The sequence below is a fragment of the Pseudomonas sp. L7 genome, from assembly GCF_046605565.1.
Taxonomy (GTDB): Bacteria; Pseudomonadota; Gammaproteobacteria; order Pseudomonadales; family Pseudomonadaceae; genus Aquipseudomonas; species Aquipseudomonas wayambapalatensis.
Genome location: NZ_CP176784.1, coordinates 4453051 through 4508900, shown reverse-complemented (window position 1 = coordinate 4508900; position 55850 = coordinate 4453051). Strand labels below are relative to the sequence as shown.

At 63.7% G+C, this 55850-nt stretch carries 53 protein-coding genes (2 of these 53 only partly in view); 26 read left to right on the top strand and 27 right to left on the bottom strand.

The window, feature by feature from the left end; translation table 11 throughout:
- A protein-coding gene (locus tag ACK3BK_RS20840) for a glycosyltransferase family 2 protein (RefSeq protein WP_063546050.1) crosses the window boundary here: on the top strand, window positions 1-387 show its end. 552 nt of this gene lie to the left of the window's left edge; the window shows 387 of its 939 coding nt (coding positions 553-939); its start codon lies off the left edge, out of view; it ends in the stop codon at window positions 385-387.
- A 134-nt stretch (window positions 388-521) separates the two neighbouring features.
- Here ACK3BK_RS20840 and ACK3BK_RS20835 read toward each other — a convergent pair whose 3' ends face one another.
- Entirely contained in the window at window positions 522-1496 is a 975-nt protein-coding gene (locus ACK3BK_RS20835; RefSeq protein ID WP_411383213.1) for a 2-hydroxyacid dehydrogenase, read from the bottom strand.
- 113 nt (window positions 1497-1609) lie between these two features.
- Window positions 1610-2557, bottom strand: coding sequence for a LysR family transcriptional regulator (locus tag ACK3BK_RS20830; RefSeq protein WP_186668158.1), 948 nt, complete (start codon window positions 2555-2557; stop codon window positions 1610-1612).
- A gap of 180 nt (window positions 2558-2737) precedes the next feature.
- Between ACK3BK_RS20830 and ACK3BK_RS20825 the strand changes: the two genes are divergently transcribed.
- From ACK3BK_RS20825 to ACK3BK_RS20810, 4 genes are read left to right on the top strand one after another with little or no spacing between them, the layout of a single operon-like run.
- Window positions 2738-4252, top strand: a complete 1515-nt coding sequence (locus ACK3BK_RS20825; protein ID WP_411383212.1) for an efflux transporter outer membrane subunit — start codon at window positions 2738-2740, stop codon at window positions 4250-4252.
- The gene (locus ACK3BK_RS20820) at window positions 4252-6408 is read left to right on the top strand and encodes an FUSC family protein (protein WP_411384500.1); all 2157 of its coding nucleotides are present in this window, start codon (window positions 4252-4254) and stop codon (window positions 6406-6408) included. Before ACK3BK_RS20825 ends, ACK3BK_RS20820 begins: the two co-directional genes overlap by 1 nt.
- Window positions 6398-6598 (top strand): DUF1656 domain-containing protein, encoded by a 201-nt coding sequence (locus ACK3BK_RS20815; protein WP_054894899.1) that lies wholly within the window; start codon window positions 6398-6400, stop codon window positions 6596-6598. Before ACK3BK_RS20820 ends, ACK3BK_RS20815 begins: the two co-directional genes overlap by 11 nt.
- A 10-nt stretch (window positions 6599-6608) precedes the next feature.
- Complete coding sequence (locus tag ACK3BK_RS20810; protein WP_186710987.1) at window positions 6609-7469, top strand: HlyD family secretion protein; 861 nt, start codon at window positions 6609-6611, stop codon at window positions 7467-7469.
- Window positions 7470-7472: 3 nt separating this feature from the next.
- Here the strand turns inward: ACK3BK_RS20810 and ACK3BK_RS20805 are convergent, their stop codons facing one another.
- Entirely contained in the window at window positions 7473-7919 is a 447-nt protein-coding gene (locus ACK3BK_RS20805; protein ID WP_411383211.1) for a universal stress protein, read from the bottom strand.
- 335 nt (window positions 7920-8254) lie between these two features.
- Between ACK3BK_RS20805 and ACK3BK_RS20800 the strand changes: the two genes are divergently transcribed.
- The 4 genes from ACK3BK_RS20800 to ACK3BK_RS20785 all read left to right on the top strand — a co-directional run bounded on the left by ACK3BK_RS20800 (window position 8255) and on the right by ACK3BK_RS20785 (window position 13490).
- Entirely contained in the window at window positions 8255-9160 is a 906-nt protein-coding gene (locus ACK3BK_RS20800) for a LysR family transcriptional regulator (protein WP_288376970.1), read from the top strand.
- Between the two features lie 258 nt (window positions 9161-9418).
- Complete coding sequence (locus tag ACK3BK_RS20795; RefSeq protein ID WP_411383210.1) at window positions 9419-10960, top strand: MFS transporter; 1542 nt, start codon at window positions 9419-9421, stop codon at window positions 10958-10960.
- Window positions 10961-10983: 23 nt separating this feature from the next.
- Entirely contained in the window at window positions 10984-12045 is a 1062-nt protein-coding gene (locus ACK3BK_RS20790; RefSeq protein WP_186668149.1) for an HlyD family secretion protein, read from the top strand.
- Entirely contained in the window at window positions 12042-13490 is a 1449-nt protein-coding gene (locus ACK3BK_RS20785) for an efflux transporter outer membrane subunit (RefSeq protein WP_411383209.1), read from the top strand. The genes ACK3BK_RS20790 and ACK3BK_RS20785 overlap by 4 nt, the downstream gene beginning before the upstream one ends.
- An 86-nt stretch (window positions 13491-13576) precedes the next feature.
- Here ACK3BK_RS20785 and ACK3BK_RS20780 read toward each other — a convergent pair whose 3' ends face one another.
- The 4 genes from ACK3BK_RS20780 to ACK3BK_RS20765 form a co-directional block, all read right to left on the bottom strand.
- Window positions 13577-13846, bottom strand: coding sequence for a DUF3077 domain-containing protein (locus ACK3BK_RS20780; protein ID WP_411383208.1), 270 nt, complete (start codon window positions 13844-13846; stop codon window positions 13577-13579).
- Between the two features lie 23 nt (window positions 13847-13869).
- A complete protein-coding gene (locus ACK3BK_RS20775) occupies window positions 13870-14112 on the bottom strand; it encodes a hypothetical protein (protein ID WP_323452372.1) in 243 nt (80 codons plus the stop codon).
- 452 nt (window positions 14113-14564) lie between these two features.
- Complete coding sequence (locus ACK3BK_RS20770; RefSeq protein ID WP_411383207.1) at window positions 14565-15377, bottom strand: SDR family oxidoreductase; 813 nt, start codon at window positions 15375-15377, stop codon at window positions 14565-14567.
- 143 nt (window positions 15378-15520) lie between these two features.
- The gene (locus ACK3BK_RS20765) at window positions 15521-15985 is read right to left on the bottom strand and encodes a multidrug transporter (RefSeq protein WP_186718736.1); all 465 of its coding nucleotides are present in this window, start codon (window positions 15983-15985) and stop codon (window positions 15521-15523) included.
- Between the two features lie 199 nt (window positions 15986-16184).
- Between ACK3BK_RS20765 and ACK3BK_RS20760 the strand changes: the two genes are divergently transcribed.
- Window positions 16185-16622 carry a hypothetical protein gene (locus tag ACK3BK_RS20760; protein ID WP_411383206.1) on the top strand — a complete coding sequence of 146 codons (438 nt, stop codon included), beginning with the start codon at window positions 16185-16187 and terminating at the stop codon, window positions 16620-16622.
- A gap of 181 nt (window positions 16623-16803) precedes the next feature.
- Complete coding sequence (locus ACK3BK_RS20755; protein WP_411383205.1) at window positions 16804-17208, top strand: hypothetical protein; 405 nt, start codon at window positions 16804-16806, stop codon at window positions 17206-17208.
- Window positions 17209-17389: 181 nt separating this feature from the next.
- Here the strand turns inward: ACK3BK_RS20755 and ACK3BK_RS20750 are convergent, their stop codons facing one another.
- From ACK3BK_RS20750 to yaaA, 13 genes are all read right to left on the bottom strand, one after another.
- Window positions 17390-18844 (bottom strand): mannose-1-phosphate guanylyltransferase/mannose-6-phosphate isomerase, encoded by a 1455-nt coding sequence (locus ACK3BK_RS20750; protein ID WP_054894908.1) that lies wholly within the window; start codon window positions 18842-18844, stop codon window positions 17390-17392.
- A 35-nt stretch (window positions 18845-18879) separates the two neighbouring features.
- A complete protein-coding gene (locus ACK3BK_RS20745; RefSeq protein WP_186668142.1) occupies window positions 18880-19527 on the bottom strand; it encodes an alginate O-acetyltransferase AlgF in 648 nt (215 codons plus the stop codon).
- Between the two features lie 17 nt (window positions 19528-19544).
- Entirely contained in the window at window positions 19545-20702 is a 1158-nt protein-coding gene (locus tag ACK3BK_RS20740; protein ID WP_186668140.1) for an alginate O-acetyltransferase, read from the bottom strand.
- Window positions 20703-20712: 10 nt separating this feature from the next.
- Complete coding sequence (locus tag ACK3BK_RS20735; protein WP_411383204.1) at window positions 20713-22173, bottom strand: MBOAT family O-acyltransferase; 1461 nt, start codon at window positions 22171-22173, stop codon at window positions 20713-20715.
- A gap of 182 nt (window positions 22174-22355) precedes the next feature.
- On the bottom strand, window positions 22356-23459 hold the full coding sequence (locus tag ACK3BK_RS20730) for a mannuronate-specific alginate lyase (protein ID WP_411383203.1): 1104 nt from the start codon (window positions 23457-23459) through the stop codon (window positions 22356-22358).
- Window positions 23460-23466: 7 nt separating this feature from the next.
- Complete coding sequence (locus ACK3BK_RS20725) at window positions 23467-24912, bottom strand: alginate O-acetyltransferase (protein WP_411383202.1); 1446 nt, start codon at window positions 24910-24912, stop codon at window positions 23467-23469.
- A gap of 13 nt (window positions 24913-24925) precedes the next feature.
- A complete protein-coding gene (gene algG, locus ACK3BK_RS20720; protein ID WP_186711190.1) occupies window positions 24926-26485 on the bottom strand; it encodes a mannuronan 5-epimerase AlgG in 1560 nt (519 codons plus the stop codon).
- An 18-nt stretch (window positions 26486-26503) separates the two neighbouring features.
- Entirely contained in the window at window positions 26504-27982 is a 1479-nt protein-coding gene (locus tag ACK3BK_RS20715) for an alginate export family protein (RefSeq protein WP_411383201.1), read from the bottom strand.
- Entirely contained in the window at window positions 27979-29490 is a 1512-nt protein-coding gene (gene algK, locus ACK3BK_RS20710) for an alginate biosynthesis TPR repeat lipoprotein AlgK (RefSeq protein ID WP_186711193.1), read from the bottom strand. Before algK ends, ACK3BK_RS20715 begins: the two co-directional genes overlap by 4 nt.
- A 13-nt stretch (window positions 29491-29503) precedes the next feature.
- The gene (locus tag ACK3BK_RS20705; RefSeq protein WP_186711195.1) at window positions 29504-30670 is read right to left on the bottom strand and encodes an alginate biosynthesis protein Alg44; all 1167 of its coding nucleotides are present in this window, start codon (window positions 30668-30670) and stop codon (window positions 29504-29506) included.
- Between the two features lie 36 nt (window positions 30671-30706).
- Entirely contained in the window at window positions 30707-32188 is a 1482-nt protein-coding gene (locus ACK3BK_RS20700; protein ID WP_411383200.1) for a glycosyltransferase family 2 protein, read from the bottom strand.
- Window positions 32189-32250: 62 nt separating this feature from the next.
- Entirely contained in the window at window positions 32251-33567 is a 1317-nt protein-coding gene (locus tag ACK3BK_RS20695) for a nucleotide sugar dehydrogenase (RefSeq protein WP_065864153.1), read from the bottom strand.
- A gap of 876 nt (window positions 33568-34443) precedes the next feature.
- The gene (yaaA, locus tag ACK3BK_RS20690) at window positions 34444-35223 is read right to left on the bottom strand and encodes a peroxide stress protein YaaA (RefSeq protein ID WP_063546032.1); all 780 of its coding nucleotides are present in this window, start codon (window positions 35221-35223) and stop codon (window positions 34444-34446) included.
- A gap of 135 nt (window positions 35224-35358) precedes the next feature.
- Between yaaA and ACK3BK_RS20685 the strand changes: the two genes are divergently transcribed.
- From ACK3BK_RS20685 to moaE, 5 genes are all read left to right on the top strand, one after another.
- On the top strand, window positions 35359-36486 hold the full coding sequence (locus ACK3BK_RS20685; protein ID WP_411383199.1) for a polysaccharide deacetylase family protein: 1128 nt from the start codon (window positions 35359-35361) through the stop codon (window positions 36484-36486).
- A 292-nt stretch (window positions 36487-36778) separates the two neighbouring features.
- Window positions 36779-38173 (top strand): PhoH family protein, encoded by a 1395-nt coding sequence (locus ACK3BK_RS20680; protein ID WP_186668120.1) that lies wholly within the window; start codon window positions 36779-36781, stop codon window positions 38171-38173.
- A gap of 150 nt (window positions 38174-38323) precedes the next feature.
- Window positions 38324-38794, top strand: a complete 471-nt coding sequence (moaC, locus tag ACK3BK_RS20675) for a cyclic pyranopterin monophosphate synthase MoaC (RefSeq protein WP_411383198.1) — start codon at window positions 38324-38326, stop codon at window positions 38792-38794.
- Window positions 38794-39039 carry a MoaD/ThiS family protein gene (locus ACK3BK_RS20670; protein ID WP_186711200.1) on the top strand — a complete coding sequence of 82 codons (246 nt, stop codon included), beginning with the start codon at window positions 38794-38796 and terminating at the stop codon, window positions 39037-39039. Before moaC ends, ACK3BK_RS20670 begins: the two co-directional genes overlap by 1 nt.
- Window positions 39040-39041: 2 nt before the next feature.
- Window positions 39042-39488 carry a molybdopterin synthase catalytic subunit MoaE gene (gene moaE, locus ACK3BK_RS20665; protein ID WP_186711201.1) on the top strand — a complete coding sequence of 149 codons (447 nt, stop codon included), beginning with the start codon at window positions 39042-39044 and terminating at the stop codon, window positions 39486-39488.
- A 132-nt stretch (window positions 39489-39620) separates the two neighbouring features.
- On the opposite strand, the gene rhlB is transcribed toward moaE, so the two are convergent.
- Window positions 39621-41081, bottom strand: coding sequence for an ATP-dependent RNA helicase RhlB (rhlB, locus tag ACK3BK_RS20660; protein ID WP_186711889.1), 1461 nt, complete (start codon window positions 41079-41081; stop codon window positions 39621-39623).
- Window positions 41082-41195: 114 nt separating this feature from the next.
- Entirely contained in the window at window positions 41196-41852 is a 657-nt protein-coding gene (locus ACK3BK_RS20655) for an alpha/beta hydrolase (RefSeq protein WP_411383197.1), read from the bottom strand.
- A gap of 336 nt (window positions 41853-42188) precedes the next feature.
- Between ACK3BK_RS20655 and ACK3BK_RS20650 the strand changes: the two genes are divergently transcribed.
- From ACK3BK_RS20650 to ACK3BK_RS20635, 4 genes are all read left to right on the top strand, one after another.
- Window positions 42189-43217: an amino acid ABC transporter substrate-binding protein gene (locus ACK3BK_RS20650; RefSeq protein WP_411383196.1), complete on the top strand. Its 1029-nt coding sequence runs from the start codon at window positions 42189-42191 to the stop codon at window positions 43215-43217.
- 67 nt (window positions 43218-43284) lie between these two features.
- On the top strand, window positions 43285-44463 hold the full coding sequence (locus tag ACK3BK_RS20645; RefSeq protein WP_186668107.1) for an amino acid ABC transporter permease: 1179 nt from the start codon (window positions 43285-43287) through the stop codon (window positions 44461-44463).
- Between the two features lie 10 nt (window positions 44464-44473).
- Entirely contained in the window at window positions 44474-45571 is a 1098-nt protein-coding gene (locus ACK3BK_RS20640; RefSeq protein WP_411383195.1) for an amino acid ABC transporter permease, read from the top strand.
- 10 nt (window positions 45572-45581) lie between these two features.
- Window positions 45582-46346, top strand: coding sequence for an amino acid ABC transporter ATP-binding protein (locus ACK3BK_RS20635; RefSeq protein WP_054893975.1), 765 nt, complete (start codon window positions 45582-45584; stop codon window positions 46344-46346).
- A 35-nt stretch (window positions 46347-46381) separates the two neighbouring features.
- Here the strand turns inward: ACK3BK_RS20635 and algW are convergent, their stop codons facing one another.
- Window positions 46382-47542, bottom strand: coding sequence for a Do family serine endopeptidase AlgW (algW, locus tag ACK3BK_RS20630; protein WP_186668103.1), 1161 nt, complete (start codon window positions 47540-47542; stop codon window positions 46382-46384).
- 207 nt (window positions 47543-47749) lie between these two features.
- Here algW and ACK3BK_RS20625 point away from each other — a divergent pair, with 207 nt between their 5' ends.
- From ACK3BK_RS20625 to cysN, 3 genes are all read left to right on the top strand, one after another.
- The gene (locus ACK3BK_RS20625; RefSeq protein ID WP_186668101.1) at window positions 47750-48508 is read left to right on the top strand and encodes a Nif3-like dinuclear metal center hexameric protein; all 759 of its coding nucleotides are present in this window, start codon (window positions 47750-47752) and stop codon (window positions 48506-48508) included.
- Window positions 48509-48682: 174 nt separating this feature from the next.
- The gene (gene cysD / locus ACK3BK_RS20620) at window positions 48683-49600 is read left to right on the top strand and encodes a sulfate adenylyltransferase subunit CysD (protein ID WP_186668093.1); all 918 of its coding nucleotides are present in this window, start codon (window positions 48683-48685) and stop codon (window positions 49598-49600) included.
- Between the two features lie 15 nt (window positions 49601-49615).
- Window positions 49616-51517, top strand: coding sequence for a sulfate adenylyltransferase subunit CysN (cysN, locus tag ACK3BK_RS20615; protein ID WP_411383194.1), 1902 nt, complete (start codon window positions 49616-49618; stop codon window positions 51515-51517).
- A 61-nt stretch (window positions 51518-51578) separates the two neighbouring features.
- Here the strand turns inward: cysN and ACK3BK_RS20610 are convergent, their stop codons facing one another.
- The 3 genes from ACK3BK_RS20610 to ACK3BK_RS20600 form a co-directional block, all read right to left on the bottom strand.
- Complete coding sequence (locus ACK3BK_RS20610) at window positions 51579-51824, bottom strand: bacteriocin immunity protein (RefSeq protein ID WP_186668089.1); 246 nt, start codon at window positions 51822-51824, stop codon at window positions 51579-51581.
- On the bottom strand, window positions 51821-52141 hold the full coding sequence (locus ACK3BK_RS20605) for an S-type pyocin (RefSeq protein ID WP_411383193.1): 321 nt from the start codon (window positions 52139-52141) through the stop codon (window positions 51821-51823). Before ACK3BK_RS20605 ends, ACK3BK_RS20610 begins: the two co-directional genes overlap by 4 nt.
- A gap of 167 nt (window positions 52142-52308) precedes the next feature.
- Window positions 52309-52788 carry an Lrp/AsnC family transcriptional regulator gene (locus ACK3BK_RS20600; protein WP_186718757.1) on the bottom strand — a complete coding sequence of 160 codons (480 nt, stop codon included), beginning with the start codon at window positions 52786-52788 and terminating at the stop codon, window positions 52309-52311.
- A gap of 127 nt (window positions 52789-52915) precedes the next feature.
- On the opposite strand from ACK3BK_RS20600, the gene ACK3BK_RS20595 reads away from it, so the two are divergent.
- Window positions 52916-54112 carry a methionine gamma-lyase gene (locus ACK3BK_RS20595; protein ID WP_411383192.1) on the top strand — a complete coding sequence of 399 codons (1197 nt, stop codon included), beginning with the start codon at window positions 52916-52918 and terminating at the stop codon, window positions 54110-54112.
- Between the two features lie 70 nt (window positions 54113-54182).
- On the opposite strand, the gene ACK3BK_RS20590 is transcribed toward ACK3BK_RS20595, so the two are convergent.
- Window positions 54183-54620 carry a YhcB family protein gene (locus ACK3BK_RS20590; protein ID WP_054893983.1) on the bottom strand — a complete coding sequence of 146 codons (438 nt, stop codon included), beginning with the start codon at window positions 54618-54620 and terminating at the stop codon, window positions 54183-54185.
- 135 nt (window positions 54621-54755) lie between these two features.
- Between ACK3BK_RS20590 and ACK3BK_RS20585 the strand changes: the two genes are divergently transcribed.
- Window positions 54756-55391: an alpha/beta hydrolase gene (locus ACK3BK_RS20585; RefSeq protein ID WP_411383191.1), complete on the top strand. Its 636-nt coding sequence runs from the start codon at window positions 54756-54758 to the stop codon at window positions 55389-55391.
- A 25-nt stretch (window positions 55392-55416) separates the two neighbouring features.
- Window positions 55417-55850: the start of a tryptophan--tRNA ligase gene (locus ACK3BK_RS20580; RefSeq protein ID WP_186711351.1), read on the top strand. Its footprint extends 916 nt past the window's final position; 434 of the gene's 1350 nt are visible here — the first part of the coding sequence; the start codon lies at window positions 55417-55419; its stop codon lies off the right edge, out of view.

The window sequence follows — 55850 nt, the reverse complement described above, 5'->3', positions numbered from 1 at the left end:
GGATTTCGCACCGAGATCATCGAGTACGACCGCCCGCCGCGGGTGGCGGGGGAGAGCAAGTTCGGGCTGTGGCGGTTGTGGAACCTGGCGCTGGATGGCATCACCTCGTTCAGCACCGTGCCTTTGCGCTTGTGGACCTACATCGGCGCGGGGGTGTCGCTGTTCGCGCTGGTGTTCGCGGTGTACCTGATCGTGCAGAAGGTGCTGTGGGGGATCGACCTGCCGGGATATCCGTCGCTGCTGTCGGCGATCCTGTTCCTGGGGGGCGTGCAACTGATCGGTATCGGGATCCTGGGGGAGTATGTGGGGCGTATCTACCAGGAGACCAAGCACCGGCCGCGGTATGTGGTGCGCAAGGTGCTGGGACGGCGGCGCCAGCCGCGGTGAGCCTGTTGGACTGGTGCTGGCCTCTTCGCGGGCAAGCCCGCTCCCACAGGTAACACCACCGTATTCAGAAGCTATGTGGGCTGTTGTGGGAGCGGGCTTGCCCGCGAAGAGGCCGGTACAGTCAGCCGCCAGGTTCAGCCCTTCCACACCTGCGGATTCACCAGGTCCCGTGGTCGCTCGCCCAGCAGCGCTGCGCGCAGGTTCTCCATCGCCCGGTTGGCCATGGCTTCGCGGGTCTCGGCAGTCGCCGAGCCGATGTGCGGCAGGGTCAGGGCGTTGGGCAGCTTGAACAGCGGCGAATCGGCCAGCGGCTCCTTCTCGTACACATCCAGTCCGGCACCGCGAATGGTGCCGGTTTGCAGCGCCTCGACCAGCGCCGCCTCGTCCACCACCGGCCCGCGGGCGATGTTGATCAGGAAGGCGCTCGGCTTCATCAGCTTCAGCTCACGGGCGCCGATCAGCTTGCGGGTGGCATCGGACAACGGCACCACGATGCAGACGAAATCGGACTCGGCCAGCAACTGCTCCAGGCTGCGGAACTGCGCGCCCAGCTCCTGCTCCAGCGCGCTCTTGCGGCTGTTGCCGGCATACAGGATCGACATGTTGAAGCCCAGGCGGCCACGGCGAGCCACGGCGGCGCCGATGTTGCCCATGCCGACGATGCCCAGGGTCTTGCCGTGCACATCGCTGCCGAAATGCGCCGGGCCTACGGTCGCCTGCCAATTGCCGGCCTTGGTCCAGGCGTCCAGCTCGGCGGTACGGCGGGCACAGCCCATGATCAGCGAAAAGCCCAGGTCGGCGGTGCTTTCGGTGAGCACGTCGGGGGTGTTGGTCAGGGCGATGCCGCGCTCGTTGAAGTAGTCCAGGTCGTAGTTGTCGTAGCCGACCGACACGCTCGACACCACCTCCAGCTTGCCGGCACCTTCGAGCTGCGCGCGGCCGAGCTTGCGGCCGACGCCGATCAGGCCGTGAGCCTCAGGCAGCGCTTCGTTGAACTGGGCATTGATGTCGCCCAGCTTGGGATTGGGCAGGATCACGTTGAAGTCGTGCTGCAGGCGCTCGGCCATGGCCGGGGTGATACGGCTGAAGGCCAGGACGGTCTTTTTCATCGGGCTACTTCTCTGCAAGGCGGTGGGACGATGGCGGCCTGCGAAAAGGCCGCCGCGAATCAACGATTGGTTAGCAACCTACCATTGTCGCCACCTGCAATGCAGCAGCTTTTTCAGGTGGCGATCAGCAATTCATGGGTCTTCAGGTCTGCTTCGTGCGCCGCCAGGATCTCCGGCAGCGAGTTGCGCAGGTATTCGACCCAGGTCTTGATCTTGGCATCCAGGTACTGGCGCGACGGGTAGATCGCGTACAGGTTCAGCTCCTGCAGGCGATAGTCGGGCATCACCCGCACCAGGCTGCCGTCGCGCAGGCCGTCGATGGCGGAGTAGATCGGCAGCACGCCCACCCCCATGCCACTGCGGATCGCGGTCTTCATCGCGTCGGCGGAGTTCACCTGGAACGGCGAGCTGGTGATGTTGACCATCTCCTGGCCTTCCGGACCGTCGAACAGCCATTTTTCCAGCGGAATCACCGGGCTGACCATGCGCAGGCACTGGTGCTTGAGCAGGTCGGCGGGCTTGTGTGCGATGCCGTGGCGAGCAATGTAGTCGGGGGAGGCGCAGACGATGCTGTAGGTGATCCCCAGGCGCTGGGAGACGAACCCTGAGTCAGGCAGCTCGCTGGCCAGCACGATGGACACATCGTAGCCCTCGTCGAGCAGGTCGGGCACACGGTTGGCCATGGTCAGGTCGAACGTGACGTCTGGGTGCGTCTGGCGGTAGCGAGCGATGGCATCGACCACGAAATGCTGGCCGACACCGGTCATCGAATGCACTTTGAGCTGCCCGGCGGGGCGGGCGTGGGCATCGCTGGCCTCGGCTTCAGCTTCCTCGACGAAGGTCAGGATCTGTTCGCAGCGCATCAGGTAGCGCTTGCCCGCTTCGGTCAGGGCGATGCGCCGCGTGGTGCGATTGAGCAGGCGGGTTTGCAGATGGGCTTCCAGGTTGGAGACCGCCCGCGACACGTTGGCGGTGGTCGTATCCAGCTGCGCAGCGGCGGCGGTGAAGCTGCCGAGCTGGGCTACACAACTGAAAGCACGCATGTTTTGCAGGGTGTCCATGGGTCACTCTCGATCTAGAGGACAAAATTGTGACATGAAGTAATGAAAAAGCACGTCCGACCAAAGCCGGATTATCGCTGTTTTGGTAACAAAGATTCGCAGGAATATGCGCTTATCGCCAATGAAACCCGCCCCTAGAATTGCCCGGCCCCTTCACCTCTTCCTCGGGAAATCGCAGCTGTGCCGCGTCGCAACATCGGAGCGCTTCGAGCGCTCAGTGCCTGTGCCCTAAGCCTGTCCTTGAGCGGCTGTATCGGAACCTGGGGCATCGCCCCGCAAAGCAAGACGCTGCAAGCCAACCAACTCGCCACCGACCCTGCCATCCGCGAAGCCGAGCGCGACGCCCATTGGCCCGCGCAGCAATGGTGGCGCGCCTATGGTGATCCCCAGCTGGACCGCTGGATGGACCTCGCAGTTGCCGGTAGCCCGAGCCTGGCCATGGCCGCGGCGCGGGTGCGCCAGGCCAGGGCCATGGCCGGTGTGGTCGAGTCGGCGGAACACCTTCAGGCCAACGGCGAGGCGACCCTCAAGCGCCACAACTGGCCGGAGGATCAGTTCTACGGCCCCGGCGCCCTGTCCGGCGCCAACACCTGGGACAACAACGCCGCCATCGGCCTGAGCTACGCCCTCGACCTGTGGGGCCGTGAACGCAACGCCAGTGAGCAGGCGCTGGACCAGGCGCACATGCGTGCCGCCGAAGCCCGCCAGGCCCAGCTCGAATTGCACAACAACGTGGTGCGCACCTACATCCAGCTGAGCCTGCATTTCGCCCAGCGCGACATCGTCAAGGCCGAGCTGGAGCAGCAGGAGCAGATCCTCGCGCTGGCCAGGCGGCGCCTCGAGGCCGGTATCGGCACCCATCTGGACGTCAGCCAGGCCGAAGCGCCGTTGCCGGAAACCCATCGGCAGATCGACAGCCTCGACGAAGAAATCGCCCTGACGCGCAATCAATTGGCGGCACTGGCCGGCAAGGGGCCGGGCGAGGGTGCCAGCCTGCAACGCCCGACGCTGACCCTGGCGGCGCCGCTGTCCTTGCCCTCGGCATTGCCTGCCGAGCTGGTCGGCCAGCGCCCCGACGTGGTTGCCAGCCGCTGGCAGGTGGCAGCCCAGGCTCGTGGCATCGAGGTCGCCCACGCAGGCTTCTTCCCCAACGTCGACCTGGTCGGCGGCCTTGGTTTCATGGCCACCGGTGGCGGGCCGCTGGAGTTTCTCACCGGGCGCAAGTTCAACTACAACGTCGGGCCTGCCATCAGCTTGCCGATCTTCGATGGCGGGCGGCTGCGCGCGCAGTTGGGCGCGGCTTCTGCTGGCTACGACATGGCCGTTGCGCATTACAACGAAACAGTGGTCGGGGCGTTGAAGGGTATCTCCGACCAGTTGATCCGTCGCGAGTCGATGGCGCAGCAGGCGCACTTCGCCGCTGAATCCGTCGCCGCTGCGCAGAAGACCTACGACATCGCCACGGTTGCCTTCCAGCGCGGGCTGACCGACTACCTGAACGTGCTCAATGCGCAGACCCTGCTGTTTCGCCAACAGCGGATCCAGCAGCAGGTCCAGGCTGCGCGGTTGAGTGTGCATGCCGAGCTGGTCACGGCGCTGGGCGGTGGCCTCGACGCGGGCAGGGACGTGCCGGATGAGGCGCACCAGGCAGCGCCGAAAGCGCCGTCCCTGATTGCCTCGGGGCACGGGCAATGATGCGCTGGCTGTCCAGCCTGGAGTGGCGCCGGGGCTTCTTTGCCTGGGCGCGCACCGACGGGGTGACCTGGGTCTACATCTTCAAGGTACTCGCTGCAGCGTTCCTCACCCTCTGGCTGGCCATGCGCCTGGAGCTGCCGCAGCCGCGCACGGCGATGATCACCGTGTTCATCGTCATGCAGCCGCAGAGCGGGCATGTGTTCGCCAAGAGTTTCTACCGCATGCTCGGCACCCTGGCCGGCTCGGCGATGATGGTCGCGCTGATCGCGATCTTCCCGCAGAACACCGAGCTGTTCCTGCCCAGCCTGGCGCTGTGGGTCGGCCTGTGCTCGGCAGGGGCCATGCGCTACCGCACCTTCCGCGCCTATGGCTTCGTGCTGGCCGGTTATACCGCGGCGATGATCGGCCTGCCGGTGCTCCAGCACCCCGACCAGGCGTTCATGGCCGCCGTCTGGCGGGTGCTGGAGATTTCCCTGGGGATTCTCGTCTCGACCCTGGTCAGTGCCGCGATCCTGCCGCAATCGGCCAGCGCCGCCATGCGCAATGCCTTGTACCAGCGCTTCGGCGTGTTTGCCGGGGTGGTGGTCGAGGCCCTGCGCGGCAACAGCCAGCGTGCGCTGTTCGAGTCCAGCAACGTGCGTTTCATCGCCGAGGCGGTGGGGCTGGAGAGCCTGCGCAACGTCACCGCCTTCGAAGACCCGCACATGCGCAGGCGCTCTGGCCGCCTGGTGCGCATGAACAGCGAGTTCATGGCCATCACCACCCGTTTCAACGCCCTGCACCGTTTGCTCGAACGCCTGCGCGCGCGCGGCCCGGCGCAGATCGTCGGCGCCATCGAACCGGGCCTGCAAACCCTGGCGCAGCTGCTCGAGCCTTACGTCGGGCGAGCCCTGACCGATGCCGATGCACTACGCCTGACCCTGGAGCTGGCGGCCTACAAGGACGGCCTGCAGGCCCAGGTGCGCGGGCTGCGTGCGGCGTACCTGGAGACCGACCCCAGCGACGCCGACCTGCTGGACTTCCACACCACCTACGAGCTTCTCTACCGCCTGGTCGACGACCTCTACAGCTACGCCCAGACCCACGCATCACTGGCCGTGCACAACCACGAACGCGAGCAGTGGGACGAGCCCTATGTGGCTCAGACCAGTTGGCTGGTGTCGTTGGCCGCCGGGGTGCGTGGTGCAGCGGTGCTGTTGCTGCTGGGCAGCTACTGGCTGCTCAGCGACTGGCCCAGCGGCGCCATGATGACCTTGATCGCCACGGTCACCGCCGGCCTTTCGGCAGCCTCGCCCAACCCCAGGCGCATGTCGTTCCAGATGGCGTGCGGCACCCTGCTCGGGGCGTTCATCGGCTTCTTCGAAACCTTCTTCGTGTTCCCCTGGATCGACGGTTTCGCCTTGCTGTGCATGGTGCTGGCGCCGGTGTTCATGCTCGGTGCCTTTCTCTCGTCGCGCCCGGCCTATGCCGGTTATGGCGTGGGCTTGCTGGTGTTCTTCGCCATCGGCTCGGTGCCCAACAACCTTACGGTCTATGACCCGTACGCCTTCATCAACGACTACATCGGCATGATCATCGGCATGCTGGTCTGCGCTGCGGCCGGGGCGATCATCCTGCCGCCGAACAGCCGCTGGCTATGGAGCCGCCTGGAGCAGGACCTGCGCGAACAGGTGCTGTTCGCCATCGGTGGGCGCCTGCGTGGCCTGGGTTCGGCGTTCGAGAGCCGCACCCGCGACCTGCTGCACCAGGCCTATGGCCTGGCGGCCGGCAAGCCGCAGGTGCAGGCCGAGCTGATGGGCTGGATGTTCGTGGTATCGGAAGTCGGCCACGCTGTCATCGAACTGCGCAAGGAGCAGGCCAATGCCCCGGTGCACCCGGCCTACGCCGAGTCGCAGCCCTGGCGCCAGGCGATCCGGGTGATGGGGCGAGCCCTGGCGCGGCTGTTCCTGCAGCCCAACGCCAGCAACCACGAGCGCGCGCTGGTGGCGGTCGACCACGCCATCAGCCGCGTGCAGGCCACCGACGAACCCTTCGCCCGGCACTTCGACACGTCGGTGCTGCGCCGTGCGCAGAGCTACCTGCACTTCATCCGCACCTCGCTGCTCGACCCCCAGTCACCCCTGGCCCCGGCCAAAGGATTGCACCATGCCCCGTGAGATCGCCTTCCATGGCGTGTACATGCCCACCATGACCCTGATGTTCCTGTTCGCTGCGGGCCTGGCCTGGGGCCTGGACCGCTTCATCGCCAGCCACGACGGCTATCGCTTCTTCTGGCACCCGGCGCTGTTGCGCCTGTCCCTGTTCGTCTGCCTGTTCGGCGCACTGGCGCTGTCTGTCTACTGGTGAGAAACCTTCGATGAAAAAGTTCTTCAGCCTCCTTGCCACCCTGCTGGTGCTGACCGCTGCCGTGGTGATCGGCCGCCAGTTGTGGCTGCACTACATGACCACGCCCTGGACCCGCGACGGGCGTGTGCGCGCCGACATCATCAACGTCGCCGCCGATGTGCCGGGCTATGTGGTGGACGTGCCGGTGCGTGACAACCAGCAGGTGAAGAAGGGCGATGTGCTGATCCGCATCGACCCCGAGCACTATCGCCTGGCAGTGGAGCAGGCCCGGGCGCTGGTCGCTTCGCGCAAGTCCACCTGGGAGATGCGCAAGGTCAACGCGCGGCGCCGTGCCGACCTGGACAACCTGGTCATCTCCAAGGAAAACCGTGACGACGCCAGCAATATCGCAAACGCCGCCCTGGCCGACTATCAGCAGGCCCAGGCACAGTTGGCGGCGGCCGAGCTGAACCTCAAGCGCACCGAGATCGTCGCCACGGTCGACGGCTACGTCACCAACCTGAACATCCACAAGGGCGATTACGCCCGCACCGGCGAGGCGGTGATGGCGGTGGTGGACGAGCATTCGTTCTGGGTGTACGGCTTCTTCGAGGAGACCAAGCTGCCGCATGTGAAGGTGGGGGACCAGGCCGAGCTGCAGATGATGAGCGGCGAGTTGCTCAAGGGGCATGTCGAGAGCATCGCCCGTGGTATCTACGACCGCGACAACCCGCAGAGCCGCGAGCTGATCGCCGATGTGAACCCGACCTTCAACTGGGTGCGCCTGGCGCAGCGGGTGCCGGTGCGGATTCATATCGATGAGGTGCCCGAAGGGTATCTGCTGGCGGCGGGCACGACCTGCACGGTGGTGGTCAAGCCGGGTGGGGCGTGAGGGTCACTCGCCTGCCGGGCAGACCAGCACCGGCACCTGTACCCGGTCGATCACCTTGCTGCTGATCGACGGGTCCAGCAGCCTGCCAAGGCGCGACAGGTGCCGGTGGCCCATGATGATCAGCTCGCAGCCGAGTTCCCGGGTCTTGTCGACGATGGCCTCGACCGGTTGCGCGGCGACCATGCAACCCTGGCATTTGAACCCTGCTTCACGCAGCGTGGCCACGGCTTGCTGCAGCGCACGTTCAGCCAACTGCTGTTCGTCGCAGGCTGCGGGGTATTCCTCCAGTTCCTGCTCGGTATAGGGCGCGGGGCGCTCGTGCACGGCGAAGGTCGGATCGATGGCCAGCAGCACCTGCAACGAGTGTTCGCCGGGGCGGCAGTAGCGGCGCACGAGGTCGATCAGGTTGATGCTGGCGGGGGAGGCGTCGATGGCGATGAGGATGGGCATTGGAAGGGCCTTGTGTGGGGCTTGAGAGCGGTGTCGATCTTTTCGCGGGCAAGTCGGGGCGCCGAACCGCCGCTCCCACTGGTTGCCATGTGAGAGCAACTGTCATGTTCAAATTTGACAGCCAGCTAAATCCTTGTGGGAGCAACTGCCTTGCTCAAAATCTAAAGGCCAGCCCAATCCCTGTGGGAGCGGGCTTGCCCGCGAAAAGAACCCCACCATTCTCGAACCTTCCCCCAACCCGGATAAATGGCCCCTCACGCACGGCGTCATTGCACCAGACGCAATCGTGCGACCTGCTACCATCGCGTTTCCCACACTCGCCACGGAAAACGGCCATGCAACTCCCGGACATGAACCTGCTTGTCGCCCTCGATGCCCTGCTCGACGAGGGCAGTGTGGTGGGCGCTGCGCAGCGCATGAACCTGAGCCCGGCAGCGATGAGCCGCACACTGGGGCGCATCCGCGACGCGTTGGGCGATCCGATCCTGGTGCGGGCCGGCCGTGGCCTGGTGCCGACACCCCGCGCGCTGGCCCTGCGTGACCAGGTGCGGGCGCTGGTGGAGCAGGCCGGGCTGGTGTTCAACAGCGGCGAGGACGTCGACCTGCCGAACCTGGAGCGCGCTTTCAACATCCGCACCAACGACCTGTTCGTCGCCCTGTATGGCGCGCGCCTGCTGCACATGATGCTGGCCCAGGCACCGCGTACGGTGCTGCGTTTCGTGCCAGAAGCCCATGGCGATGACGACCTCGTGCTGCGCCACGGGCAGATCGATCTGGTGGTGAGCTCGAGTATCGAACTGGGGCCGGAGATCAAGGTGCAGCATCTGTTCGATACGCACTTCGTGGGCCTGGCGCGGGACGACCATCCGATCTTCGACGCACCGATCACCCCCGAGCGCTTTGTCCGCTATCCACAGATCAGCGTGTCGCGGCGCGGGCGGGCCAACGGGCCGATCGACGTGGAGCTGGGCAACTACAAATTGCAGCGGCGGGTTTCGCTGATCACCCCGAGTTTCCACTCGGCGATGTTCTCCCTGCCGGATTCGGACCTGATCCTGCCGATGCCGGCGAATATCCTCGGCAATGTGCTGAAGTTCGGGCTGCCGCTGCGCTCCTTCGAGATTCCGGTGGAGTTGGAGAAGGTGCGGGTGATGCAGGCCTGGCATCCACGGTTTGACAATGACCCGGCGCATCGGTGGCTGCGGCGCACGCTGAAGGCGTGTTGCGGGACCGAGCCTTGAGGCCTGCTCTGTTTTCAAGAGCAGTGATTTACCTGCAGGCACAACTGTCTTGCTCAAAAATCTGAGGCCTGCCCAATCCCTGTGGGAGCGGGCTTGTCCCGCGATTACCGGCGTAGCCGGTGCCATGCTCGCGAGAAGGCCACCACCGAAAGCGGATTGCGTCTGGCGCAATATAAACCTGCCGACAAGTCAGTTTTCGTAAGCATTCCCCACCCCTAGACTTCCCACAGCTGAAAAATGTTGCTGGAGATGTCGAAAATGAGTTCCCTGACCGCGCCCGCCGCTGCGATCGCCGCCGCCCCCGTGGCGGCCGCGCCCACGCAGACGCCGTTCGGCCTGCGCGTGGTGGTGGGGTTGTTCGGTGTGCTGCTGGCGGTGCTCTGCGCCGGCCTCAACGAGGCGGTGACGAAGATTTCGCTGGCCGATATCCGCGGCGCCATGGGCATCGGCGCCGACGAGGGCGCCTGGCTGGTGGCGGTGTATGCGGCTGCGTCGGTGTCGGCCATGGCCTTCGCACCTTGGCTGGCCACCACCTTCTCGCTGCGCCGCTTCACCATGACCGCCATTGGCCTGTTCGCCGTGCTGGGCCTGGTCCAGCCTTTCGCCCCCAACCTGCACAGCCTGATGCTGCTGCGCGTGCTCCAGGGTTTCGCCTCGGGAGCATTGCCGCCGATGCTGATGAGCGTGGCGCTGCGCTTCCTGCCGCCGAACATCAAGGTCTATGGCCTGGCCTGCTATGCCCTGACCGCCACGTTCGGGCCGAACCTCGGCACGCCCCTGGCGGGCCTGTGGACCGAATATGTCGGCTGGCAGTGGGCGTTCTGGCAGATCATCCTGCCCTCGGCACTGGCGATCTTCTGCGTCGGTTGGGGCCTGCCGCAGGATCCGCTGCGCCTGGAGCGCTTCAGGCAGTTCGACTGGCGCGGCGTGCTGCTGGGGTTGCCGGCCCTCAGCAGCATCGTGCTGGGCCTGTCGCTGGGCGATCGCTGGGGCTGGTTCGATTCGCCCTTGATCTGCTGGCTGCTGGGCGGTGGCCTGCTGCTGCTGGTGCTGTTCATGTACAACGAATGGTCCGAGCCCTTGCCGTTCTTCCAGTTGCGCATGCTGTCGCGGCGCAACCTGAGCTTCGCCCTGGTGACCCTGGCCGGTGTGCTGGTGGTGCTGTCGGGGGTGGGCAGTATCCCCTCGGCGTACCTGGCGCAGATCCAGGGCTATCGCCCGGCGCAGACCAGCCCGCTGATGATGCTGGTGGCCATGCCGCAATTGATCGCGCTGCCGCTCACCGCAGCGCTGTGCAATATCCGCGCGGTGGACTGCCGCTGGGTACTGGCGAGCGGGCTGGCGATGCTGGCGGCCTCGTGCGTGGGCAGCAGCCTGCTGACCAGCGAATGGATCCGCGGTGACTTCTACCCGTACTACCTGCTGCAGGTGTTCGGCCAGCCGATGGCGGTGCTGCCACTGTTGATGCTCTCGACCAACGGCATGACCCCGCAGGAAGGCCCGTTCGCGTCCGCCTGGTTCAACACCGTGAAGGGCCTGGCGGCAGTGGTCGCTACCGGCCTGCTCGATGCCCTGGGCACCCTGCGCCGGCATTTTCATTCCAATCATCTGGTCGACAGCCTGGGCAATGCGCCACTGCTGGACGACGGCGCGGCGAACCTGGCCAGGCGCCTTCACGAACAGGCCCTGGTACTCACCTCGGCCGACCTTTACCTGGTGATGGCCTGCATCGCCGTGGCCCTGATCTGCCTGATTCCCTTTGTGCCTACCCGGGTCTATCCGCCCCGTGCGGTGGCCTGACGCTGTAGTTCGAGACAAATGACATGACGCAAACACGCAAGACAGTTTTCATCGGCTCGGTCCTCGCCGTGGCCGTCCTCGCCGCCATCGTCGGCCCCTGGATGTTCGGCAGCGACCACCGCCAGAGCACCAACGACGCCTACGTCACCGCCGACTACACCGTGGTCGCGCCGAAGGTGGCCGGCTTTATCAAGCAGGTGCTGGTCGAGGACAACCAACAGGTCAAGGCCGGCCAGTTGCTGGCGACCATCGACGCCCGCGACTACCAGGCCGCGCTCGATGCCGCCCAGGCCCAATTGCTGGTGGCCAAGGCGCAGGCCATCGATGCCCGTGCCACCCTCGAGCGGCAGGCGGCGCTGATCGCCCAGGCCGAGGCTGCGGTGAAGGCCGCGCAGGCCGAGGCTGGTTTCGCCGATCATGAAGTGACGCGCTACAGCCGTCTGGCCGAGCAGGGTGCCGGCACCGTGCAAAACGCCCAGCAGGCCCGCAGCCGGGTCGACCAGGCCCGTGCGCGACTGGCCAACACCCAGGCGGCGCTGGTCGCCACGCGCAAGCAGGTGGATATCCTCCAGGCCCAGGTCGCCAGTGCCGATGGCCAGCTCAAGCGGGCCGAAGCCGGCGTGGAAAAAGCCGAGCTGGACCTGTCCTACACCCGCATCACTGCGCCGGTGGACGGCATGGTCGGTGAACGCGCGCTGCGCGTTGGCGCCTACGTCAATCCGGGGGCGCGGCTGCTGTCGGTGGTGCCGCTGCAACAGGCCTATGTGGTCGGCAACTTCCAGGAAACCCAACTGACCCATGTGCAGCCAGGCCAGCCGGTGCGTATCAGCGTCGACACTTTCTCCGGCGAAACCCTGCACGGGCATGTCGAGAGCATCGCGCCGGCCACCGGCGTTACCTTCGCCGCGGTGAAGCCGGACAACGCGACCGGCAACTTCACCAAGGTGGTGCAGCGTATTCCGGTGAGGATCGTCTTCGATGATGGGCAGCCTCTGCTCGAGCGTCTTCGCGTGGGCATGTCGGTGGAGGCGACCATCGATACCCAGGGCGACACCCTGGCTGGCAAAGAGGTGACGGCGCGATGAAAGCTCATCCAGCCATTGCGGCAGCCACTCCCACGGTGCTGCTCGCCGCGCTGTTGGCCGGCTGCACCCTCGGCCCGGACTTCCAGCGCCCCGACAGCCAGGCGCTGCAGCAATGGAACGCCCTGCAGGGCGAGCAGGCGGCGAGCCAGCCTGTGGCAGAGCCGCTGCAACTGCGCTGGTGGGACAGCTTTCACGACCCGCGCCTGAGCGCGCTGATCGAGCAGGTCGCGACGCGCAACCTCGATCTGCAGATCGCCAGCGCACGCCTGCTGCAGAGCCGGGCGCTGCGCAGTACCGTCGCCGCCGACGAGTTGCCGTCGGTGGATGTCAACGCCGGCTACAGCCGCGCGCGCAACAGCGCCGAAGGGCTGAGCGACCCGTCCGGCAAGGCGGGCAAGTCGGCCTTCAACCTGTGGCAGGGCGATCTGGTTGCCGGTTGGGAGCTGGATTTCTGGGGGCGGGTGCGGCGCCAGGTCGAGGCCGCCGACGCCAGCGTCGAGGTCGCCGAGAATGACCGCAATGGCGTGCTGCTGGCGCTGCTCGCCGAGACTGCGGGTGACTATATCCAGTTGCGCGCGGTACAGCACACCCTGCAGGTCACCGAGGATAACCTGAAGGTTGCCCGGCACAGCCTGAAGCTGTCCGAGGACCGCCAGGCCGAGGGCGTCGCCACTCGCCTCGACGTGGCCCAGGCCAACGCCCAGGTGGCGTCGATCGAAGCGCGCCTGCCGACCTTGCAGGCGCGTCGCGATGACCTGATCAATGCCCTGAGCCTGCTGGCGGCCGAGCCGCCGCGCAGCCTGCAGAGCACCTTGCTGGACGCTGGCGCGTTGCCGGCACCGGAGCAGAAGTTCGCCATTGGCGTGCCCTCGGAGCTGGCCGAGCGTCGCCCGGACATTCGTCAGGCAGAAGCCCGCCTGCATGCCGCCACCGCGAGCATTGGCGTGGCCAAGGCCGATTTCTACCCCAGCATCCGCTTGTCCGGGAGCGCTGGCTTCCAATCGATGCAGCTGGCTGATTTCGGCAACTGGGATTCGCGGCGTTTCGCCTTCGGGCCGCAGTTGTCGCTGCCGATCTTCGAAGGCGGCCGCCTGAAAGGCACGCTCCAGTTGCGTGAGGCGCAGCAGCAGGAGGCGGCGCTGAACTACCGCAAGGTGGTGCTGGGTGCCTGGCACGAGATCGACGATGTGCTGCGCTTGTACAACGCCAGCCAGTTGCGGCGCGACCACCTGGCCGAGGCGGTACGGCAGAACCGCATTGCCCTGGAGACGGCGCAGCGTCAGTACGTGGAAGGGGCGGTGGACTTTCTCAACGTGCTGACCGTGCAGTCGGCACTGTTGGCCAGCGAGGAGCAGTGGATCGACAGCTCGGCGGCGGTGTCGCAGGCGCTGGTGGGCCTGTACAAGGCGCTTGGCGGCGGCTGGCAGGCGTTCGACAAGGTTTGAGGTGGGGGGGCCTTTTCGCCGGCAAGGCGGGAAGCTGAACCGCCACCCCCACAACCCACACAATTCCAGGTCCGATAAACCCGCTTTTACCGGGGCATCCCAAGCTCCGCATCGTCCATCAATGCCTTGGCCAATGCGCTCAGGTAGTACGAAGCCCAGACCAGTTGCGGATTCTCATCCATCACCCCGCTCAAGGTCATGTCGCGCACATACCCCATCAACTCCGAAGCCTGCTCACGCGCACGTTCGCACGGGATGCCCGGCTCGATGCAGAACAGCGGCTGGGTCATGCCCTTGCCTTGGTAGAACCGTGTTTTGCCGACGGTGGTGTTCGGTGTGGTGTCGCTTGCATCCATACCTCGATCTCCCTGAAAACCGCTTAGTGAGCCGTCTGCGGCTCTGTCGGCATCTGAACCTGTATCAAGGCCGATTCCAGCAAAATCCTCAGCGCTTCCATTTCATGAATGGCAGCCATTACCAGGAGCGAGACGGGGGACTTGGGTTGGAGGAGGACCGCTTGATGGGCCACGGTTTGTGCGCAGAGTGCGTACTCGGTGGCTTGGATGATGGTGTCTTCGAGGGAGTGGTTGTTGTGGGGTGGGTCGGGGACGATCTTTAACATTACGATTTTCCTTTGCGGAGCGACCACCTGTCTGCTGTCAAACAGAAGGGTGGCAGCCGTACGTGGGTTGACAGACCGGTGAAAATCGTAAAGTTCCGGCGCACGCAAGCGTGCCCGCACGTACAGCTGCCATAAAGGACTAGCCGCATACGATTTTCCATCACAGCCTGTCAAAGCTGTGTCGTTGATGTGCAACGACGCGCCGAGACTAGAGCGCTGCCCAAGGGGCCGCAACGGAAAAAAGGCGGTGGGAGTATCTTTGGGAAATGGACTACAGGAAAGTCATATTTTCTGATTTTGGAACAATGCGCAGCGCATTGGAGACGCCAGAGATCCCAGGTACTCATGCCTGTCCCGTGTGGGCAACTGTATTGTTCAAAATCCAAAGACCAGCCCAATCCCTGTGTGGGCGGTTCGGCGTCCCGACTTGCCGCGAAGAATCCACTCTCGACTCAAAGCGGCCGCAACAACCCGAAGCGCTTGCGCAACACCTTGTCCAGCAACCGCTGCGGCAGTAGCCGGGCCATCAGTGGCAAGGCGGTGCTGCCATTGCCCAGCCTTACCAGCGCCGGTGTCGGCGTCTTGCGTGTGGCTGCCAGCAATCCCTGGGCGAAGGTCGCCGCCGGGGTAGGCCTGTCCTGCGAGGCGCGGGCCCTGGCCTGCACCTGCTCGCGCAGCGGCCACCACGGCGAATCCGCTGCCAGTACCTGCTCGGCTTCGTGTTGCGCATTGCTGGCGAACTGTGAAGCGATCGCCCCGGGCTGCACTTCCATCACCCGGATCCCGAACGGTGCCAGCTCCAGGCGCAGGGCGTCGCTCAGCGCATGCACGGCGGCCTTGGAGGCGCAGTAGGCGCCGGCGAACGGGGTGACCAGTACCCCCGACACGCTGCCGATATTCACCACCAGGCCTTTGGAGCGACGCAGCAGCGGGAACAGGGCGCGGGTTACGCCGACCAGCGAGAACACATTGGTTTCGAACTGGCGCTGCAGGGCTTCGACGCCGCCGTCGAGCAGCGGGCCCATGGCGCCGTAACCGGCGTTGTTGATCAGGATGTCGAGTTCCGGCAATTCCTCGGCCAGTCGTGCCAGGGCCTGCGGGTCGTTGACGTCCAGTTGCCGGGCGACGAAGCCAGCGCTGGCGAGGCGCTCGACATCTTCAGGCTTGCGGGCGGTGGCCCAGACCTGGTGGCCGGCATCGCGGAAAGTATCGGCCAGGGCGCGGCCGATGCCGCTGGAACAACCGGTGATGAGGACGGTGGGCATGGTCAGGGTCTGCTTTCAGGTGAGGTGTGTAGCGTCTGCACCGGCCTCTTCGCGGGCAAGTCGGAGCGCCGAACCGCCGCTCCCACGGCCAAGGTATCTGTAGGAGCGGGCTTGCCCGCGAAAAGGTCGACGCGGTCGCCCGGTCAATTGGCAAATGTACCTTGCAGGTGCTCGGCACGAAACTCCAGGGTCTGCGCACGATAGCCAGAGCGCAGCGGTGGCAATGGCAGGCAGTCTGTCCATTCGGCACCGGGCTGCAGCTCACCGGGCCCGCGATAGCGCGGCGCGGCATAGGTGTTTTCGGCAAGGTTGACCGTATCGCCGGGGGCGTAGGCGGCAACCCGCCAGCGCAGTTCGGTGAGCGGTGCCTTGTTGCCGTTTTTCATCCGCACTTGCAGGGCGCGGTCGGCGGGGCATTGGTCAGGCGCATAGCTCAGGCGCAGATCGAGGCGGGCCAGTTGCGAGGCCTCGCGGCTGTCCTGCCAGACCACGAACAGCGCGACCAGGCCCAGGCCGCACACGGCGGCCATGGAAATCGGCAGGGCCTTGGCCGGGTAGCGCAGCAGCAGGACCAGCCAGGTGAGGATGAGAAAGGCGCCGATGATCATGTGCGCAGATTCCGTACAAGGATTTGCCCATCTTGGCGGCAGTGGCGCCAAGTCGCAAGAAGGCTGTCTGCCTGACCATCCGCCACGTTTGGTAAACCTGGTATTTTTGTCAGGTTCGCGTTCATGTCGATATTGATAGTCTCTTGATCGTTGTCGCGCACTTTCCAACAGCGACTGAGCGACAGGAGAAGCCTACATCATGAATGAGGATATTCTGAAAATTGATCAGGTGAGCACGATCACGGCGGGTAAGAAGTACGAGATCACCATCACCTATGGCGAAGGCGGGGAGCCAGGAAAAGAGGTTCTGCAATTTACCGAATCTTGGGTGACCAGTGATCGAGGTGAAGTTGAAGTCATCGGCACCTTCCCGGACCGAAAGAAATGGTTGTCGCTAGCCATGACCACTGGCTTCTCTAGCACTCCGAGGACAGTCGAGGTCAATCGCTTCACTGGCCTCATGGGTAGTCGGGGAGAAGTACGTCCCTCTGTGCACAATATCGAGGGCGCCGTTGAGGGCTTCGTCAATGGTCGAAATTTTGCGCGGTGCACATCTTTCAAGTTTCGTGCCCAGACCTTGTTGGGCCAGCAAGTGGTGGTTGAAGGCGTCTTTGATGTCGAGACCACTAAAGACTGAGTGACATACGTTCCCCGTGCGTCAGACGAGCTTCGGACCCAGGCCGTGCGTCTGGCCACAGTTCAATGTAGACCAGGGCATCTTGCAAGCAGAATACCGACACAGGCTATTAACTTTGCTAGTTGTAGAGGTATTGTGCCGAGCTAAGTTGCGAGTGCTGTTTTTCTCAGGAGAGTTTCTCATGATCGCACAACATAAAGTCACAGAAGTGAAAGTTGATTCTAGCTATTTTAAGGGTGTGTTGACTCGTGAGCTTGATGGCGAGGTAGAGAAAACATACGAAGTCGATATTCGCAGAGTGAGTGTCTATGACTTTGATGATGAGAGGACCGTTGAGGCTAGGGATGATTCCGGCGGCATCGTTTTGACTTTTGTGTATAACCCTGAGTCACCGGAACGCACGAATATTCTAAATATGGAAATCGACAATCGCGATTTGCCCTATGCGTACGGAGAAGAGGGTACGATTTTCGATTTGGTCAGTACGCCAAACGAATTTTCCTGCCGTCTCTTTACGGCGCCGCTGAGAGGCGATGGAACCGGCACGCTATCATTTGCAGGTCGTTTTCACGTTGATCTTGCCTGAGCGAAAGGTCGGCTTTCCGCGCTCGGGCCTGATATTCAATGAGCCTGATTGATGTATCAACGATCCTCGATATACAGCCTCGCTCCCATTACCGAACGGAAAGGTTTGAACCGAACATCGCAGGGCACGCCACAGCGGTAATGTACCTCTGTCACTTGCCCCGCGATGGTACTTGCTCAAATTACTGCGCGATGGTCTTCACCGAAACCCCACGCTCCACCGGCGTGGACGTGCGCCCATACACATCCTCGAAGCGCTCGATATCATCCTCGCCCAGGTAGCTCCCGGACTGCACTTCGATGATCTCCAGCGGGATCTTGCCGGGGTTGCGCAAGCGGTGCACCGAGGCAATCGGGATGTAGGTCGACTGGTTCTCGGTCAGCAGGAACACGTTCTCGTCGCAGGTCACCTCGGCGGTGCCGCTGACCACGATCCAGTGCTCGGCGCGGTGGTGGTGCATCTGCAGCGACAGGCTGGCGCCGGGCTTGACGGTAATGTGCTTGACCTGGAAGCGTCCGCCCATGTCCACCGAGTCGTAGGAACCCCATGGGCGGTAAACCTCGAGGTGGTTCTGGGTCTCGCTGCGGCCTTGCTGGTCGAGGGTGTTGACCAGTTGCTTGACGCCCTGGACCTTGTCCTTGTGGGCAATCATCATCGCGTCCTTGGTCTCGACCACGACGATGTTCTCAAGGCCGATCACCGACACCAGCTTGCCGTTGCCGTGGATCATGCAGTTGTGGCTGTCCTGCACCACCACATCGCCCTTGGTGACGTTGCCGTTGTCGTCCTTCTCGTGCACGTCCCACAGCGACGACCAGCAGCCCACGTCGCTCCAGCCGGCCGACAGCGGCACCACGCAGGCACGCTGGGTCTTTTCCATCACCGCGTAGTCGATGGAGTTGTCCGGGCAGCAGGCGAAGGTGGCTTCGTCGATGCTCAGCACATCGGCCTCTTCGTCGCTGCGCTCCAGGGCCAGCAGGCAGGTGTCGTAGATGTCCGGGTCATGCTTTTTCAGCTCTTCGAGGAAGCGGCTGGCGCGGAACAGGAACATGCCGCTGTTCCAGAAGTAGCCCCCCGCGCGGACGAACTCGTTGGCGCGTTTCTCATCGGGTTTTTCGACGAACTGCGCGACCCGCGCCACGCCCTCGGGCAGCAGGGCGTCCTGGCTGGAGCGGATGTAGCCGTAGCCGGTCTCGGGCTTGGTCGCCGGCACGCCGAACAGCACCATCTCGCCGCGCTCGGCCGCCACGGTGGCCAGGGCCAGGGCGCGTTGCAGGGCTTTCTGGTCCTCGATCACGTGGTCGGCGGGCAGCACCAGCATCAGCTCGTCGCGGCCCTCATTGACCAGCTTCATCGCAGCCATCGCCACCGCCGGCGCGGTGTTGCGGCCGAAGGGTTCCATGAGAATGGCCTGGGTTTCGAGCTTCAGGCCCGCCAACTGCTCCTGGACGATGAACTTGTGGTCCTTGTTGCAGACCACGATGGGGGTGTCCATGCCCTCGAACACCAGGCGCTGGAGGGTCTGTTGGAACAGTGTGTGTTCGCCGGTCAACGCCAGGAACTGCTTGGGGAACTGCTTGCGCGACAGAGGCCACAGACGCGAACCGCTACCACCAGAAAGAATTACCGGGATCATCATGTTTCTCCAATAGTCGTTTAGAGGCAGGGGGATCAGTTGCTAGCCACGGGGCGAGTTACCCACACCGGCGACAAGCTGTTGCCGGAACCGGTGACATACAGCACGGCCGCTTCGCCGCGCTCCAGGGCGACGGGTTTGACGTCGCTGACTTTCTTGTTGCCGTCGAACAGGGCCAGGTTGACCTTGACCGGATTGATTTCACGCTCGCCGCGCCCCTTGGCGGCCACCGCCTTGACCACTTCGGTCTTGCCGTCGGCAGTCTTCAGGGTCAGCGACTGGTCGCTGAGGTTCTGCACGCGCACCAGCGCTTTTTGCTTGTTCTTGAACGGTGGCTCCTCGATCAGTTGCGGGTTGCCAGCGTTGTTGTTGACCAGGGTGTAGTACGTGTCCGAGGCCAGCTTGACCGGCACGCTCTTGCCGCCGACCTGGGCGGTGTAGTCGCCGCCGGGCAGGAAGCTGAAGTCGCTGCTGGCCTGGGCACCGACCTGCTTGATCTGGGTATTGCCGACCGAGGCTGCGGTGGGCGCGGAGCTTGCGTTGTACAGGCGCACGAAGGTCGAGCCTTTCGGGGCGCTAGGGCCATAGAGTGCAGCGTCGGCGCCGGCGAAGGCCTGCAGCGAAGCCAGGGAAAGGCCGGCCGCGAGGGTGAGGGCTTTGGCGATGGATGGCTTGTGAGTCATGTGCGTGTTCCTCTCTTTCAGTGGTCCGTCCGGTTGGACGAAAGGGCCAGGTTTTCTTCGGATTTACGGGTGTTCTTCAGTTGCGCGATCCACTGCGGATCGAAGCTGCTGAGGTCGTTCTTCATGGGCAGATAGCGCTCGGGGAACTCCCACACCACGACCTGTGGCGGGGCGTTCTTGAAGGCGTCGCTCTGCAGGTACTTGAGCATCGGCAGCAGCGGACCGTGGCCGTCCTCGGCGTAGTTGGCGACGTCGCTGTGCAGCGCCTGCTGCAGGGCGCCGAGGAAGTTCCAGTGCGGGTTGGCGCTGTAGCTGGTGCCCACCAGCGCCACCGGGATGGCGCTGTCGGCGAACAGCGCGTCATCGCCCTGGCCTTCGCTTTGCGCCGGGCGGGTGGTGCGCTGCTGCAGGTTGTCCGGGGGGGGCAGCAGGTTGTTGAACAGCGGGTCGAGCGGCAGGAAGTTGGTCAGGTCGCCTTTGTATGGCGCAGTCTTGCCCGCCTCGGTGATGTAGGCCTGAGGTTCGGTTTCGAGCAGTTGCTGGCGCTTCACGCCCTCGGCGATCGCCTGGGCGACCACTTCGGCGCCCATGGGCGTCCAGTGGGTGTCGGTACGCAGGAACACCTGGCCGCGGGCCTTGGCCTGCTCCAGCGGGGCCAGCAGGTCGGGGGCGAACACGTTGGCCTGGCGGGCCTGGGCGTGGAACTGGTTGAACAGGTCCGCATGCAGGCTGGCAGGTGCCTGCTTGCCGAGGTATTCGTCATAGACGCGTGCCTTGGCTGGCAGGATCGCCAGCACCAGCTGGATGTTCTGGCGCTGCAGGGTGTCGCGTACGCCGCGAATCAGCGCCAGGTTGTCCTGCATCAGGTGGTCGGCATTGGCGGTGGGGTTGAACTCTTCATCGCTGAACAGCCACTGGTCGCGGCCCAGCACCACGCCGGGGCGGCCTTCGTTGAACAGCTTGAAGTCCAGTGCGGCCCAGAGGTTGGTGCCCAGGCGCTTGATCGGGAACTGGTCGTCGTAGTGGGTTTCGGCGGCCTTGGCCAGCTTGCCGTCGAGCAGGGTCATCTGCCCGGTGCGGTTGAAGCTGTCCAGGCCACCGACCGACCAGGCGCCCAGGCCCACCAGCAGGCCGAGGAACGACAGCGAATAGGTGATGCGAAGTGTGCGGTTCATGTCATCCACCTCAGAACTGGAAGTACAGGAACGGCGAGTAGCTCTGCGCCGAAAGCTTGAGGATCGAGGCCACGAACAGCAGCAGCACCAGGGCCCGGGTCATGACCCGGGTCCAGTCCAGGCTCAGCGTGCCGTCGCCATGTACTTGCGCCGGAATGCGCGGGGCGGCCGGTGGCGTTGCGTTGCGGTAGAAGTCGCGCAGGCCGAAGAACGCCAGGGTCAGGTAGGCGACGATCAGCGTGGCCACCTGCAGGCCGGTGAGCTGGGCGCGGTTGAGTTCCGACAGTTGCCACTGGCCGAAGCTGAACATGGCGCCGTACATGCGCCCGGCCACTTCGAGGTTTTCGGCGCGGAAGATCACCCAGCCGACCACCACCAGCAGGAAGGTGAAGGCCCACTTGACCGGGTTGAAGCGCTGCGGGTTGGTGTCGATACCCAGCGCCCGTTCGATCGCCAGCCACATGCCGTGCCAGGCACCCCAGATGATGTAGGTGAAGTTGGCGCCGTGCCACAGGCCGCCCAGCAGCATGGTCAGGAACAGGTTGCGGTAGGTGGCGAAGGTGCCTTTGCGGTTGCCGCCCAAGGTGATGTACAGGTAGTCGCGCAGCCAGGTCGACAGGCTGATGTGCCAGCGCCGCCAGAACTCGGTGATCGACTGGCTGATGTAGGGCTGCTTGAAGTTCTCCATGAAGCGAAAGCCCATCATCAGGCCCAGGCCGATGGCCATGTCGCTGTAGCCGGAGAAGTCGAAGTACAGCTGCGCGGTGTAGGCCAGCGCGCCCAGCCAGGCATCGCCTGTGGTGGGGTTCTGCAGGGCGAAGCAGTGGTCGGCGACCACCGCCAGGGTGTCGGCGATGAACACTTTCTTGATGAAGCCCTGCATGAAGCGGGTGCAGCCTTCGGAGAACTTGTCCAGGGTGTGGGTGCGGTTGTTGAACTGATCGACCAGGTCCTTGAAGCGCAGCACGGGGCCGGCGATCAGGTGCGGGAAGATCGCCACGAACGCGGCGAAGTCGATCAGGTTGCGCGTGGCCGGGGTGTCGCCGCGGTACACGTCGATGATGTAGCTGATCGACTCGAAGATGTAGAACGAGATACCGATCGGCAGCAGCACATGGGTGAGGATGAACGGCTCAAGGCCGAACGAGGTGATGATCGCGTTGAGGCTGTCGACACCGAAGTTGGCGTACTTGAAGTAGCCGAGGATCGCCAGGTCCACGCCCACGCCCAGCAGCAGCCAGCGCTGGGCCGGCTTGGTGCGCACGCCGGCGGCGCCGACTTTCAGGCCGATCCAGTAGTTCCACAGGGTGACGCCAGCGAACAGCGCCAGGAAGTCTACCCGCCACCAGGCGTAGAAGATGTAGCTGGCCATCAGCAACAGCAGGTTGCGATAGCGGTTCCCGCTCAGGTAGTACAAGCCGAGGAAAACCGGCAAGAACAGGAACAGGAACACGTTGGACGAGAAGACCATCCCGGTTCTCCTTTTTGTTCACAGCATCCGGGGCACAGCGCCCCCCAAACCCCCCACGAAAATGCGGGGGATCACCTTGGTCCCTGTGGGAGCGGGCTTGTCCCGCGATTGCGTCAGTCGATTCGCCGGTGTTGTCCAGTCGGACGCAATCGCGGGACAAGCCCGCTCCCACAGGGGTCACTTCATTTTTTGCTTTCCGCGCTCGGGTCGTAGACCCGGGTCATGTCGCCCCCCATGCGGAAGCTGTTGAACGGCTGCATGTCGTGCTTGCGCTCGAGGGTGTCGCCGACGCACTGGTACAGCGCGCACCAGGGCTCGAGCCAGGCGTACTTGCTGTCGACCTTGAGGTCCTTGAGGTCTTGCTTGACCCCCGCGCGCTCGGCGAAGTGCACCGGATCGCGGGCACCGGCCAGCACGCCTTCGCCCAGACGCTGCAGGGCGAAGTTGTTTTCCTTGCGCAGGTCCACGCCGTTGGCCTGGGCGAAGCTGGCGATCATCGCCAGCGGCGGCAGGGCGTAGTTGTGGTAGGCCAGCGCGCGCTGGCGACGCTTGACCTCGTTGGGCAAGAAGCCCTGGTCGTCGACCTGGTTGGCGCCGACCTTGTATTCCTTCACTGCCCAGTCGAACAGGTCGCGCCGGTCGGTCGCCACTGCCGTGGCCATCACTGACCAGGCCGCCCAGTAGCTATGGTTGTTGATCTTCTCCAGCGGCAGGTCGCTCCAGTCGCGCACGGTCTGGGTCGCCAGCTTGGCGAGCCACTTCTCGATCAGCTCGGCCTCGGCCTGGTGCGCGGCCAGTGGCTGGGAGTTGGAGAACTTCAGGCGCAGCCACGACCCGCTCATGCTGCCCAGCGCCCATTTGCGCATGGACTTGCCGGTGTGGTTGAAGTCGGTGGACTCCAGCGCATCGGCGCGTGCCCAGGTGCCGAGCCAGGTCAGCACGCAATCGAGCTGGGCCGGGCGACCGTCGCGCATGTACTGGCCGACCATCTTGCTGACGCCCTTCTCCAGAGTGGTGATATCGGCAGTGGAGTCGCGGAAGGCTTTTTCAGAGGCGACGTTGAGCGTTGCCCGGGCCTTGTCCGAGCCCTCGTACTTGCTGCGAAACTGCAGCGCGCCGGTGTACGGCTTGGGCGCGGCTTCGCAGCTGAAGTTGCCGTCGCTGGTCTTGAGTTTCTCGATGCCCTCGTAGTAACCCTGCGGGGGCACCAGCGCAGCCTGCGCGGCACCGCCGAACAGGGCCAGCGCGAGCAGGGCGGGGCTGAAGGTTCGCTTCAATGTCGTCATGTTCGCCTCACTGGCCGGCTTGCGCGGTGTTGCGCGCGCTGCCGGCGAAGTTGTTGCGTTTGCAGAGCTTGGCCTCGACTTTCTGGGTGCCGTTTTCCGGACCCTGGACTTCCAGGGCCAGCAGGTTCTGGCTGGCCCAGTCTTCGTCCTCGCGCATCTGGAAGACGAAGCGTCCGTCGGTGTCGGAGGTCTCGGGTTTTTCGATCTTGATGTCCTCGTGGCGGCCGTTCAGGTACCAGAGGGTGGCCTGCAGGACCTTGACCGAGGTGTCCTCGAAACGGATGTCGAGCTGGTGATTGCGGTTGACCAGGTCTTTGATCACGCCGCCCTTGCCGTTGACCATCAGCTCGTTCTTGCCTGGCTTGAGTGTGGTGCTGGCGCTCATTTGCGCCGGGCGGTCGTCGCAGCCGTCGTCGAGCAGTCCGAGGATCTGCCGCCAGATGGTTTCCTGATCGAGGCGGTACAGCGGCGAGAACTCCCAGATCAGGATCTTCGGCGGGTTCTTGTGGAATTCTTCGCTGCCCAGGTACTGGATCATCGAGCCTTCCAGGCCGCCACCGGGGAAGGCGACGTTGAGCACGTCGGCGCCGATGTACTGCTCCAGGAAGCCCGAGAAGTTGTAGTTCTTGCCGCTGTGGCTGGTGCCGACCAGGGTGATCTGCGCGTTGCCCGAGTCGCCGAACAGGTCGTCGCCGCCACTGGCGCCACCCTTGGGCTCGGTGGCGAACTGGTCCATGTACTGCACCGCGTAGCTGGTGCCGCACAGCTGCCCGGCGACGTTGTGCAGGGTGCCGGTCTTGCCCATGCGCCCGGATTTCCGGGTCTCGAATTCCTTGCGTGGAATACCCTCGAAAGCCGGCATGTGGTGCACGGTGTCGGCCACGATCTTCGCTGCGCGCTCGGCGCCGTAGGGCGTCCAGTGCTGGTCGCCGCGGAAGTAGAAGTCCTTGCCCTGGTCGGCGGCGGCGAGCTGCTCGTTGGTCAGGGGCGAGAGGTCGGGCACGTTGTAGCCCATCCTGGCGAAGCGCTGCAGCATCGCCTGGTAGTTGTGCAGGGCCTTCTGGTAGTCGAAGGCGGCCTTCTCCTCGGGCTTGAGCATGTTGCGGTTCACCAGGCCACGGGTCGGCTGGTAGACCACCACCAGCTCCACGCCGCGTTTCTTGAAGGCATCGTGCACCTGCTGCAGGCGCTTGTAGCCGCCGGGCGTGGTGTCGAATTCGGTGCGCAGGTCTTCGCGGGTACGGAACAGCCAGTCGCCCTGGGCCTGCACCAGGGTGGTGAAGTTCTGCTGGTAGCGGGTGGTGTAGCGGCTGGCGTCGTGGGCCTCGGGGCACAGCTGGCAGCACGGCTCGGCGCTGAAGCTCGGTGGCTGCACGTCGTCGGCGCGCACGCCCTGGCTGATGGCCAGGAGGGCGGCGGACAGGCCGAGCAGTTTCATCAGGTGTGGGGTCATGGTCTGGGCTTCCTTAATCGATCATTTCGGTCTGGCGTTCGACCGGGTCGATCAGCACGGCCTTCTGCTGGCGTACCAGCAGGTCGAGGATTTCGTCCTGGCGCTCGCCGAGCACGCCGTTGAGGCTGATGCCGCTGGACTTGCGCGGGGCGAGCATGGAGACCTTGTACAGCTCCACCGACAGCGGCGAGTCGATCGACAGCGGGCCGGAGCCATTGGCCGCCAGCTCGCCGCCAACCACGATCAGCGAGACCTTGGTGTCGAACGGGTCCAGGGCGATGTCGCGGTCGGTGTCGGAGAGGTCCTTGATGTGCCCGTACACCCCGACCAGGCCGTTGGCCATGGCGATGTTTTCGTACAAGCGGATGTTCACGCTGTTGCGTACGCGGATGCCGTGGCGACGGTTGTTGATCAGCTTGTTGCCCCAGATCAGGTTGTCGCCGCTCTCGTAGAGGGTGATGCCGTCGGTGTGGTTGCGGTAGATCTCGTTGTAGGCGATCAGGTTGTTGACGCTGTTGCGGTCGATCACCACGCCCGAGAGCTTGTTGTCGTAGCTTTTGTTGTTGATGATCCAGCTGTCGTTGACCTCACGCGAGACGATGATCCCGTGCTTCTTCTTGGTGCCGTACACGGTATTGCCGGCAATGATCAGGCGGTGCGAGCGGTCGTGCGGGTCGATGCCGTAGACGATGTTGTCGCGGTAGGTCGAGTCCTTGACCACGAAGTCGCGGGTCTCGTAGCAGTAGAAGCCGTACCACATGTCGCTGAACTCCGAGCCGATGATCCAGCCGGTCGGTTCAGGGCGGCCCATCTGCTTGGCCATGTTGGGGGTGTACTGCGAGATGCTCACGCCATACGACTTGGACTTGGCATAGCCGAAGCTGGCCATCTTGCTGTTGACGATGTAGGTCTCGGTGCCGCCCCAGCTGAGCAGGAACGGGCGGAATTCCTTGGGCGAACGGAAGGTTGCCGGGCCGTTGGCCTGCTCGCGCCAGCCGGTGATCTGGGTATCGCTGACGAACAGCTTGCCGTCGTTGACGATGAACGAGCCGCCCTCCTGGGACAGGCGCAGTTCCTTGACCTTGCCGTCGATCTCCAGCACGCCCTTGCGTCCGACCACGATCGGCAGGCGCGCCAGGTACACGCCCGGCGAGGTTTCGCGCAGGTATTGGGCAGGCACCTTCTTGCTCAGTTCGACCAGGTCGACATGCCCGTCATCGACGAAGATCGCCTGGGGAATGCCGTGCTGGCGCTGGACCCACTCGGCGGCCTTGTTGTCGCCGCCGATGAACTCCTTGAGCGACTCTTCCTGGAGCATGCGGCGCACGCTGACCTTGCCCTTGTGGCGGCGGTCGATCTTCTGTTGCACGGCCTGTGCGGTATAGCCGGACAGGTCGGGCAGCTTGGGCGGGTCCATCTGCAGCGGCTCGATCGGCGCGCTGGCGACGGTGTAGGTCTTGGCCTGTTGCAGGCCCTTGGCGATCACCGCCGGTTCTGCGGCACCGGCCATGCCGCTGGCCAGCAGCAGGGCGCTGGCGAGCAGGCTGTGGCGAAGGTTCGGGTGCAGGTTCATAACGGTCCTCTCCCGGCCTCAGAAGCGCCAGATCACGTCGACGAAGGCGCGGTGCATGTACGAGTCCGCTTCCTTGCCATAGGCATCGCCGGGCTTGAACACACCGGCGCGCAGGCGTACCAGGGCCGACGGCTCGTCGATCGACTGGCTCAGCGAGGCAGGCAGCAGGCCCTGCTTGAAGTACTTGGTGACCACCACGTCCATCTCCTGGCCCAGGTCCTTCTCGCCGTTGATCAGCGGACGGTTGATGCCATCGTCGTTGACCACCGCATTGATGCCGCTGGAGCCGATGTTCTGGTTGCCATCGACGCGCCAGAACTTGTGGTAGATGAAGCTTGCGTCGTAGTCGTCGCGCAGTTGCCAGGAGGCGAACAGGGTCGCGGCCTGCAGGTTGCCCAGCTCGCCGCGGAAGGCCTCGCCGAAGCGGTGCACGCGCGAGCGGGTGCCGGTGAAGTTGGAGCGGTTGCTCTCAAGGCCGGTCTGCTCGAAGTTGTTCGAGCCATCGCTGCCGCCACCACCGCTGCCACGGGCGTAGGCCGCGCCGACCTGCCACTGCGGGTCGAGGCGCAGGCGGATACCGAGGTCGGTGGCCCAGGCATTGACGTCGCCGCTCTGTTTGCCGGTGGCGATCTGGTCTTCGCCCACCAACTGGCTGCTGAGGCTGTCGCGATTGCCGGTCAGCCAGGTAACGCTGCCCCAGTAGTTGACGGTGTGGTCGTTGCGCCAGTTGTAGGCGTCGCTGTTGGCCTCAAGGCCCAGCCAGGTGAGGTCGCCGGTGCGGGTCTTGTCGAGGGCATCGACGGTTTCGCCGGGGTTCTTCAGGCTGCCGCTGTCATGGGTATGGTGGGCGCGCAGGCCGACCCAGTGGCCGGGTGTCCACTGCGTGGCGATGTTGCCGTAGAGGTGCGTGCGGTCCTTGTCTTCTGGGGCCAGCTCAGTGAGGTCGGTGCGGTATTCGCTGAAGCGTTGGGCGACACCGAGGTCGGCCTTGAGCAGGGTGGTGTCGAAGCTCCAGTTCAGCGCCTCGATGTTGGTGTCGCGCCACATGCCGTCGTCGCTGCGCAGGCGCTGGCGGCCGAAGCGCAACTGTTCGCCGGGGTAGGGCGTGAAACCGCTGTAGCCGATCCAGAATTCGCGCAGGGCCAGGTAGCTCTTGTCGGGCTTGCGGCTGTCGTCGCCGGTGTCGACGGCGGTGCCGTCGTCGTTCTGGCGCAGGGTGTCGGTTTCGATGATGTCGGTGGCAGTCACCGCCTGGCCCATGGCGAAGGCGCTCCAATTGCCGCGCTCGCCGTACACCCAGGGACGCAGGTCCAGGCCCAGGCCGTTGACGTCGCCGCCGGAGCGGGTGCCCAGGTCACGGTCGTCCTCGGACTGGCCGGTGATCTTCACATCCAGGCCGAAATTCTTCACCGCGGTTTCCGCGGCCAGGCTCGGCAGCGACCACAGCAGGGCGAAGCTCAGGCCGATGCCGGCTTTCACGAAGGGGTTGAGCGTCATAGCGAGTCCTCGGCGTCTACGTCTTTCTCGTCTTGCAGGGCGTCCAGGGCCAGCGGGCTGTTGCTGGCCTGGAGCATCCCGGCGCGCGCCTTTTTCTCCTGCTCCAGCAGGCGCTGGGCCTGGCTGCGCTGGTCGGGCGTGAGTTGCTGGTCGAGTTGCTGCAGCAGTTCGCTGGACTGCGGCGTCGGGTTGACCTGGGCGAGCTGGGCGAATACCCAGGCGTTGCCGGTGTTCTGGCGGATGCCGTGGCCTTCGCTGTAGAGCTGGGCCAGGGCGTAGTCGGCACTGAGCTGGCCGCCACGGGCGGCACTGAGCAGGTGGTCGACGGCCTTCTGCGGCTCGACATGGCCCAGGTAGCCGCGGCGGTAGAGCTGGCCGAGGTAGTAGTGGGCGCTGATCTCGCCGGCATCGGCGGCGGCCTGCAGGTGTTGCTCGGCCTTCACGGCATCGGCCGGGACGCTCTTGCCTTCGTAGTAGAGGCGGCCCAGCAGCAGTTCGGCGCGGGGCTGCTCGGCTTCGCGGCCCTTGTCGATGTAGGCCATCAGCTGGTCGGTGTCGCCCAGTTCGGGGAAGTCGTAGAGCAGTTGCGCAAGGCTGACCCAGGATGCCGGGTTGGCCGGGGCGACGTGTTCGAGCAGGTCCTTGGCGGTTTTTTCGTCGGTCTGGCCGAGGCTGCGGTCGGCGAGCACGCGGGCGACGCTGTCGACCCGTGTCGCAGGCACCGCGTTGCGGGCATAGGCGGCCTTGAGCTGGTCGAGCAGGGCGGCCTGCTGGTCGGGTTGGGCGCGCTTCTGGTAGACCGTGGCCAGCTCCACGTAGCAGATGTCAGTGGTGTTCAGCGCGGCCTTGCAGATCTTCTCCACCTCGCCCAGGTGCTGGTCGTAGGTGCCTTGGGTGCGGTACAGCAGCACCTGGGCCAGGCCCGCCTCGGGGTTGCCAGCGGCGCGCCATTGGTCGATCTGTTGCTGGGCATTGATGTTCGGGAAGCTCTGTGGGTACTGCAGGTAGAGCATCGCCAGCGGGATCAGGGTGTTGCCCTCACCTTGCCTGGCCGCGAGCTTGAGCAGGGTTTCGGCCTCCTCGCGTTCGGCCTGGGTGCTGTCGGGCTTGGCCACCAGCAGGCGGCCCAGGCGTGCCTGGGCACGTGGCGAGGAGGCGGCCGCGGCGCGGTAGGTGGCTTCGGCCTGCTTGAGCTGGGCCGGGTCGCGGGTGCCGACCTGGATATCGGCCAGGCCCACCTGTGCGTCGCTGTAGCCCAGGTCGGCGAGTGCCTTGTAGTTGGCCTCGGCGGTGGCGGTGTCGCCACGTTTGAGGGCCTCGTTGGCCAGGCGCTGGTCAGGCAGGCCGACGCAGCCGGCCAGGGTGATGGCCAGCACGCAGAGCCCGAGAACCTTGTGGGAGCGGGCTTGCCCGCGAATGGCCGGGAGCTGCGATGAAGGTGTGCCTGCTGGCCCCTTCGCGGGCAAGCCCGCTCCCACAGGGGCACAGGTGTAATTGTTCGGGGTCATCGTCCTATCCCCCTCAGAGCCCGCGGGCCACGGCCTTGTCGATCAGCCAGTTCAGCGATGGACCGCGGTCGCTGTTCACCGAGGCCGGGCGGCCGGCCAGCTCTGCAGGCAGCGATTCGTCAGGCTTGATCTGCACGCGAATGTCCGAAGCCAGGTTGTCGTTGTCCAGGCTGGCGCTGCCGACGATCACACCGGTGCGCACGTTGTCTTCGCCGGCGATCTGGAAGTTGACCCGGGTACCTGGCTTGACCTCGTCGAACTGGCGATAGCTGAAGCGCGCCTCGACCATCGGGTTGGTGGTGCGCGGGATCAGTTGGTAAACCGCCTGGCCCTTGCTGGCGTACTGGCCGTCATCCACCAACTGGCGGGCGACCACGCAATCACAGGGGCTGGTGAGGGTGCCGGAAAGCTGCTTGCCGAACAGCTCCTCGACCTTGGCAGGCTCCAGTTGCGAGTCGTCCAGATGGCCCTTGAGCAGGTCGAGCATGCTGGTGTTGAAGGTCGCCAGCGGCGCGCCCTTGACCACCTGCGCACCGTTCTCCACCAGGCTCTGCATGCTGCCGTCGCGGGGCATGGTGACGTTGGTGGTCGGTACCGCGACCACGCCGGCCTCGGCGTGGCTGACGAAGTACAGGCCGTACAGTGACTTGGCGACGAAGCCGAAGGCGGCGATGCCGACCACGAACACGCCCAGGGTGACGGTGACGGCACGCAGGCGACCGAAGGCGCTGAGGCCCGAGCCCGAATCCTTCTGCTTGCGCGCCTTGGTGAAGTTGTCGCGCTGCAGGGTACTGAGCACGTCACCGACGCTGATCAGCTCACCGGACAGGTGGGAGGTGATGATGTGGCGCAGGGTCGCGATATCACGCGGTTCCAGGTTCTGGAATTCGACACCGGTGCGGCCGCTTTGTGGATCGCTCGAGCGCACCAGGAACTCGATGTCCATCGACAGCCCCAGGTTGTCGACCACGAACTGCAGGCGACCACGCACGACATCGCCGACCGGAAGGGCTTTTTTGGCATGGAACGACAGACCACCGGCGGAGAGGTCGTCGACCTTCACATCCTGCGGCTGGCGCTCGCTGTCCAGATAGCGCAGCTTGGCCGGGATGCGCACCCGGGCGTGCTGGCGCTGGGCTTCGGACTCATGCACGACGTTGACGTTCACGGCGGTATTCATGGCGATTTGTTCCTGTTGGATCGATCCGGGTTGGGCTCACACGACCATGAACAGCACAGCGACGAAGATGCTGGCGGCCGAGAAGGTCATGGTCCGAGAGGACCAGGTGTTGAACCATTGTTGAAAGCTGGCGAGGTCACGTTTCAGGGCAGTCGGCTGGCGGGTCCAGGACTGCTTGTCGAGGCGGAAGAACACGTAGATCTTCATCAGTGCGCCGACGATCTGGTTGTAATAGAGGATCAGCGGGTAGGCCGGGCCGACGCTGTGGCCCGAGCACAGCAGCATGATGGTGAGGATCAGGCGGGTGATGCCGATCCACAGCAGGTACACCAGCAGGAACTGCAGGCCGAACTTGAAGCTGGCGATCACCGCCACGGTCAGGCCTAGCAGGCTGGTCCACATCGACACACGCTGGTCGAGCAGCACGATGCTGGTGAACAGCCCCAGGCGCTTGAGGCCCAGGCCCAGGGCACGGGAGTTCTGCCGCAGGTTGTTGCCGTACCAGCGGTACATCAGCTTGCGGCTGGCCTTGACGAAGCTCTTCTCCGGCGGATGCTCGACCGTGTTGATCGCCGCGTCCGGCACGTAGAAGGTGTCGTAGCCCAGGCGCATCAGGCTGAACCAGCTCGACTTGTCGTCGCCGGTGAGGAACTTGAAGCGGCCCAGGCGCCAGTGCATCAGCGAGTCGCTTTCGACGTCGGCAATGAACTCGGGGTTGGTGACCACGCTTGCGCGGAACATCGACATGCGCCCGGTCATGGTCAGCACGCGCTTGGACAATGCCATCGAGCACATGTTGATGTGGCGCTGGGCGAAGCGCAGCTTGTGCCACTCGCTCATGATGTAGCCGCCGCGTACTTCGCAGAATTCGTTGGTGGTCAGGCCACCGACATTGGGGTAGAGCTTGAACCAGGGCACGGTCTTGCGGACCACGCCATCGGCCAGCACGGTGTCGCCGTCGATCACCGCGACCACCGCGTTTTCGTCCGGCAGCATCCGCGAGATGGCGCGAAAACCGTAGGCCAGGCCGTCGCGCTTACCGGTACCGGCGATGCGCACGAAGTCCAGGGCGACGTGTTCGGGCGGGTTGAACTTGGCCCACAGGCTCTTGACCAGCAACTCGTCGGACTTCTCCACCAGCGAGCAGACCACGGTGGTCGGGTAACCGCATTCGATCGCTTCGCGGATCACCGAGCTGTACACCTGGGCGGTGGTCAGCGCATCGATGCGAAAGCTGGTGACCATCAGGTACACGTGCGACGGGTCGGCCGCCTTGCCCAGCTTCTGCACCTTGCGGCGCAGGTAGGGGTAGACCAGGTACAGGAAGATCATGCCGCGGATGAAATGGGTGGCGCCCATGGAGTAGCGCCAGATGCCGACTGCGCCGACCAGGAAGATGAAGTGCTTCGATTGCGAATCGAAGATATCGCTGGGCAGGGCCAGGGCGATCAGCATGAGCAGGCTCATGTAGAGCAGCCATCCGGCGCACTGCAACAGCACTGTCTGGAGCCTTTGCATGTTCAGCATCCGTCGCGAGAATCAGGGAAGTGCGGGGCCGGCCGGCCCCGCGTCGGGCTGGCTTACCAGCAGATGCCTTCGGTGCGGGTGAGGGTGCTGGTGGGCTTGCTCATGAAGCCGACCAGGTCGATCACCTGCTTGCCTTCCGGCGCCTGCTGGGCCAGGGCACGGAACTGCTCGTCGCGGTTGCCGAGGATGATGATGTCGGCGCCATCGACCACCTGCTGGAAGTCGGCGTTGAGCAGCGACGAGACATGCGGGATCTTCGACTCGATGTAGTCCTTGTTGGCGCCGTGGACACGGGCGTACTCGACGTTCTGGTCGTAGATGTTCAGCTCGTAGCCCTTGCCGATCAGGCGCTCGGCCAGTTCCACCAACGGGCTTTCGCGCAGGTCGTCGGTGCCGGCCTTGAAGCTCAGGCCGAGCAGGGCGATCTTGCGCTTGTCGTGGCTTTCGATGATGTCGAAGGCGTTCTGCACCTGCGACTCGTTGCTGCGCATCAGCGAGTCGAGCAGCGGCGCCTTCACGTCGAGGCTGGCAGCGCGATAGGTGAGGGCGCGCACGTCCTTGGGCAGGCACGAACCGCCGAAGGCGAAGCCTGGGCGCATGTAGTACTGCGACAGGTTCAGGGCCTTGTCCTGGCAGACCACGTCCATTACTTCGCGACCATCGACGCCGACCGCCTTGGCGATGTTGCCGATCTCGTTGGCGAAGGTCACCTTGGTGGCGTGCCAGACGTTGCAGGTGTACTTGATCATTTCGGCCACTTCGATCGGCTTGCGGATGATCGGGGCGTCGAGCTCTTCGTAGATCGCCTGCAGCACGTCGCCGCTGGCGCTGTCCAGTTCGCCGATGACAGTCATCGGAGGCTGGTCGTAGTCCTTGATCGCGGTACTTTCGCGCAGGAACTCGGGGTTGACCGCCACGCCGAAATCGACGCCGGCCTTCTTGCCCGAGCAGTCCTCGAGGATCGGGATCACCACGTTCTTCACGGTGCCTGGCAGCACGGTGCTGCGCACCACGATGGTGTGGCGGCGGGTGGTGTCGCGCAGCACATAGCCGATCTCGCGGCACACCGATTCGATGTATTCCAGGCCCAGGTCGCCGTTCTTCTTGCTCGGGGTGCCGACGCAGATCATCGACACGTCGCTGGCGCGGATCGCCTCGGCGAAGTCGGTGGTGCCACGCAGGCGACCATTGGCGATGCCTTGCTGCAGGAGTTGCTCCAGACCCGGCTCGACGATTGGCGACTTGCCCTGGTTGATCAGGTCGATCTTGGTGGTGGACACGTCCACACCAATCACTTCATGGCCCCTTGCCGACAGGCAACCTGCACAGACGGCACCCACGTAACCCAAACCAAAGATGCTGATACGCATCGTATTCACCTCGTGTGTTTATCACGCCGACTCTTTCGAAGAGTCGGACCGGGTTGATTGACCTGCTTTTACGGGCGCACGGATCCATGGCGAATTGACACTTCACCGAACGCAGGCATGAATGAATCCGGAGCGCAAACCGTTGTGCGCTCAAACTTGGCAGTAAAAGGCCAGTTATTAAAAGGCGTGCCCTGAGATGCAGCCGTCTTTATTGCAGCGCGTTATCGGGTGCGCTGCTGTGCTTGTTTTTTCAAGTGAATAAATCCTTTGAAATCAACCACTAGGACGATTAGTAAGGGGCGCGTCTCTCCTGCTTGGACAGGCCGCTCGGGTATACCGAGGCGGTAGTCGAAGTTATCAGTGCAGGTATTTAGTACCTGCCAGTTGTCATCTGTAAGTCATCTCTCACGTTGCACGCTCGTGATTCGTTACGGGTGCTATGAGCGATCTGCGAAGGGAGAAGTTCCGGGGTGAGTGCAGGGCAGATGAAAGATTTCTAAATATTTTTTAAGCGCTAAATACTTTCAATTTGATAGCACGGATGGGTTTCGCCCCTGTATATAAAGGGCGAGATCAAGATGAGATGGTTATATGCCAGTATCGGAAAAATTTTTTCAAAATTCGTCAAAAAACTACGAACGGTCTTATGGCGTTTGGCGATAAGCTCGGGTCCGTCTGTTTTTTGGCGCCGGTAATTTGGCTTTTTGGGCGGGGCTTTCAGCGGTGCTGTACCTGTAGGAGCGGGCTTGCCCGCGAAAAGCACACCGCGGTGCCTGGCAGGGGCTATGCCCGTGTTCGCGGGCAAGCCCGCTACACAGGGAGATTGGGTTGGCCTTTAGATTTTGAGCAAGACAGTTGCCCCTACAAGCTCCAGGCCTAGTCAGCCGGGTGATCGCGCAGAAACACCAGGTGGTCAGGCTTCGATTGCTCGGCGCTGTAGTAGTACCCCTGCACATCGAAGCGCTTGAGCTGCTCGGGATCGTTGATGCGCTCCTGGATCACGAAGCGGCTCATCAGGCCGCGGGCCTTCTTGGCGTAGAAGCTGATGATCTTGTACTGGCCGTTCTTCAGGTCCTTGAAGTCGACGTTGATCACCCGCGCATTCAGGGCGTTCTTCTTCACGGCACTGAAGTACTCGTTGCTGGCCAGGTTCAGCAGCAGGTCATCGCCCTGTTCGGCCAGGGCCTGGTTCAGCCATTCGCTGATGCGCGTGCCCCAGAAGGCGTAGAGGTCCTTGCCGCGTGCGTTGGCGAGCTTGGTGCCCATTTCCAGGCGATAGGGCTGCATCAGGTCCAGTGGGCGCAGCAGCCCATAGAGGCCCGAGAGCATGCGCAGGTGTTGCTGGGCGTAGCTGAAATCGTCTTCGCCAAGGGTTTCGGCGTCCAGGCCCGTGTACACATCGCCCTTGAACGCCAGCAGCGCCTGCTTGGCGTTGGCGGGGGTGAAGTCTGGGGTCCAACTGCCGAAGCGCGCGGCATTGAGGCCGGCGAGCTTGTCGGACAGGTGCATCAGCTCGGCGATCTGGGCCGGCGACAGCTCGCGCAGTTGGGTGATCAACGTCTGCGAATCGTCCAGGTACTGCGGCAGGGTGTGGCGCTGGGTTACCGGCGGGGTGTCGTAGTCGAGGGTCTTGGCGGGGGAAATCACCGTCAGCATGGGGTCGGCTCCTGAAATCGTCGGCGACGATTCTACGGGGCCAGCAGGGCAACGCCAAACTATGCTGACGATAGTCACAGACCATCGCCGGGGCAGGCGCTATAGTGCGCATCATCCGTTTAGGGAGAACCGATCGTGCGCATTGCCTTCGCCGTGCTGGCCGGGTTGTTCAGCCTGGCTGTGCAGGCCGCCCCGTCCAATTCCGTCAGCTTCGACCGCAGCCATTGGCCCGAGCAGCTCGACAGCCCGGTGCTGTTCGACGTGGCATCGCGCGCACAGATCCTTTCCTTCGCCCAGGTGCTGCATGAAAGCGAGATGCTCGATGAGCGCGCCCTGGCGGCGCGCCTGGGGTTGCGGCAGATCAACCTGGCGGTGATTCGTTCGGTGCGGGCGCGCATGTGGCAGCGGTTGTGGGAAAACTTCCAGCAGGCCCAACTCAGTTGCGAGCAGGATGCCTCGTTCTGCTATCCGCTGGACTCGATGGCGGATTTGCGTACGCGTTCGGCAACGTTCGCTACAGATGTCGGCGAATTCTACAAGCAGTGGGTCGAGCCCAGTCATCAGTTCAATGTCCGCTACCTCGACGAACAGTTGCGCAAGGCAGCGTTGTTTCCACAGACCAGCAGCGAGATCGAGCGGTTGTCTAGCCGCGAGCGCAATGGCGATGAACTCAACGATCGGATGTTCCTGCTGACGTTCGTCGGCGGCCCCGGCCCGGTCGGCAGCAACACGGATCTGCTCACTGATTACCTGCGCCGGCAAAAGCTGGGCGCCACCTTCTTCGTGCTGGGCAACCGCGTGCAGCAGCGCCGCGACATGGCCCAGGGGGGGAATGTCGCGGCGCTTTACGCCGGGCAGTGCGTGGGGATTCAGGGCTGGGAGTATCGCTCCCACGCCCAGTGGCAGGGCTGGCAGGACTCCCTGCGGCGCAGCCAGGCGCAGGTGCAGGGTTTGATGCCCGAGCAGTACGTGCCGCTGTTCCGCCCGCCCTATGGGCAGCGCCGCGTCGACGGCGAGGCGTTCATGGCGGCGCAAGGGCTGCAGGTGTCACTGTGGGACATCGACGCCCAGGACGACAGCGCGCTGGATGCCGAGCAGTCGGCCCAGCGGGTGATGACCTTGATGCTGCTATGGCGCAAGGGTGTGATTCAGTTCCACGACACCCTGCCCAAGGCACAGCCGGCGCTGGAATGGCTGTTGCAGCACACGGCGCAGAGCGGGATCGGGTGGCAGGATTGCATGGAGTATGCGCATCTGCGCTAGGCATGAAATCCAGGGTCCAACATTGACTGTAGTCCCCCGTCACCTTATCGCCAAGCGCGGATCGTCATTCGGCAAAATAAACTTCACCGGAGCGTAAAAAGTCTTTTTTCCGTCACGCCTTTTGCGGTATGAAGGAATCGGACAGCCGATTCCTGCAGCACAGGTGGCGTCATCCAGGCCCTCCTTGCCAGGTGCGCTCCCCGCCCGTAACGACGCGGATACGGGGAGAACGGCGGTCACTCTGCGGTGCAGCCGAGCTGTGCCGTCCTGCTTTCACATAAGGTGACCGAGTATGGATGACCAAGGACGCAACCCTTCCTCCAACCAGCCAATCCTGTATGTGCTCGATACCAACGTCCTGATTCACGATCCCAACGCTTTGCTCAACTTCGAGGAGCACCACGTCGCCATACCGATGACGGTGCTGGAGGAACTCGACAAGCTCAAGACCGGTAAACAATCCATCGCCGCCGAATGTCGCCAGGCCATTCGCCTGATCGACCAGACCCTCGGCGATGCATCACCCACCGATGTCGAACAAGGGGTGCCGATCCAGCGTGGCAAGGGCGGGCCGAAGGGCTTCCTGTCGATCCTGATGAGCCCGCGCAACGAACCCAACCGGCTGCTGCCGGAGAACCTCAACGACAACATCATCATCAACCAACTGCTGGAGCTGCGCGCCAGGCGGGCTGACCTGGACGTGGTACTGGTCACCAAAGACATCAACATGCGCCTGAAGGCGCGTGCCTGTGGCATCGCTGCCGAGGACTACAGCACCGACCAACTGGTCGATGATGTGTCCTTGCTCTCGAAGGGCTACCACTCGGTCACCGGCTCATTCTGGGACCGGGTCAGCAAGGTCGACACCCGCCAGGAACGGGGCCGTACCTGGCATCGCGTACAACTGATCGATAACTTGCCGGCCGTGCACGTCAATGAGTTCATCATCGACGAGCAAGGCTTCGTTGGTTGGATCAAGGGCATTCGCGAGAACGAACTGCTGTTGCTCGACCTGCACCAGGAGCCGCTGCTGCATCAGGAAGCCTGGGGTCTCAAGCCCCGCGACATCCACCAGAGCCTGGCGCTGTTCGCCCTGCTCGATCCGGACATCCACCTGGTCAATCTCACCGGCGCGGCCGGTTCGGGCAAAACCATCCTGGCCTTGGCCGCTGCCATCGAGCAGACCATGGTCAGCAAGCGCTACCGGCGTATCATCGCCACCCGCAGCGTGCAGGGGCTGGACCAGGAGATCGGCTTCCTGCCGGGCACCGAGGCGGAGAAGATGGAGCCCTGGCTGGGCGCCATCACCGACAACCTCGAGGCGTTGCACATGGATGACGAAAGCACCCACGGCAGTGTCGAGTACATCCTCGAACGGGTGCCGTTGCAGTTCAAGTCGCTGAACTACATTCGTGGGCGCAGCTTCCAGCAGAGCCTGATCCTGATCGACGAATGCCAGAACCTCACCCCGCACCAGATGAAGACCATCATCACTCGTGCAGGCTCTGGCTCCAAGGTGGTCTGCCTGGGCAACCTGGCGCAGATCGACACCCCCTACCTGTCCGCGACCAGCTCGGGCCTGACCTACCTGACCGAGCGCTTCAAGGACTTCCCCCATGGCGTGCACATCACCTTGCAGGGTGTGCCGCGCTCGGTGCTGGCCGAGTACGCCGAGTCGCATCTGTAGGCCCGGCTGGTTCATTCGCAGGCAAGCCCGCTTCCACACGGTTGTGGGGGCGGGCAAGCCCGGTGATGAGGCCGAAGCTGCCGACACATTCCCCTGCGCAAACCTGACCCACAGGTTTACACTCTGCTTTCCCTTCACAGGAGCAGAGCAGTGCTGACTCATCTCGATTCCCAGGGGCGCGCCAACATGGTCGACGTCACTGAAAAGGCCGTGACCGCACGCGAGGCGATCGCCGAAGCGCGGGTGCGCATGTTGCCGCAGACCTTGCGGATGATCGTCGATGGCGAGCACCCCAAGGGTGACGTGTTCGCCGTGGCACGCATCGCTGGCATTCAGGCGGCGAAGAAGACCAGCGACCTGATCCCGCTGTGCCATCCGCTGATGCTCACCAGCGTCAAGGTGGAGCTGACTGGCGAAGGCGAAGATGTGGTGCATATCGTTGCCCGCTGCAAGCTGGCCGGGCAAACCGGTGTGGAGATGGAGGCGCTGACCGCTGCCAGCGTCGCGGCGCTGACGATCTACGACATGTGCAAAGCCGTGGACAAGGGCATGATAATCGAGCAGGTGCGCCTGCTGGAGAAGGTCGGCGGCAAGAGCGGCCACTACAAGGTGGAGGGGTGATGAAGATCAAGGCCCTCTATTTTGCCCGTTACCGTGAGGTGCTTGGCGTCGATGCCGAGCGCCTGGAAGGGGATTTCAAGGTGCTCGACGACGTGCGCCAGGCGCTGGTGGCCAAAGGCGGCGTTTACGCCGTATTGGCCGAGCAGAACCTGATGTGCGCGCGCAACGAAGAGCTGTGCAGGCTCGATGAGCCGGTCGAGGACGGCGATGAGCTCGCTTTCTTCCCGCCGGTGACCGGAGGTTGAGCATGGGCGTACGGGTACAGCAGGCGGCGTTCGACCCCGGTGCCGAAGTCAATGCCATGCACGCTGCCAATGTGGGCGTGGGCGCGGTGGTCGGGTTCGTCGGTTATGTGCGCGACTTCAACGACGGTCGCGAGGTGGCGGGGATGTTTCTCGAGCACTACCCGGGCATGACCGAGAAGGCCCTGGCCAAGATCCTGGTCGAGGCCGAGCAGCGCTGGCCCTTGCTCAAGGTCGAGGTGCTGCATCGCATCGGGGCGCTGGAGCCGGGTGAGCCGATCGTGTTCGTGGGGGTTGCCAGCGCGCATCGGCAGGCCGCGTTCGATGCCTGCAACTTCATCATGGATTACTTGAAGACCCGGGCGCCGTTCTGGAAGAAGGAGAACACTCAGGAAGGGCCGAGGTGGGTCGAAGGCAAGCAGAGTGACCAGGAGGCTGCCGGGCGCTGGTAGAACCTCTGTTTGATGGCCGGGGCGTTGCCCCGGTTCGCGGGCAAGTCGGGTCGCCGCACCGCCGCTCCCACAGGTGTCCCGCTGTCTTCAGGCCTGTGGGAGCGGGCTTGCCCGCGAAGAATCCAGCACCGATCAGTGATGCTTGCGCGGCACTGCCGTGAGCAATTCATCCGGCGGCATCTCGCACTTGATCTTGCGCCCCAGCAGTTCCTCGATCGCCGGCAACTGGTAGGAGTCATCCTCGCCGGCGAAGCTGATCGACACACCACTGGTGCCTGCACGCCCGGTACGGCCAATGCGGTGCACGTAGTCGTCCGGGTCTTCCGGCAGGGTGAAGTTGATCACGTGGCTGATGCCGTCGATATGGATCCCACGCCCGGCCACGTCGGTGGCCACCAGCACGGTGATGCGCCCTTCGCGGAAGCTTTCCAGGGTGCGGATGCGCTTGTGCTGCGGCACATCGCCCGACAGCTGGGCGGCATTGATGCCGTCGCGCACCAGCTTTTCCTCGATGCGCCGCACCTCGTCCTTGCGGTTGGCGAAGACCATCACCCGTTCCCACTTGTTCTGCGTGACCAGGTTGTACAGCAGCTTGTACTTGTCGCTGCCCGCCACGGCGTAGACGTGCTGCTCGACCGTCTCGCTGGCAACGTTCTCCGGCTCGATCTCGACGATGGCCGGGTCAGTGGTCCACTGCTTGGCCAGGTTCATGACGTCGTCGGTGAAGGTGGCGGAGAACAGCAGGGTCTGGCGTTCGCTCTTGGGCGGGGTCTGGCGGATGATCTGGCGTACCTGCGGGATGAAGCCCATGTCGAGCATGCGGTCGGCTTCGTCCAGCACCATCACCTCGACCATGTCCAGGTGCACTTCGCCGCGTTGCTGGAAGTCCAGCAGGCGGCCCGGGGTCGCGACCAGGATGTCGCAGTAGCGCTTTTCCAGGGCCTTGAGCTGTTTGTCGTACTCCATGCCGCCGACGAAGCTCATCACGTTCAGCCCGCTGTACTTGGTCAGGGCCTCGGCGTCCTTGGCGATCTGCACCACCAGTTCGCGGGTCGGGGCGATGATCAGCGCACGCGGCTCGCCCATGTAGCGCTCCTTGGGCGGCGGGGTCTGCTGCAGCTGCGAGATGATCGAGATCAGGAACGCGGCGGTCTTGCCGGTGCCGGTCTGGGCCCGGCCGATGGCGTCCTGGCCACGCAGGGTGTAACCCAGGACCTGAGCCTGGATCGGCGTGCAGTAGGGGAAGCCCAGGTCGTGGATGGCGTGCATCAGCTCGTTGGAGAGCTTGAAGTCGTGGAAGCGAGTCTTGCCTTCCTGGGGCTCGACCACGAAGTCCTCGGGCTTCCACAGGCTGGCCTGGGGTTTGGGTTTGCGCTCGCGGCGGGGCTTTTCCCGGGGCGGCTGCTCGGCAGGCGCGGCTTCGGCCTTGGCCACAGGTTCGGGCTGGCTGCGCGGCGCGGACTTCGCTCTTGACGGTTTCGGGGGCCGGGCCGGTGCGGGCTGAGGCGTGGGTGCAATCACGGGGGCAGCGGGCGCGACGGCCTGTGGGGCGGCGTCTCCCTTGCCGAATATTTTCTTGAGTGCCTTGAGCACGGTCGTCTCGTCAACTGGTTAAGGAATGTACGCCGGGCAGTGTAATGCAAGATTCAGGCTCGGCGTAGTATTCGCTGTAGTGCAATGCGCCAGTGGCTACAGGCGCTCGTCGGATTACTGCAGGCGCTTGGCCAGCCAGTCGTGGATATCGCTCAGTTCCTCGACCACCACTTCGTGTTCCATGGGGTATTCGTGCCAGCGTGCGGCGACGCCCCAGGTGTTCAGATACTCGAAGGCCGTACGGCCCATCGACGGGATCACCACCGGATCGTGCACACCGTGCAGGCACAGGGCCGGGGTGCGTTGCTGGCAGGCGCTGAGCTGATGGCCTTCGTTGAAGGTCGGGGCGTAGGTGGACAGGGCGATCACCCCGCCCAGCGCTTCCTGCCACTTTATATAGGCGGTGTGCAGCACCACGGCGCCGCCCTGGGAAAATCCGGCGAGGATGATCCGCGACAGGTTGATGCCCTTGGCCTGTTCGGCCTTGATCAGCGCGATGACCTGGTCGGCCGATTCTTCAAGCTGCGTCTCGTCGATAGCCCGGGCCGGAGTCATGGCCTTGATGTCGTACCAGCTCGGCATGGCATAGCCGCCGTTGATGGTGACGGGGCGGGTTGGCGCCTGGGGCATGATGAAACGGGTACTTGGCAGACGTTCCTGCATGAATTCGGCCACCGGTAGGAAGTCGTAACGGTCGGCCCCCAGGCCGTGCAACCAGATCACACAGGCGTCGGCGGTCTTCTGGGGTTCGAGAATCAGCGGGTTGGTCATGACTGCTCCGAAAAAGTGCGTAAGAACTTATTGAGTGCGTAAAAAGAAGGCGCTGGTGGTTAGTGCCATAAAAAGATGTCGCAACTCTACAACTTTACCCCCTTGACGCATGCTTAAACGCTTAAGGCGGTAACTATGGTACGCGCTTTGCTACGTTCGTACCGATGCGATGGACGGGGGCCTGAACGGTAACACCCGCCCACGTGGATGGAAGGCTGTCACAGAACAGCCCATTGCGCCAATTGACCCAAAAACAAGCCAACAAGGGTCGGATGCGCCTCATAAGGGTGCGGTGCAATTCCGGCTCGGTACAACAAGAGCATTTGGAGGTTGTTGATGAAGATGTTGAAAACCACGCTGGCAGTCCTGACCGCTGCCGCCACCCTGGGCACCGTGGGCGCCGCCCAGGCTGGCGCCACGCTCGATGCGGTACAGAAGAAGGGCTTCGTCCAGTGTGGCGTGAGCGACGGCCTCCCGGGCTTCTCCGTCCCTGACGCCCAGGGCAAGATCGTCGGCATCGACGCCGACGTCTGCCGCGCCGTGGCTGCCGCCGTGTTCGGCGACGCCACCAAGGTCAAGTTCAGCCAGCTCAACGCCAAGGAGCGCTTCACCGCGCTGCAGTCCGGCGAAGTCGACGTACTGTCGCGCAACACCACCTGGACCAGCTCGCGTGACGCTGGCATGGGCCTGGTGTTCGCCGGTGTCACCTATTACGACGGCGTAGGCTTCCTGGTGAACAAGAAGCTGGGCGTTTCCAGCGCCAAGGAACTCGATGGCGCGACCATCTGCATCCAGGCCGGTACCACCACCGAGCTGAACGTCTCCGACTACTTCCGCGCCAATGGCCTGAAGTACACCCCGATCACCTTCGACACCTCCGACGAGAGCGCCAAGTCGCTGGAATCCGGTCGTTGCGACGTGCTGACTTCCGACAAGTCGCAGCTCTACGCACAGCGCTCCAAGCTGGCTGCCCCGACCGAGTACGTGGTGCTGCCGGAAACCATTTCCAAGGAGCCCCTGGGCCCGGTCGTGCGTAAAGGCGACGAAGAGTGGTTCAGCATCGTCAAGTGGACCCTCTACGCCATGCTCAACGCAGAAGAAGCAGGCGTGACCTCGAAGAACGTCGAGGCCGAAGCCAAATCCACCAAGAACCCCGACGTCGCTCGCCTGCTGGGTGCCGACGGCGAGTACGGCAAGGACCTGAAGCTGCCCAAGGACTGGGTGGTGCAGATCGTCAAGCAAGTGGGCAACTACGGTGAAGTGTTCGAGAAGAACCTGGGCAAGAGCACCCCGCTGGAAATCGACCGCGGCCTGAATGCCCTGTGGAACAACGGCGGCATCCAGTACGCACCGCCTGTGCGCTGATGGCTGCCCCCCGCGACGGCATCCGGCCGTCGCGGGTCGTTCGACTCCCTTCTTTTCGGGGCATTTCATGCAAAATCATATCGGCGCACGGAAAGGGTTATCCCTGAGCGATCCACGTGTGCGCGCGTGGCTGTTCCAGATCATCACGGTCGTGGTCGTGATCGGCCTGGGCTGGTACCTCATCCACAACACCCAGACCAACATGCAGCACCGAGGTATCACCTCGGGCTTCGACTTTCTCGAGCGCAGTGCCGGTTTCGGCATCGCCCAGCACCTGATCGGCTACACCGAAGCCGACACCTATGCACGGGTGTTGCTGGTCGGCCTGCTCAATACCCTGCTGGCAAGCGTCATCGGCATCATCATCGCCACCGTGCTTGGCTTCGTCGTCGGCGTTGCCCGGTTATCCTCGAACTGGGTGATCAGCAAGCTGGCGGCGGTGTATGTCGAGACCTTCCGTAACATTCCACCGCTGCTGCAGATCCTGTTCTGGTACTTCGCGGTATTCACCGCGCTGCCGGGGCCACGGGGCAGCATCAATATCGATGACCTGTTCTTCATCAGCAGCCGTGGCGTGAACATGCCGGGCGCTTCCATCGGCGAAGCTTTCTGGCCGTTCGTCGTGGCGCTGCTGCTGGCGGTCGTGGCAATCGCCCTGATGGTGCGCTACGCCAACAAACGCTTCGATGAAACCGGCCAGCCGTTCCACAAGTTCTGGGTGGGGCTGGCGCTGCTCTTTGGCATTCCCGGCGTCTGCGTGTTGCTGTTCGGCAACCCGCTGCAGTGGGAAGTGCCGCAGCTCAAAGGTTTCAACTTCGTCGGCGGTTGGGTGCTGATTCCCGAATTCCTCGCGCTGACCCTGGCGCTGTCGATCTACACCGCCGCCTTCATTGCCGAAATCGTGCGCGCCGGTATCCGCTCGGTCAGCCATGGCCAGACCGAAGCCGCCCGTTCGCTGGGCCTGCGCGAAGGTCCGACCTTGCGCAAGGTGATCATTCCGCAGGCGATGCGGGTGATCATCCCGCCGCTGACCAGCCAATACCTGAACCTGACGAAGAACTCGTCGCTCGCGGCGGTCATCGGCTATCCGGAACTGGTGTCGCTGTTTGCCGGTACGGTGCTGAACCAGACCGGCCAGTCGGTCGAGGTCATGGCGATCACCATGGGTGTGTATCTGACGATCAGCATCAGCATCTCGTTGCTGATGAACTGGTACAACAAGCGCATTGCGCTGATCGAGCGGTGAGGACAGGCGCATGACTTCCCATGTTTTCAAACCCGATATGCCGCCACCGGTGAAGACCGTCGGCGTGCTGGCGTGGATGCGCGCCAACCTGTTTTCCAGCTGGATCAACACGCTGTTGACCCTGTTCGCGGTCTACCTGGTCTGGCTGATCGTGCCGGCACTGCTGCAGTGGGCGTTCCTGGACGCCAACTGGACGGGCACGACCCGCGCGGACTGCACCAAGGACGGCGCTTGCTGGGTGTTCATCCAGCAACGCATCGGCCAGTTCATGTACGGCTATTACCCGAGCGAGTTGCGCTGGCGGGTCGACCTGACCGTGTGGCTGGGCGTGATCGCCGCGGCACCGCTGTTCATCCGCCGCTTCCCGCGCAAGGTGCCCTACGGTATTGGTTATCTGGTGCTGTATCCGATCCTCGCCTACCTGCTGTTGCACGGTGGCAGCTTCGGCCTGACGCTGGTGCCGACCTCGCAATGGGGCGGGCTGATGCTGACCCTGGTCATTGCCACCGTGGGCATCGCTGCGGCCTTGCCGTTGGGCATTCTGCTGGCCCTCGGGCGGCGTTCGAGAATGCCGGTGGTCAAGGCGGTCTCGGTGACCTTCATCGAGTTCTGGCGCGGCATTCCACTGATTACCGTGCTGTTCATGTCGTCGGTGATGCTGCCGCTGTTCATGCCCGAGGGCACGAGCTTCGACAAGCTGCTGCGAGCGATGATCTTCGTGATCCTGTTCGAGTCGGCCTACATCGCCGAGGTGGTTCGCGGCGGCCTGCAGGCGATTCCCAAGGGGCAGTACGAGGCGGCCGCGGCGATGGGGCTGGGCTATTGGCGTGCCATGGGCCTGGTGATCTTGCCGCAAGCCCTGAAGCTGGTGATCCCCGGCATCGTCAACACCTTCATCGCGCTGTTCAAGGACACGAGCCTGGTGATCATCATCGGCCTGTTCGATCTGCTCAACAGCACCCGGCAAGCCACGGCAGACCCTGCCTGGCTTGGCATGGCGACCGAGGGCTACGTATTCGCGGCCCTGGTCTACTGGATTTTCTGTTTCGGTATGTCCCGCTACTCCATGCACCTGGAGCGCAAGCTGGACACTGGCCACAAGCGTTAGGAGTTTCGAAATGAGTGAAGCGATCAAGCAGCCCGCCGGCCCCGAAGGCATCATCCAGATGCAGGGCGTGAACAAGTGGTATGGCCAGTTCCATGTGCTCAAGGATATCAACCTGAACGTACGCCAGGGCGAGCGCATCGTCCTGTGCGGGCCGTCCGGCTCGGGCAAGTCCACCACCATCCGTTGCCTGAACCGGCTGGAAGAGCACCAGCAGGGGCGCATCGTCGTCGATGGCGTCGAGTTGACCAACGACCTCAAGCAGATCGAGGCGATCCGCCGTGAAGTCGGCATGGTGTTCCAGCACTTCAACCTGTTCCCGCACCTGACCATCCTCGAGAACTGCACCCTGGCACCGATGTGGGTACGCAAGATGCCCAAGCGCAAGGCCGAGGAAATCGCCATGCATTACCTGGAGCGTGTGCGTATTCCAGAGCAGGCGCACAAGTTCCCGGGGCAGTTGTCCGGTGGCCAGCAGCAACGTGTGGCCATTGCCCGCGCGCTGTGCATGAAGCCCAAGATCATGCTGTTCGACGAGCCGACTTCGGCACTCGATCCGGAGATGGTCAAGGAAGTGCTCGACACCATGGTCGGCCTGGCAGAAGACGGCATGACCATGCTCTGCGTGACCCACGAGATGGGCTTTGCCCGCACCGTGGCGAACCGGGTGATCTTCATGGACAAGGGGGAGATCGTCGAGCAGGCCTCGCCGGATGACTTCTTCGACCGGCCGCGCAGTGACCGGACCAAGTTGTTCCTGAGCCAGATCCTGCACTGATATGACTGGGGCCGCAAAGCGGCCCCATGTTGCTGTTACTTTTCTTCTTTGGTCGCCACCGGCGCTGGTGGCGGCCGCAGGCCCACCTCGGCAATCAGCTTCAGTTGCTTGCCATTGCGCATCACTTCGATGCTGATCTTCTCGCTCGGTTTGATCCGCGCCACCTGGTTCATCGACTTGCGACCATCGCCGGCCGGCTCGCCATTGATGCTCATGATTACGTCACCCAGTTGCAGCCCCGCACGCTGGGCTGGGCCGTCGCGGAAAATGCCGGCGACCACGATACCCGGACGCCCCTGCATGCCGAACGACTCGGCCAATTCCTCGCTCAATGGCTGCACCTCGATGCCCAGCCAGCCTCGAATCACCTGGCCATGTTCGACGATCGACTTCATCACCTCCAGCGCCAGCTTGGCGGGAATGGCGAAACCGATGCCCTGCGAACCACCGGATTTGGAGAAGATCGCGGTGTTGATGCCGATCAGATTGCCGTTGGCGTCGACCAGCGCACCGCCGGAGTTGCCCGGGTTGATGGCCGCGTCGGTCTGGATGAAGTCTTCGTAGTTGTTCAGCCCCAGCTGGTTGCGGCCGGTGGCGCTGATGATGCCCATGGTCACGGTCTGGCCGACACCGAAGGGGTTGCCGATGGCCAGGCAGACATCGCCGATGTGGATGTTGTCGGAGCGGCCGATGGTGATGGCGGGCAGGTTCTTCAGGTCGATCTTCAGCACCGCGAGGTCGGTTTCCGGGTCGCTGCCGATGACCCGGGCCAGGGTCTCGCGGCCATCCTTGAGCGCTACCACGATCTGGTCGGCACCGCTGGTCACGTGGTTGTTGGTCAGCAGGTAGCCTTCGGGGCTCATGATCACCGCCGAGCCCAGGCTCGATTCCCAGCGTCGCTGCTTGGGCAGGTTGTCGCCGAAAAAGCGGCGGAACTGCGGGTCTTCGAACAGCGGATGGGCGCTCTTGTTGACCACTTTGGTGGTGTACAGGTTGGCGACGGCGGGCGCCGCCAGGGTGACGGCGTCGGCATAGCTGACCGGGCCCTGCATGATCCGCGAAGTCTGCGGTGCCTGTTGCAGGTTGACGTCCTGGCTGGGCAGGCCGACCCATTCCGGGAAACGCTGGATGATCAGTGCGGCGATCAGTACGCCGGTGAGCAGGGGCCAGCCAAAGTAACGCAAAGCCTTGAGCATCGAATGAATCCTGGAAATAGGGCGAGGGCCGTGGCGCAAACGCGCGCGATCATACACCTCGGTGATCGGCGATGGTATGGATTGCGGTGCAGCTTTCGCGGACAAGTCGGGGCGCCGGTTTCCCCGAACCCGGCGACGGCCCATAATGGCGCTCAGTATACGAGGCCTGGCGCCCGTTGAAGCACCGAATTACAAGGAGATTTTTCCATGGCCGTCGCCCTGAGCACCCTGGTCGAGGAAGCCGAGCGCTACCTGTCCAGTGCCAAGATCCAGGATTATTGCCCCAACGGCCTGCAGGTCGAGGGGCGTCCGCAGGTCAGTCGTATCGTCACGGGCGTCACGGCCAGCCAGGCCTTGCTCGACGCTGCAGTCGAAGCCGAGGCCGACCTGGTGCTGGTCCACCACGGCTACTTCTGGAAGGGCGAGAGCCCATGCATCACCGGGATCAAGCAGCGGCGCATCAAGACCCTGCTCAAGCATGACATCAGCCTCCTGGCGTTCCACCTGCCGCTGGACGTGCACCCTGAGGTGGGCAACAACGTGCAGCTGGCGCGCCAGCTCGACATCACCGTCGAAGGCCCGCTCGATCCCGAAAACCCTCGAGTGGTCGGCCTGATCGGCTCCCTCGCCGAGCCCATGTCGGCCGGCGATTTCGCCCGCCGCGTGCGCGAAGTCATGGGCCGCGAGCCGCTCGTAGTCGAGGGCGAGGGGACGATTCGCCGGGTGGGGTGGTGCACCGGTGGCGGCCAGGGCTATATCGACAACGCCATCGCCGCGGGTGTCGACCTGTTCATCAGCGGAGAGGCCTCCGAGCAGACCTACCACAGTGCGCGCGAGAACGGCATCAGCTTCATCGCTGCGGGGCACCATGCCACCGAACGCTACGGGGTGCAGGCGCTGGGCGACTACCTGGCCAAGCGCTTTGCCCTGGAGCACCTGTTCATCGATTGCCCGAATCCAATCTAGTCGGGCGGGGCCCTGTAGCAGGCTCAGCCCGCGACAGGGTCCTCAAACCCCCAGTCATATCATTAGACCGTTTCGATCTAGCAGCCCTCCTAAATAGAATCAGGCGCTGTGATAAAGTGGCTCGCTCGAACACGGCCCGCTGGCCGTCCATAAGATCGTTTTTCGTGAGTAGCCATGGTCGACAAACTGACGCACTTGAAACAGCTGGAGGCGGAGAGCATCCACATCATCCGCGAGGTGGCCGCCGAGTTCGACAACCCGGTGATGCTGTACTCGATCGGCAAGGACTCCGCCGTGATGCTGCACCTGGCGCGCAAGGCCTTCTTCCCGGGCAAGCTGCCGTTCCCGGTGATGCACGTCGACACCCAGTGGAAATTCCAGGAGATGTACCGCTTCCGCGACAAGATGGTCGAGGAAATGGGGCTGGAGCTGATCACCCACGTCAACCCCGAGGGTGTGGCGCAAGGGATCAATCCCTTCACCCACGGTAGCTCCAAGCACACCGACATCATGAAGACCCAGGGCCTGAAGCAGGCGCTCGACAAGCATGGTTTCGACGCCGCCTTCGGTGGCGCGCGCCGCGATGAAGAGAAGTCGCGGGCCAAGGAGCGCGTCTACTCGTTCCGCGACAGCAAGCACCGCTGGGACCCGAAGAACCAGCGTCCGGAGCTGTGGAACGTCTACAACGGCAAGGTCAACAAGGGCGAGTCGATCCGCGTCTTCCCGCTGTCGAACTGGACCGAGCTGGACATCTGGCAGTACATCTACCTCGAAGGCATCCCGATCGTGCCGCTGTACTTCGCTGCCGAGCGTGAAGTCATCGAGAAGAACGGCACCCTGATCATGATCGACGACGATCGCATCCTCGAGCACCTCAGCGCCGAGGAAAAGGCACGTATCGTCAAGAAGAAGGTGCGTTTCCGTACCCTGGGCTGCTACCCGTTGACGGGCGCTGTCGAGTCCGAAGCCGAAACGCTGACCGACATCATTCAGGAAATGCTTCTGACGCGTACTTCCGAGCGTCAGGGCCGAGTCATCGACCACGATGGCGCCGGCTCCATGGAAGACAAGAAACGTCAGGGCTACTTCTAACTTCAGGGTTACTCCATGTCGCACCAATCCGATTTGATCAGCGAAGACATCCTCGCTTATCTGGCTCAGCACGAGCGCAAAGAACTGCTGCGTTTCCTCACCTGCGGCAACGTGGATGACGGCAAGAGCACCCTGATCGGGCGCCTGCTGCACGATTCGAAGATGATCTACGAGGACCACCTCGAGGCCATCACCCGCGACTCGAAGAAGTCCGGCACCACTGGCGAGGAAGTCGACCTGGCGCTGCTGGTCGATGGCCTGCAGGCCGAACGCGAGCAGGGCATCACCATCGATGTCGCCTACCGCTACTTCTCCACCGCCAAGCGCAAGTTCATCATCGCCGACACCCCGGGCCATGAGCAGTACACCCGCAACATGGCCACCGGCGCCTCGACCTGCGACCTGGCGATCATCCTGGTCGATGCCCGCTACGGCGTGCAGACCCAGACCCGCCGCCACAGCTACATCGCCTCGCTCCTGGGCATCAAGCACATCGTGGTCGCGATCAACAAGATGGACCTCAAAGGCTTCGACGAGCAGGTCTTCGAGTCGATCAAGGCCGACTACCTGAAGTTCGCCGACGCCATCGACCTGAAACCGTCGAGCCTGCACTTCGTGCCGATGTCGGCGCTCAAGGGCGACAACGTGGTCAACCGCAGCGAGCGTTCGCCGTGGTACACGGGCCCGGCGCTGATGGAGATTCTCGAGACCGTCGAGGTTTCGGCTGACCGCAACGTCACCGATCTGCGTTTCCCGGTGCAGTACGTCAATCGTCCGAACCTGAACTTCCGTGGCTTCGCCGGCACCATCGCCAGTGGCGTGGTGCACAAGGGCGACGACATCGTGGTGCTGCCGTCGGGCAAGAGCAGCCGGGTCAAGTCCATCGTCACCTACGAGGGCGAGCTGGAGAACGCAGGCCCAGGCCAGGCCGTGACCCTGACCATGGAAGACGAGATCGACATCTCCCGTGGTGACCTGCTGGTGCATGCCGACAATGTCCCGCAGGTGGCCGACCAGTTCGACGCCATGCTGGTGTGGATGGCCGAGGAGCCGATGCTTCCGGGCAAGAAGTACGACATCAAGCGCGCCACCAGCTACGTGCCGGGCTCGATTGCCAGCATCACCCACAAGGTCGATGTGAACACCCTGGAGCAGGACGCCGCCAGCGCGCTGCAGTTGAACGAGATCGGCCGGGTCAAGGTGTCGCTGGACGCCGCCATTGCCCTGGACGGCTACGACAGCAACCGCACCACCGGTGCGTTCATCGTCATCGATCGCCTGACCAACGGCACCGTGGGCGCCGGCATGATCATCGCCCCGCCGGTGCTGCCGCACGGCAGCACTGGCCAGCATGGCAAGCTTGCTCACGTGTCCACCGAGGAGCGCGCCCTGCGTTTCGGCCAGCAGCCGGCCACCGTGCTGTTCAGTGGCCTGTCGGGCGCCGGCAAGAGCACCCTGGCCTATGCCGTGGAGCGTAAGCTGTTCGATATGGGCCGTGCGGTCTATGTGCTCGACGGCCAGAACCTGCGCCATGACCTGAACAAGGGCTTGCCGCAGGATCGCGCAGGTCGCACCGAGAACTGGCGTCGCGCCGCCCACGTGGCGCGCCAGTTCAACGAAGCCGGCCTGCTGACCCTGGCCGCCTTCGTCGCCCCGGATGCCGAAGGCCGCGAGCAGGCCAAGGCGCTGATCGGCAAGGAGCGCCTGGTGACCGTCTACGTTCAGGCTTCGCCGCTGGCGTGCCGCGAGCGTGACCCACAGGGCCTGTATGCCGCCGGTGGCGACAACATCCCGGGCGAAAGCTTCCCGTTCGACGTGCCGCTGGATGCTGACCTGGTGATCGATACCCAGAGCACCAGCGTCGAGGAAGGCGTGAAGCAAGTGCTGGATGTGCTGCGCCAGCGCGGCGCGATCTGACGCCCGATGCTGCACCAGAAACCCCGCTTCGGCGGGGTTTTCTGTTGAGGGCCAGACCCGTTCAGGCCAGCCCATTGTCCTGCCGCCACGTCATCACCTTTTGCACGATGCACTTCGCCGACTCGCTTGTGCCTGATTCAGGGTGATAGATGAGGTCTGACCCCTGCGGGTGAGCGGTGATGTCGATGAAGTGCTCCAGCAACCCATCCTGGAAACTTGCCGAGCCTTGTGCGGTGATCAGCACTTCGACCAGTGATTCGAACTCGTCAGGCGCATAGTCGCTCAACTGCTGCCTGAAGGTGATCATTCCTCGACCTCCGAGGACAGCGCATATTGCAGGGCGCTCATGATCCGCATGTTGTCCATGTCGTACACCACTGCGCTGAGCGCCGGCGGCAACAGGTGGCAGACCTGGTAGGAGCGCAAGCCTCTGGCCGTTTCACCAAAGGGCGCGCGAGGCGCCCAGCCTTTCTTGATCCGGTTCAACTGCGATTCGACGAATTGCTTCGAGAGTACCGGGTCTTCGGCGATGGTCATCCAGAAGGTGCTGGAGAACTGGTCGAAGCTTGTGAAATGTTGCCCGGCGAGCTTTTGGGCGATGTGAGTGGGGATGGGTGTGGCCATGTCGTTCGGGCTCCTTGTGCACGACAGGGTGAGGTGCCCCATGATCAACGCTTGGTCAGCCAGGGAATAGATTCCGATTGCCGAGTTCTGCGCGGGTTGTTTTCTTGTGCCGAGTCAGAAAACTCCGCTACTGGTGTCGTCCAGGGCTGGCACCCTGCGCAAGACGCCTAGATATGCTTCTCCCCCACCGGAATCACCCGCCTTTCCTTCACCGCCTTGTACGAAAAACTCGAATAGATCTCCTTCACCCCGGGCAGTGTCTGCAGCACTTCGCGGGCGAATTCGCCGAAAGACTCCAGGTCCCGCGCGAGGACCTCCAGGAGAAAGTCATAGCGCCCCGAGATGTTGTGGCAGGCGACGATTTCCGGGATTTCCATCAGGCGCTTCTCGAAGGCGCGGGCAGCGTCCTTGTTGTGCGATTCCATCATGATGCTGACGAACGCTGTGACGCCAAAGCCCAGAGACTTGGGCGAAAGGATGGCCTGGTAGCCGGTGATATAGCCGCCTTCTTCCAGCAGCTTGACCCGCCGCCAGCAAGGCGAAGTGGTCAGGGCAACCTGGTCGGCGAGTTCGGCGACGGTGAGGCGGGCGTTGTCCTGCAGCGCGCCGAGCAGGGCGCGGTCGGTTCGGTCCAGAGGGGCTGGCATGGTGTGCCCTTTTTTCGGTCTGATTGTTGTTTTTGTTCCAGAACTGCCGATGTTCACGGGGCAATTTGGAAAAAAATCCGGGGTACCAAGGCATAAGCTTAGAACAAACAACAAGGAGGCTGTTGTCATGCGCGCTGCCGTCGATAAGACCGGTTTTTCCACGCGGGCCATTCACCATGGCTACGACCCGCAGTCCCATGGTGGCGCGCTGGTGCCGCCGGTCTACCAGACCGCGACCTACGCTTTCGAAAGCGTCGAGTATGGCGCGGCCTGCTTTGCCGGAGAGCAGGGCGGACACTTCTATAGTCGGATCTCCAACCCGACCCTGGCCCTGCTGGAGCAGCGCATGGCGTCGCTAGAGGGCGGCGAGGCGGGGCTGGCCCTGGCTTCGGGCATGGGTGCCATCACCTCGACGATGTGGACCCTGCTGCGCCCGGGGGATGAGCTGATCGTCGGCGACACCTTGTACGGTTGCACTTTTGCTTTCCTGCACCATGGCATCGGCGAGTTCGGCGTGAAGGTGCGGCATGTTGACCTGAACGATCCGGTCGCGCTCGAGGCTGCGATCACTTCCAGCACGCGGATGATCTATTTCGAGACCCCGGCCAACCCCAACATGCACCTGGTGGACATCGCCGCCGTGTTGGGTGTGGCGCGCCGGCATGACCTGCTGGTGGTGATCGACAACACCTATTGCACCCCCTATCTGCAACGCCCGCTGGAGCTAGGCGCGGACCTGGTGGTGCATTCGGCGACCAAGTACCTCAGTGGCCACGGCGATATCACCGCCGGGCTGGTGGTGGGGCGCAAGGCGCTGATCGACCGGATTCGCCTGGAAGGCTTGAAGGACATGACCGGCGCCGTGCTGTCGCCGCATGGTGCATCGCTGCTGATGCGTGGTATGAAAACCCTGGCCCTGCGCATGGACCGCCATTGCAGCAACGCCCTGCGCGTGGCGCAGTTCCTGGAGCGTCATCCACAGGTCGAGCTGATTCATTACCCGGGCCTGCCGAGCTTTGCGCAGTTCGGCCTGGCGCAGCGGCAGATGCGTTTGCCGGGCGGGATGATTGCCTTCGAACTCAAGGGCGGCATCCAGGCGGGGCGACGCTTCATGAACGCGTTGCAGTTGTTCAGCCGCGCGGTGAGCCTGGGGGATGCCGAGTCATTGGCGCAGCACCCGGCGAGCATGACCCATTCGAGCTACACGCCCGAGGAACGAGCGCAGCATGGGATCTCCGAGGGGTTGGTGCGGTTGTCGGTGGGCCTGGAGGATGTCGACGACCTGCTGGCGGATCTTGGGCAGGCCCTCGGGAGCCGTGTTTGAGTTAAGTGATGGCCACTTTTCACGGGCACAAAAAAGGCCGCTTTACGCGGCCTTCGTCATGCTTGCTGGGTCAGCGCTTGAGGCCGTAGCTCTCGTCGAGCATGCCCGGCGAGTTCGGCGCCTTGGGCGCGTAGTCGCGTGGGACTTCGGCGGTATCCTTCGGCGGTGTCAGGCGATCGCGCGGACCTTGTGCGGCTTCGGAGTGCAACGACGCGAGCAGGCGCTGGCGGGTCAGCTCGTCCAGGGCCAGGCGATTGGCCCCGTCAGCCAGGTGATCCTGCACATCCTGGTAGCTCTGGGTCAGTTTCTTGACCAGAGAAGCCGTGCTGTTGAAGTGGGTGACCACTTCGTTCTGGTAGTTGTCGAAACGCTGCTGGATGTCGTCCAGCTGGCGTTGCGTACTGCTGGGAGCCGCGTTGGGGAGAAGGCGGGCCAGGGCGAAACCGACGACGACACCAACGACCAGTGCCAGGGTCGGCAGCAACCAAACAAGGAGCGAGTGTTCCACGAGTCCTTCCTCTATAAACGGCTTTGCTTTACGTTAACGGCTCAGACCTGCGCTGTATACCGCGAGCGATCGCAAATCAGAACAGAATTCCTCCTCTAGACGAATCGACCCCCCACGAGGTCACGGAGTAGTGCCTTGCTTGTCCGCGAAACCCCCATGTTCATCGATGGCCCCAGTGGCCCGCTGGAAGCCTTGTACCTGGACGTGACCGATGCCCGCGGCGTGGTGCTGATCTGCCACCCCAACCCGGTCCAGGGTGGCACCATGCTCAACAAGGTGGTCTCGACGCTGCAGCGCACGGCTCGCGATGCGGGCTACAGCACCCTGCGCTTCAACTACCGTGGCGTCGGCCAGAGCGCCGGCAGCCACGACATGGGCGCTGGCGAAGTGGCCGATGCCGAGGCCGCCGCGGCCTGGCTGCGCGCCACACATCCTGAGCTGGCGCTGGTACTGATGGGCTTCTCGTTCGGGGGCTTCGTCGCCGCCAGCCTGGCCGGGCGGCTGGAACGCGCCGGGAGCGAGTTGCAACATCTGTTCATGATTGCCCCGGCGGTGATGCGCCTGACCGCCGACTTCCCGCTGCCCGAGCGCTGCGCCCTCACCGTGGTCCAGCCTGAAACCGACGAGGTGGTCGACCCTGCGTTGGTCTATGAATGGTCCGACGCACTGACGCGCCCCCATGAGCTGCTGAAAGTGGCAGAATGCGGACACTTCTTCCATGGCAAGCTGACCGATCTGAAGGATCTGGTGCTGCCGCGTCTTTCGAACTGAGCCAAGCCTGAATAAGCGATCACCCATGACCACGCGCATTCTCACCGGTATCACCACCACCGGCACCCCGCACCTGGGCAACTACGCCGGCGCCATCCGTCCGGCGATCCTCGCCAGCCAGCAGCCCGGTGCCGACTCGTTCTACTTCCTGGCCGACTACCACGCCCTGATCAAGTGCGACGACCCGCTGCGCATCCAGCGCTCGCGCCTGGAAATCGCCGCCACCTGGCTGGCCGGCGGCCTGGACCCGGACAAGGTCACCTTCTACCGCCAGTCCGACATTCCTGAAATTCCCGAGTTGACCTGGCTGCTGACCTGCGTGGCGGCCAAGGGCCTGCTCAATCGCGCCCACGCCTACAAGGCCTCGGTCGACAAGAACCTGGAAAGCGGCGAAGACCCGGATGCCGGCGTGTCCATGGGCCTGTACAGCTACCCGGTGCTGATGGCCGCCGACATCCT

Excerpts from the sequence above, each read along its gene's own strand:
- ACK3BK_RS20740 (WP_186668140.1), bottom strand. The coding sequence starts at position 20,702 with ATGAACCGCACACTTCGCATCACCTATTCGCTGTCGTTCCTCGGCCTG.
- ACK3BK_RS20835 (WP_411383213.1), bottom strand. The coding sequence starts at position 1,496 with ATGAAAAAGACCGTCCTGGCCTTCAGCCGTATCACCCCGGCCATGGCC.
- ACK3BK_RS20600 (WP_186718757.1), bottom strand. The coding sequence starts at position 52,788 with ATGCCAGCCCCTCTGGACCGAACCGACCGCGCCCTGCTCGGCGCGCTG.
- ACK3BK_RS20745 (WP_186668142.1), bottom strand. The coding sequence starts at position 19,527 with ATGACTCACAAGCCATCCATCGCCAAAGCCCTCACCCTCGCGGCCGGC.
- ACK3BK_RS20775 (WP_323452372.1), bottom strand. The coding sequence starts at position 14,112 with ATGTTAAAGATCGTCCCCGACCCACCCCACAACAACCACTCCCTCGAA.
- ACK3BK_RS20730 (WP_411383203.1), bottom strand. The coding sequence starts at position 23,459 with ATGACGACATTGAAGCGAACCTTCAGCCCCGCCCTGCTCGCGCTGGCC.
- ACK3BK_RS20700 (WP_411383200.1), bottom strand. The coding sequence starts at position 32,188 with ATGCAAAGGCTCCAGACAGTGCTGTTGCAGTGCGCCGGATGGCTGCTC.
- ACK3BK_RS20595 (WP_411383192.1), top strand. The coding sequence starts at position 52,916 with ATGCGCGCTGCCGTCGATAAGACCGGTTTTTCCACGCGGGCCATTCAC.
- ACK3BK_RS20645 (WP_186668107.1), top strand. The coding sequence starts at position 43,285 with ATGCAAAATCATATCGGCGCACGGAAAGGGTTATCCCTGAGCGATCCA.
- ACK3BK_RS20680 (WP_186668120.1), top strand. The coding sequence starts at position 36,779 with ATGGATGACCAAGGACGCAACCCTTCCTCCAACCAGCCAATCCTGTAT.
- ACK3BK_RS20795 (WP_411383210.1), top strand. The coding sequence starts at position 9,419 with ATGAGTTCCCTGACCGCGCCCGCCGCTGCGATCGCCGCCGCCCCCGTG.
- ACK3BK_RS20815 (WP_054894899.1), top strand. The coding sequence starts at position 6,398 with ATGCCCCGTGAGATCGCCTTCCATGGCGTGTACATGCCCACCATGACC.
- ACK3BK_RS20725 (WP_411383202.1), bottom strand. The coding sequence starts at position 24,912 with ATGACCCCACACCTGATGAAACTGCTCGGCCTGTCCGCCGCCCTCCTG.
- ACK3BK_RS20640 (WP_411383195.1), top strand. The coding sequence starts at position 44,474 with ATGACTTCCCATGTTTTCAAACCCGATATGCCGCCACCGGTGAAGACC.
- ACK3BK_RS20625 (WP_186668101.1), top strand. The coding sequence starts at position 47,750 with ATGGCCGTCGCCCTGAGCACCCTGGTCGAGGAAGCCGAGCGCTACCTG.
- ACK3BK_RS20800 (WP_288376970.1), top strand. The coding sequence starts at position 8,255 with ATGCAACTCCCGGACATGAACCTGCTTGTCGCCCTCGATGCCCTGCTC.
- algK (WP_186711193.1), bottom strand. The coding sequence starts at position 29,490 with ATGACCCCGAACAATTACACCTGTGCCCCTGTGGGAGCGGGCTTGCCC.
- ACK3BK_RS20780 (WP_411383208.1), bottom strand. The coding sequence starts at position 13,846 with ATGGATGCAAGCGACACCACACCGAACACCACCGTCGGCAAAACACGG.
- algW (WP_186668103.1), bottom strand. The coding sequence starts at position 47,542 with ATGCTCAAGGCTTTGCGTTACTTTGGCTGGCCCCTGCTCACCGGCGTA.
- ACK3BK_RS20765 (WP_186718736.1), bottom strand. The coding sequence starts at position 15,985 with ATGATCATCGGCGCCTTTCTCATCCTCACCTGGCTGGTCCTGCTGCTG.
- ACK3BK_RS20715 (WP_411383201.1), bottom strand. The coding sequence starts at position 27,982 with ATGACGCTCAACCCCTTCGTGAAAGCCGGCATCGGCCTGAGCTTCGCC.
- ACK3BK_RS20830 (WP_186668158.1), bottom strand. The coding sequence starts at position 2,557 with ATGGACACCCTGCAAAACATGCGTGCTTTCAGTTGTGTAGCCCAGCTC.
- ACK3BK_RS20755 (WP_411383205.1), top strand. The coding sequence starts at position 16,804 with ATGATCGCACAACATAAAGTCACAGAAGTGAAAGTTGATTCTAGCTAT.
- ACK3BK_RS20670 (WP_186711200.1), top strand. The coding sequence starts at position 38,794 with ATGAAGATCAAGGCCCTCTATTTTGCCCGTTACCGTGAGGTGCTTGGC.
- cysD (WP_186668093.1), top strand. The coding sequence starts at position 48,683 with ATGGTCGACAAACTGACGCACTTGAAACAGCTGGAGGCGGAGAGCATC.
- ACK3BK_RS20610 (WP_186668089.1), bottom strand. The coding sequence starts at position 51,824 with ATGATCACCTTCAGGCAGCAGTTGAGCGACTATGCGCCTGACGAGTTC.
- ACK3BK_RS20770 (WP_411383207.1), bottom strand. The coding sequence starts at position 15,377 with ATGCCCACCGTCCTCATCACCGGTTGTTCCAGCGGCATCGGCCGCGCC.
- ACK3BK_RS20735 (WP_411383204.1), bottom strand. The coding sequence starts at position 22,173 with ATGGTCTTCTCGTCCAACGTGTTCCTGTTCCTGTTCTTGCCGGTTTTC.
- ACK3BK_RS20750 (WP_054894908.1), bottom strand. The coding sequence starts at position 18,844 with ATGATCCCGGTAATTCTTTCTGGTGGTAGCGGTTCGCGTCTGTGGCCT.
- ACK3BK_RS20785 (WP_411383209.1), top strand. The coding sequence starts at position 12,042 with ATGAAAGCTCATCCAGCCATTGCGGCAGCCACTCCCACGGTGCTGCTC.
- cysN (WP_411383194.1), top strand. The coding sequence starts at position 49,616 with ATGTCGCACCAATCCGATTTGATCAGCGAAGACATCCTCGCTTATCTG.
- ACK3BK_RS20760 (WP_411383206.1), top strand. The coding sequence starts at position 16,185 with ATGAATGAGGATATTCTGAAAATTGATCAGGTGAGCACGATCACGGCG.
- ACK3BK_RS20805 (WP_411383211.1), bottom strand. The coding sequence starts at position 7,919 with ATGCCCATCCTCATCGCCATCGACGCCTCCCCCGCCAGCATCAACCTG.
- ACK3BK_RS20695 (WP_065864153.1), bottom strand. The coding sequence starts at position 33,567 with ATGCGTATCAGCATCTTTGGTTTGGGTTACGTGGGTGCCGTCTGTGCA.
- ACK3BK_RS20605 (WP_411383193.1), bottom strand. The coding sequence starts at position 52,141 with ATGGCCACACCCATCCCCACTCACATCGCCCAAAAGCTCGCCGGGCAA.
- ACK3BK_RS20635 (WP_054893975.1), top strand. The coding sequence starts at position 45,582 with ATGAGTGAAGCGATCAAGCAGCCCGCCGGCCCCGAAGGCATCATCCAG.
- ACK3BK_RS20790 (WP_186668149.1), top strand. The coding sequence starts at position 10,984 with ATGACGCAAACACGCAAGACAGTTTTCATCGGCTCGGTCCTCGCCGTG.
- yaaA (WP_063546032.1), bottom strand. The coding sequence starts at position 35,223 with ATGCTGACGGTGATTTCCCCCGCCAAGACCCTCGACTACGACACCCCG.
- ACK3BK_RS20705 (WP_186711195.1), bottom strand. The coding sequence starts at position 30,670 with ATGAATACCGCCGTGAACGTCAACGTCGTGCATGAGTCCGAAGCCCAG.
- ACK3BK_RS20650 (WP_411383196.1), top strand. The coding sequence starts at position 42,189 with ATGAAGATGTTGAAAACCACGCTGGCAGTCCTGACCGCTGCCGCCACC.
- ACK3BK_RS20655 (WP_411383197.1), bottom strand. The coding sequence starts at position 41,852 with ATGACCAACCCGCTGATTCTCGAACCCCAGAAGACCGCCGACGCCTGT.
- algG (WP_186711190.1), bottom strand. The coding sequence starts at position 26,485 with ATGAACCTGCACCCGAACCTTCGCCACAGCCTGCTCGCCAGCGCCCTG.
- moaE (WP_186711201.1), top strand. The coding sequence starts at position 39,042 with ATGGGCGTACGGGTACAGCAGGCGGCGTTCGACCCCGGTGCCGAAGTC.
- ACK3BK_RS20810 (WP_186710987.1), top strand. The coding sequence starts at position 6,609 with ATGAAAAAGTTCTTCAGCCTCCTTGCCACCCTGCTGGTGCTGACCGCT.
- ACK3BK_RS20820 (WP_411384500.1), top strand. The coding sequence starts at position 4,252 with ATGCGCTGGCTGTCCAGCCTGGAGTGGCGCCGGGGCTTCTTTGCCTGG.